58 protein-coding genes and 1 pseudogene (1 of these 59 running past the window's edge) are annotated in these 55902 nt (G+C 73.6%); 24 read left to right on the plus strand and 35 right to left on the minus strand.

What is annotated here, in order from left to right:
• The first annotated feature begins 65 nt into the window (after nt 1-65).
• Nucleotides 66-608, plus strand: a complete 543-nt coding sequence (locus ACI791_RS03435) for a S26 family signal peptidase (protein ID WP_456584743.1) — start codon at nt 66-68, stop codon at nt 606-608.
• A gap of 79 nt (nt 609-687) precedes the next feature.
• Here ACI791_RS03435 and ACI791_RS03440 read toward each other — a convergent pair whose 3' ends face one another.
• The gene (locus ACI791_RS03440; protein ID WP_456584744.1) at nt 688-1539 is read right to left on the minus strand and encodes a 5-oxoprolinase subunit C family protein; all 852 of its coding nucleotides are present in this window, start codon (nt 1537-1539) and stop codon (nt 688-690) included.
• Entirely contained in the window at nt 1540-2169 is a 630-nt protein-coding gene (locus ACI791_RS03445) for a 5-oxoprolinase subunit B family protein (RefSeq protein ID WP_456584745.1), read from the minus strand.
• A gap of 100 nt (nt 2170-2269) precedes the next feature.
• Here ACI791_RS03445 and ACI791_RS03450 point away from each other — a divergent pair, with 100 nt between their 5' ends.
• Nucleotides 2270-3475: a PP2C family protein-serine/threonine phosphatase gene (locus ACI791_RS03450; RefSeq protein WP_456584746.1), complete on the plus strand. Its 1206-nt coding sequence runs from the start codon at nt 2270-2272 to the stop codon at nt 3473-3475.
• A 182-nt stretch (nt 3476-3657) separates the two neighbouring features.
• Entirely contained in the window at nt 3658-4386 is a 729-nt protein-coding gene (locus ACI791_RS03455) for an ANTAR domain-containing protein (protein WP_456584747.1), read from the plus strand.
• 13 nt (nt 4387-4399) lie between these two features.
• Here ACI791_RS03455 and ACI791_RS03460 read toward each other — a convergent pair whose 3' ends face one another.
• Nucleotides 4400-5176, minus strand: coding sequence for a LamB/YcsF family protein (locus ACI791_RS03460; RefSeq protein ID WP_456584748.1), 777 nt, complete (start codon nt 5174-5176; stop codon nt 4400-4402).
• A gap of 52 nt (nt 5177-5228) precedes the next feature.
• Between ACI791_RS03460 and ACI791_RS03465 the strand changes: the two genes are divergently transcribed.
• From ACI791_RS03465 to ACI791_RS03475, 3 genes are all read left to right on the plus strand, one after another.
• On the plus strand, nt 5229-6347 hold the full coding sequence (locus tag ACI791_RS03465; protein ID WP_456584749.1) for a spore photoproduct lyase family protein: 1119 nt from the start codon (nt 5229-5231) through the stop codon (nt 6345-6347).
• A gap of 139 nt (nt 6348-6486) precedes the next feature.
• On the plus strand, nt 6487-8148 hold the full coding sequence (locus ACI791_RS03470; RefSeq protein WP_456584750.1) for a SpoIIE family protein phosphatase: 1662 nt from the start codon (nt 6487-6489) through the stop codon (nt 8146-8148).
• A 54-nt stretch (nt 8149-8202) separates the two neighbouring features.
• The gene (locus ACI791_RS03475; protein WP_456584751.1) at nt 8203-9705 is read left to right on the plus strand and encodes a phytoene desaturase family protein; all 1503 of its coding nucleotides are present in this window, start codon (nt 8203-8205) and stop codon (nt 9703-9705) included.
• A 3-nt stretch (nt 9706-9708) separates the two neighbouring features.
• Here ACI791_RS03475 and ACI791_RS03480 read toward each other — a convergent pair whose 3' ends face one another.
• From ACI791_RS03480 to dapE, 9 genes are all read right to left on the minus strand, one after another.
• Nucleotides 9709-11172, minus strand: coding sequence for a hypothetical protein (locus tag ACI791_RS03480; RefSeq protein ID WP_456584752.1), 1464 nt, complete (start codon nt 11170-11172; stop codon nt 9709-9711).
• Nucleotides 11173-11230: 58 nt separating this feature from the next.
• Complete coding sequence (locus tag ACI791_RS03485) at nt 11231-12727, minus strand: leucyl aminopeptidase family protein (RefSeq protein ID WP_456584753.1); 1497 nt, start codon at nt 12725-12727, stop codon at nt 11231-11233.
• Nucleotides 12728-12843: 116 nt separating this feature from the next.
• Nucleotides 12844-13011: a DUF3117 domain-containing protein gene (locus ACI791_RS03490; RefSeq protein WP_347059575.1), complete on the minus strand. Its 168-nt coding sequence runs from the start codon at nt 13009-13011 to the stop codon at nt 12844-12846.
• Nucleotides 13012-13117: 106 nt separating this feature from the next.
• A complete protein-coding gene (locus ACI791_RS03495) occupies nt 13118-13669 on the minus strand; it encodes a DNA-3-methyladenine glycosylase I (RefSeq protein WP_456584754.1) in 552 nt (183 codons plus the stop codon).
• Nucleotides 13670-13795: 126 nt separating this feature from the next.
• On the minus strand, nt 13796-14698 hold the full coding sequence (locus tag ACI791_RS03500) for a DMT family transporter (protein ID WP_456584755.1): 903 nt from the start codon (nt 14696-14698) through the stop codon (nt 13796-13798).
• Complete coding sequence (locus ACI791_RS03505; protein WP_456584756.1) at nt 14695-15165, minus strand: SRPBCC family protein; 471 nt, start codon at nt 15163-15165, stop codon at nt 14695-14697. Before ACI791_RS03505 ends, ACI791_RS03500 begins: the two co-directional genes overlap by 4 nt.
• Nucleotides 15158-15526, minus strand: a complete 369-nt coding sequence (locus tag ACI791_RS03510) for a DivIVA domain-containing protein (RefSeq protein ID WP_456584757.1) — start codon at nt 15524-15526, stop codon at nt 15158-15160. The genes ACI791_RS03505 and ACI791_RS03510 overlap by 8 nt, the downstream gene beginning before the upstream one ends.
• A gap of 1 nt (nt 15527) precedes the next feature.
• Nucleotides 15528-16355 carry an LOG family protein gene (locus tag ACI791_RS03515; RefSeq protein ID WP_456584758.1) on the minus strand — a complete coding sequence of 276 codons (828 nt, stop codon included), beginning with the start codon at nt 16353-16355 and terminating at the stop codon, nt 15528-15530.
• Nucleotides 16352-17479, minus strand: a complete 1128-nt coding sequence (dapE, locus tag ACI791_RS03520; protein WP_456584759.1) for a succinyl-diaminopimelate desuccinylase — start codon at nt 17477-17479, stop codon at nt 16352-16354. Before dapE ends, ACI791_RS03515 begins: the two co-directional genes overlap by 4 nt.
• Nucleotides 17480-17551: 72 nt before the next feature.
• Here dapE and dapD point away from each other — a divergent pair, with 72 nt between their 5' ends.
• The 4 genes from dapD (at nt 17552) to ACI791_RS03540 (ending at nt 21930) form a co-directional block, all read left to right on the plus strand.
• Nucleotides 17552-18532 (plus strand): 2,3,4,5-tetrahydropyridine-2,6-dicarboxylate N-succinyltransferase, encoded by a 981-nt coding sequence (gene dapD, locus ACI791_RS03525; RefSeq protein WP_456584760.1) that lies wholly within the window; start codon nt 17552-17554, stop codon nt 18530-18532.
• Nucleotides 18533-18765: 233 nt separating this feature from the next.
• Nucleotides 18766-19257 (plus strand): hypothetical protein, encoded by a 492-nt coding sequence (locus ACI791_RS03530; RefSeq protein WP_456584761.1) that lies wholly within the window; start codon nt 18766-18768, stop codon nt 19255-19257.
• Nucleotides 19258-19837: 580 nt separating this feature from the next.
• Nucleotides 19838-21259: a sensor histidine kinase gene (locus tag ACI791_RS03535; protein WP_456584762.1), complete on the plus strand. Its 1422-nt coding sequence runs from the start codon at nt 19838-19840 to the stop codon at nt 21257-21259.
• Nucleotides 21256-21930, plus strand: coding sequence for a response regulator (locus ACI791_RS03540; RefSeq protein WP_456584763.1), 675 nt, complete (start codon nt 21256-21258; stop codon nt 21928-21930). Before ACI791_RS03535 ends, ACI791_RS03540 begins: the two co-directional genes overlap by 4 nt.
• Before the next feature lie 121 nt (nt 21931-22051).
• On the opposite strand, the gene ACI791_RS03545 is transcribed toward ACI791_RS03540, so the two are convergent.
• Nucleotides 22052-23419 carry a PxKF domain-containing protein gene (locus ACI791_RS03545; RefSeq protein ID WP_456584764.1) on the minus strand — a complete coding sequence of 456 codons (1368 nt, stop codon included), beginning with the start codon at nt 23417-23419 and terminating at the stop codon, nt 22052-22054.
• A gap of 133 nt (nt 23420-23552) precedes the next feature.
• Nucleotides 23553-24269: an aminotransferase class I/II-fold pyridoxal phosphate-dependent enzyme gene (locus ACI791_RS03550; RefSeq protein ID WP_456584765.1), complete on the minus strand. Its 717-nt coding sequence runs from the start codon at nt 24267-24269 to the stop codon at nt 23553-23555.
• Here ACI791_RS03550 and ACI791_RS03555 point away from each other — a divergent pair.
• Together ACI791_RS03555 and ACI791_RS03560 are read left to right on the plus strand one after the other, a co-directional pair.
• Nucleotides 24211-25242 (plus strand): potassium channel family protein, encoded by a 1032-nt coding sequence (locus tag ACI791_RS03555; protein ID WP_456584766.1) that lies wholly within the window; start codon nt 24211-24213, stop codon nt 25240-25242. The genes ACI791_RS03550 and ACI791_RS03555 overlap by 59 nt on opposite strands.
• 1 nt (nt 25243) lies before the next feature.
• Nucleotides 25244-25774 carry a DUF421 domain-containing protein gene (locus ACI791_RS03560; RefSeq protein ID WP_347059562.1) on the plus strand — a complete coding sequence of 177 codons (531 nt, stop codon included), beginning with the start codon at nt 25244-25246 and terminating at the stop codon, nt 25772-25774.
• On the opposite strand, the gene dapC is transcribed toward ACI791_RS03560, so the two are convergent.
• Both dapC and fdxA read right to left on the minus strand, forming a co-directional pair.
• Nucleotides 25775-26896 (minus strand): succinyldiaminopimelate transaminase, encoded by a 1122-nt coding sequence (gene dapC / locus ACI791_RS03565; protein ID WP_456584810.1) that lies wholly within the window; start codon nt 26894-26896, stop codon nt 25775-25777.
• Nucleotides 26893-27219: a ferredoxin gene (gene fdxA / locus ACI791_RS03570; RefSeq protein WP_347059560.1), complete on the minus strand. Its 327-nt coding sequence runs from the start codon at nt 27217-27219 to the stop codon at nt 26893-26895. The genes dapC and fdxA overlap by 4 nt, the downstream gene beginning before the upstream one ends.
• Nucleotides 27220-27440: 221 nt before the next feature.
• On the opposite strand from fdxA, the gene ACI791_RS03575 reads away from it, so the two are divergent.
• A complete protein-coding gene (locus ACI791_RS03575) occupies nt 27441-30299 on the plus strand; it encodes an EAL domain-containing protein (RefSeq protein WP_456584767.1) in 2859 nt (952 codons plus the stop codon).
• A gap of 31 nt (nt 30300-30330) precedes the next feature.
• Here the strand turns inward: ACI791_RS03575 and ACI791_RS03580 are convergent, their stop codons facing one another.
• The 7 genes from ACI791_RS03580 to ACI791_RS03610 form a co-directional block, all read right to left on the minus strand.
• On the minus strand, nt 30331-30765 hold the full coding sequence (locus ACI791_RS03580; RefSeq protein WP_456584768.1) for a hypothetical protein: 435 nt from the start codon (nt 30763-30765) through the stop codon (nt 30331-30333).
• On the minus strand, nt 30762-31652 hold the full coding sequence (mshB, locus tag ACI791_RS03585; RefSeq protein ID WP_456584811.1) for an N-acetyl-1-D-myo-inositol-2-amino-2-deoxy-alpha-D-glucopyranoside deacetylase: 891 nt from the start codon (nt 31650-31652) through the stop codon (nt 30762-30764). The genes ACI791_RS03580 and mshB overlap by 4 nt, the downstream gene beginning before the upstream one ends.
• 34 nt (nt 31653-31686) lie before the next feature.
• Nucleotides 31687-32742: an ABC transporter ATP-binding protein gene (locus tag ACI791_RS03590; protein WP_456584769.1), complete on the minus strand. Its 1056-nt coding sequence runs from the start codon at nt 32740-32742 to the stop codon at nt 31687-31689.
• On the minus strand, nt 32735-33787 hold the full coding sequence (locus ACI791_RS03595) for an ABC transporter ATP-binding protein (protein ID WP_456584770.1): 1053 nt from the start codon (nt 33785-33787) through the stop codon (nt 32735-32737). Before ACI791_RS03595 ends, ACI791_RS03590 begins: the two co-directional genes overlap by 8 nt.
• Complete coding sequence (locus tag ACI791_RS03600; protein WP_456584771.1) at nt 33784-34758, minus strand: ABC transporter permease; 975 nt, start codon at nt 34756-34758, stop codon at nt 33784-33786. Before ACI791_RS03600 ends, ACI791_RS03595 begins: the two co-directional genes overlap by 4 nt.
• Nucleotides 34751-35674 (minus strand): ABC transporter permease, encoded by a 924-nt coding sequence (locus ACI791_RS03605; RefSeq protein WP_456584772.1) that lies wholly within the window; start codon nt 35672-35674, stop codon nt 34751-34753. Before ACI791_RS03605 ends, ACI791_RS03600 begins: the two co-directional genes overlap by 8 nt.
• Nucleotides 35675-35819: 145 nt before the next feature.
• Nucleotides 35820-37469, minus strand: a complete 1650-nt coding sequence (locus ACI791_RS03610; RefSeq protein ID WP_456584773.1) for a peptide ABC transporter substrate-binding protein — start codon at nt 37467-37469, stop codon at nt 35820-35822.
• A gap of 373 nt (nt 37470-37842) precedes the next feature.
• On the opposite strand from ACI791_RS03610, the gene ACI791_RS03615 reads away from it, so the two are divergent.
• Complete coding sequence (locus ACI791_RS03615; RefSeq protein WP_347059550.1) at nt 37843-38016, plus strand: CsbD family protein; 174 nt, start codon at nt 37843-37845, stop codon at nt 38014-38016.
• A 72-nt stretch (nt 38017-38088) separates the two neighbouring features.
• Here ACI791_RS03615 and ACI791_RS03620 read toward each other — a convergent pair whose 3' ends face one another.
• Entirely contained in the window at nt 38089-38850 is a 762-nt protein-coding gene (locus tag ACI791_RS03620) for a (deoxy)nucleoside triphosphate pyrophosphohydrolase (RefSeq protein WP_456584774.1), read from the minus strand.
• A gap of 27 nt (nt 38851-38877) precedes the next feature.
• Here ACI791_RS03620 and ACI791_RS03625 point away from each other — a divergent pair, with 27 nt between their 5' ends.
• The 5 genes from ACI791_RS03625 (at nt 38878) to ACI791_RS03645 (ending at nt 42546) form a co-directional block, all read left to right on the plus strand.
• Complete coding sequence (locus tag ACI791_RS03625) at nt 38878-39360, plus strand: RrF2 family transcriptional regulator (protein WP_456584775.1); 483 nt, start codon at nt 38878-38880, stop codon at nt 39358-39360.
• A gap of 263 nt (nt 39361-39623) precedes the next feature.
• The gene (locus ACI791_RS03630) at nt 39624-41297 is read left to right on the plus strand and encodes a nitrite/sulfite reductase (protein ID WP_456584776.1); all 1674 of its coding nucleotides are present in this window, start codon (nt 39624-39626) and stop codon (nt 41295-41297) included.
• Nucleotides 41294-41467 (plus strand): hypothetical protein, encoded by a 174-nt coding sequence (locus ACI791_RS03635; RefSeq protein ID WP_456584777.1) that lies wholly within the window; start codon nt 41294-41296, stop codon nt 41465-41467. The genes ACI791_RS03630 and ACI791_RS03635 overlap by 4 nt, the downstream gene beginning before the upstream one ends.
• On the plus strand, nt 41464-42174 hold the full coding sequence (locus ACI791_RS03640; protein WP_456584778.1) for a phosphoadenylyl-sulfate reductase: 711 nt from the start codon (nt 41464-41466) through the stop codon (nt 42172-42174). Before ACI791_RS03635 ends, ACI791_RS03640 begins: the two co-directional genes overlap by 4 nt.
• Before the next feature lie 81 nt (nt 42175-42255).
• Nucleotides 42256-42546, plus strand: coding sequence for a 4a-hydroxytetrahydrobiopterin dehydratase (locus ACI791_RS03645; protein ID WP_456584779.1), 291 nt, complete (start codon nt 42256-42258; stop codon nt 42544-42546).
• A gap of 49 nt (nt 42547-42595) precedes the next feature.
• On the opposite strand, the gene ACI791_RS03650 is transcribed toward ACI791_RS03645, so the two are convergent.
• Complete coding sequence (locus ACI791_RS03650; RefSeq protein ID WP_456584780.1) at nt 42596-44002, minus strand: PhoX family protein; 1407 nt, start codon at nt 44000-44002, stop codon at nt 42596-42598.
• A pseudogene (locus tag ACI791_RS03655) lies at nt 43986-44462 on the minus strand (alkaline phosphatase PhoX); the annotation flags it as partial. The gene ACI791_RS03650 and the pseudogene ACI791_RS03655, both read right to left, overlap by 17 nt.
• Between ACI791_RS03655 and ACI791_RS03660 the strand changes: the two are divergent.
• Complete coding sequence (locus tag ACI791_RS03660) at nt 44461-44715, plus strand: hypothetical protein (RefSeq protein ID WP_456584781.1); 255 nt, start codon at nt 44461-44463, stop codon at nt 44713-44715. The pseudogene ACI791_RS03655 and the gene ACI791_RS03660 overlap by 2 nt on opposite strands.
• A 32-nt stretch (nt 44716-44747) precedes the next feature.
• Here the strand turns inward: ACI791_RS03660 and ACI791_RS03665 are convergent, their stop codons facing one another.
• Together ACI791_RS03665 and ACI791_RS03670 are read right to left on the minus strand one after the other, a co-directional pair.
• Nucleotides 44748-45152 carry a DUF3037 domain-containing protein gene (locus ACI791_RS03665; RefSeq protein WP_456584782.1) on the minus strand — a complete coding sequence of 135 codons (405 nt, stop codon included), beginning with the start codon at nt 45150-45152 and terminating at the stop codon, nt 44748-44750.
• On the minus strand, nt 45149-46003 hold the full coding sequence (locus ACI791_RS03670) for a HipA family kinase (protein ID WP_456584783.1): 855 nt from the start codon (nt 46001-46003) through the stop codon (nt 45149-45151). Before ACI791_RS03670 ends, ACI791_RS03665 begins: the two co-directional genes overlap by 4 nt.
• A gap of 43 nt (nt 46004-46046) precedes the next feature.
• Here ACI791_RS03670 and ACI791_RS03675 point away from each other — a divergent pair, with 43 nt between their 5' ends.
• Nucleotides 46047-46592: a DUF1990 family protein gene (locus tag ACI791_RS03675; RefSeq protein ID WP_456584784.1), complete on the plus strand. Its 546-nt coding sequence runs from the start codon at nt 46047-46049 to the stop codon at nt 46590-46592.
• 70 nt (nt 46593-46662) lie between these two features.
• Here the strand turns inward: ACI791_RS03675 and ACI791_RS03680 are convergent, their stop codons facing one another.
• The 3 genes from ACI791_RS03680 to ACI791_RS03690 all read right to left on the minus strand — a co-directional run bounded on the left by ACI791_RS03680 (nt 46663) and on the right by ACI791_RS03690 (nt 49162).
• The gene (locus ACI791_RS03680) at nt 46663-47493 is read right to left on the minus strand and encodes a formate/nitrite transporter family protein (RefSeq protein ID WP_456584785.1); all 831 of its coding nucleotides are present in this window, start codon (nt 47491-47493) and stop codon (nt 46663-46665) included.
• Nucleotides 47494-47829: 336 nt separating this feature from the next.
• Nucleotides 47830-48561, minus strand: coding sequence for an FAD-binding oxidoreductase (locus ACI791_RS03685; protein ID WP_456584786.1), 732 nt, complete (start codon nt 48559-48561; stop codon nt 47830-47832).
• Entirely contained in the window at nt 48554-49162 is a 609-nt protein-coding gene (locus ACI791_RS03690) for a sulfite oxidase-like oxidoreductase (RefSeq protein ID WP_456584787.1), read from the minus strand. The genes ACI791_RS03685 and ACI791_RS03690 overlap by 8 nt, the downstream gene beginning before the upstream one ends.
• 206 nt (nt 49163-49368) lie before the next feature.
• Between ACI791_RS03690 and ACI791_RS03695 the strand changes: the two genes are divergently transcribed.
• From ACI791_RS03695 to ACI791_RS03705, 3 genes are read left to right on the plus strand one after another with little or no spacing between them, the layout of a single operon-like run.
• The gene (locus ACI791_RS03695; protein ID WP_456584788.1) at nt 49369-50031 is read left to right on the plus strand and encodes a succinate dehydrogenase cytochrome b subunit; all 663 of its coding nucleotides are present in this window, start codon (nt 49369-49371) and stop codon (nt 50029-50031) included.
• Between the two features lie 13 nt (nt 50032-50044).
• Nucleotides 50045-51991, plus strand: a complete 1947-nt coding sequence (locus ACI791_RS03700) for a fumarate reductase/succinate dehydrogenase flavoprotein subunit (protein WP_456584789.1) — start codon at nt 50045-50047, stop codon at nt 51989-51991.
• A 23-nt stretch (nt 51992-52014) separates the two neighbouring features.
• Complete coding sequence (locus tag ACI791_RS03705) at nt 52015-52812, plus strand: succinate dehydrogenase/fumarate reductase iron-sulfur subunit (RefSeq protein ID WP_456584790.1); 798 nt, start codon at nt 52015-52017, stop codon at nt 52810-52812.
• Between the two features lie 108 nt (nt 52813-52920).
• Here the strand turns inward: ACI791_RS03705 and ACI791_RS03710 are convergent, their stop codons facing one another.
• The 4 genes from ACI791_RS03710 to ACI791_RS03725 all read right to left on the minus strand — a co-directional run.
• A complete protein-coding gene (locus ACI791_RS03710) occupies nt 52921-53826 on the minus strand; it encodes a DUF1028 domain-containing protein (RefSeq protein WP_456584791.1) in 906 nt (301 codons plus the stop codon).
• Between the two features lie 46 nt (nt 53827-53872).
• On the minus strand, nt 53873-54862 hold the full coding sequence (locus tag ACI791_RS03715; protein ID WP_456584792.1) for an LLM class flavin-dependent oxidoreductase: 990 nt from the start codon (nt 54860-54862) through the stop codon (nt 53873-53875).
• Nucleotides 54863-54935: 73 nt separating this feature from the next.
• Entirely contained in the window at nt 54936-55553 is a 618-nt protein-coding gene (locus ACI791_RS03720) for a hypothetical protein (RefSeq protein ID WP_456584793.1), read from the minus strand.
• Nucleotides 55554-55847: 294 nt separating this feature from the next.
• On the minus strand, nt 55848-55902 hold the 3' end of the coding sequence (locus ACI791_RS03725) for a nuclear transport factor 2 family protein (protein WP_456584794.1). The gene runs 398 nt beyond the window's last position; only the last 55 of its 453 coding nucleotides appear in the window; its start codon lies beyond the right edge, outside the window — the gene reads right to left on this strand; its stop codon occupies nt 55848-55850.

A 55902-nucleotide genomic window follows, 5' to 3' on the forward strand; every position in this document is an offset into this window, starting at 1 on the left:
CCGAGACTGTGCATCCGGTCGCGCCCCGTCGGAGGGGCTCCGCGCCCGCTCGCACGGAGGACCGCATGCCGACGACCGCCCGTTCCTCACCCGATCACCGGTCGCCCCGGCATCGGGGGCCCTGCCGCCCTGGCGGAGATGCCGTCGCAACCCCCTCACGAGAGGACGTTGCGCACCCGCCCCGGGTCCGGCGACGCGCCCGTCGCGCAGATCCTGGTCCCGTACCGGACCCGGTCAGGGGTGAGCACGCCAGCCCTGCGGCCCCCCGGTGGGACGGCTCCGCGCCGTCCGCGCACGATTGGCACGCCACGAGACGGGGCAGCACACTGCCAGCCGGCTTCCTCCACCAGTCCGTCGCCATCGAGGACGGCGCTCTGGTGGTGGACGGCGTGACGATCTGCGAGCCCTGGAGCGACCCCGCGCATCTCGACGGCGTCTGGTTCGGGCCGGTCGAGGTCCCCGACGGCTCGGTGTTCCTGCTCGGCGACCAGCGGGACGGGTCCATCGACTCCCGCGTCTTCGGACCGGTCGGCGAGGACGGGATCACCGGCGTGGTCGTTGCCGGAGCGTGGCCGCTGCCGCGCACGCTGCCCACCACACCGTGCTGACCCTGCTGACCGGCGGGCGGTGGCCGCGCGCATCGTGCCGGAACCGGACGACCCGGCGATCCTGCCGCTGCGGTGGCGCTCAGCGAGCCGTCCGGAAGCGGACGACGTCACCGGGGCGCAGCTGGGCCGCCGCGGCCAGGTCGGCGGTGCGGACGACGGCCAGTACCGGGTAGCCGCCGGTGACCGGGTGGTCGGCGAGGAACAGCACCGGCGCGCCGTCGGGCGGCACCTGCACCGCTCCCGGCACCAGGCCCTCGCTGGGCAGCTCCCCGTCGCGGGCCCGGCCGAGCCGGGGCCCGGCCAGCCGCAGGCCCACCCGGTCGCTGTCCGGGCTGACCCGCCACTCCGCCCGGACCAGGGCCGGCCACGCGGCCTCGTCGAGCCAGTCCCGCCGCGGTCCGGGGAGGACGCCCAGCACCGGCCGGTCCGACGGCGCGGCGACCGGGGCGACGTCGACGAACGGCTCCTCCCCCACCAGCGACCCGACCGGCAGCCGGAGCCCGGGAGTGACGACGGGCGGCCCCAGCCCCGACAGGGTGTCCGTGCTGCGCGAGCCCAGCACCGGGGGCACGTCGACGCCACCCCGGACCGCGAGGTAGCTGCGCAGGCCGGTGCGCGGCGCACCCAGGGCGAGGACCGCGCCGGCGGGCAGCGTCGTCGGGGCGGCGAACGGCGCCGGGCGCCCGCTGATGGTCACCGGCGCCGGCGCGCCCGTCACGGCCACCAGGAGGGCGCGCTCCGCGCGGATCCGCAGCCCCCCGGCCGTGACCTCCAGCACCGCCGCCGGTGGCCGGTTGCCGACCAGCCGGTTGGCCAGCGCCGCCGCCGGTGCGTCGGCGGCGCCCGACCGGGGCACCCCGATCGACGCCCAGCCGGTCCGGCCGGCGTCCTGCACCGTGGTGGCGGGCCCGGAGGCGAGGACGGCGAGCACTCAGCCCACCACCCGGAAACGGACCGCCGTGCCGGGGGCCAGCAGCGCCGGCGGGTCCCGGTCGACGTCGAAGAGCACCGCGTCGGTGCGCCCCACCAGCTGCCAGCCGCCCGGCGAGGCCCGCGGGTAGACCCCGGCGTAGGGGCCGGCCAGAGCCACCGCGCCGGCCGGCACCCGGGTGCGCGGGGTCGGTCGGCGCGGCACGTGCAGCGCCGCGGGCAGCCCGGTCAGGTAGCCGAAGCCGGGGGCGAAACCGCCGAAGGCCACGACGAACCGGGCGGCGGTCAGCGCGCCGACGACGGCGTCCTCGGTGCGCCCGGTCAGCCGGGCGACCTCGGCGAGGTCCGGACCGTCGAAGACCACCGGCAGCTCGACGGTGGCCCCGGCGGAACCGGCGGAGAGCTCGGCCGGCACGAGCCGCCGCAGGACGGCGAGGTCCAGCTCGGTGGGCGGGCGGTCGAGGACCACCAGCACGGTGCGCGCCGCCGGCACCAGGTCCACCTGCCCGGCGAGGGGCGCGGCGGCCAGGGCGGCCCGCAGACCCGGGACGTCGGCCGGGTCCGCCGCCTCCACCAGGACCGCGCGGTCCCCGTAGGGCACGGCCCGCGTGATCCCTCCGCCGCCGGACACCGGCCCATGATGGAACACCGGTCATCCGGGCACGTGACCAGCGCATCTGCCCCCGCGCTCCGGTCGCCCGGTCCGCGCGCCGGTGGAATGCTGGACCGTCGTGACCTCGACGACGCCCGCCGGGCAGGACCCGTTGCGGTCCCTGCTCCGGTCGTCGCACCACCTCCCCGCCGATCGGCTCGGCACGGTCGTCTCCCGCCACGCGACGCTCCTGGGGGCCCGTGCGGCCGTGGTCTACCTGGCCGACTACGAGCACTCCTCCCTCGTGCCGGTTCCCGGGGAGGACGTTCCGCCGCGCACCCCGCTGACCGTCGACGGCTCGGTCGGCGGGCTGGCCTTCCGCCGGGTCGAGGTGACCCGCTCCCCCGGTCACGACGCCGGTGTGCGGCTGTGGGTGCCCCTGCTCGACGGCGCGGAACGGGTCGGTGTCCTGGAGCTGCTGTTCGACGCCGAGCCCCCTGCGGAGCAGGACGACGAACGCCGGGCCTTCGCCGCGCTCGTGGCCGAGCTGTGCGTCACCCGCAGCGCCTACAGCGACGTGTTCGCGCGGCTGCGGCGCACCCGGCCGATGAGCCTCGCCGCGGAGATCCAGTGGGACCTCGTCCCGCCGCTGACCTTCGGCACCGAGCGCGTCGTCATCTCCGCGGCCCTGGAACCCTCCTACGGGATCGGCGGGGACACCTTCGACTACGCCGTCAACGGCCCCGTCGCCGATCTCATGGTCCTCGACGCGATGGGCCACGGCCTGCCCGCGGCGCTGCTGGCCACGGTCGCCGTCGGCGCGTACCGCTCGGCCCGCCGGCACGAGCGGTCCCTCCCCGCGACGTCGGAGGCGATGAACACCGCGATCGCCGGTCAGTTCCCCGGCAGCCAGTTCGCCACCGCGCTGCTGACGCGGCTCGACCTGCTGTCCGGCCGGCTGAGCTGGGTCAACGCGGGGCACGGCGCCCCCCTGGTCGTGCGCGACGGCGTCCTCCTGCCCGCCCACCCCTGCCGGCCGGCCCTGCCGCTCGGGCTCCAGCAGGGGCCGGCCCACGAGTGCGAGGTGCAGCTGCGCCCGGGTGACCGGGTGCTCCTGCACACCGACGGCATCACCGAGGCCCGCTCGCCGGCGGGCGAGTTCTTCGGCGAGGAGCGCCTCGCGGACTTCGTCGTGCGCGCGGAGACGGCCGGCGACCCGCCGCCGGAGACGCTCCGGCGGCTGATGCGCAGCGTGATGGACCACCAGGCGGGCCGGCTGCAGGACGACGCCACGATCGTGCTCGTCGAGTGGCGGACCGGGCACGAGGACCAGCTGACGCTGTGATGCCGCCCGAGCACTCCGTCCCGGCGCCCGCGGGCGGCTGCTGTCGGCCGACCGGGACCCAGGCGGTGCGGGAGGTGGCCTGCACCCACCGGCCCGGGGGCCCGGCCGGATGAGCGACCGCCCGACATCGGGAGAGCGGCGTCACCGGATGTGCACCCGGCCCGCCGGGCAGACAATCGGGCGTGACCATCGCGGGGCGCTTCGAGGCCGCGCTGGCACGGGAGTCGGACCCGGAGCTCGCCGGGCCGGAGCTGCTGCCCGTGCGGCTCAGCCGCGCGTGCGCCGCCCTGCTCGGGGTCGACGGCGCCGGCCTGAGCCTGCTCGACGGCAGCGGGCGCCGCGTTCCGCTGGGGGCCAGCAGCCCGGAGGCGTCGAGCGCCGAACGGATGCAGTTCACCACCGGCGAGGGCCCGTGCATGACGAGCCGGTCCACCGGTCAGCCGGTGTTCGCCGTCGAGGAGGACCTGCGGCGGCGGTGGCCCATGTTCGCCGAGCTGCTGCTGGGCGCGACGCCGTTCCGCGCCGTCGTCGCCCTGCCGCTGCAGCCGGGGCCCGCCGGCGACGGCGCGCTCGACCTCTTCTTCACGCACTCCGCGGCCGTTCCCGAGCTGGACGTCTTCGAGGCCGTCGCCGTCGGGGAGCTGGTGACCTCCTCGCTCGGCGATGCGGCGGTGTGGTCCACCTGGACCCCGGCCGAGGGGCCCGGCTGGATGCAGGGCCCGGCGCCGCGCCGGCGGGCGGCGGTGTGGGAGGCGATGGGCAAGGTCAGCGTCGCCCTGGACGTCGACCCCGCCGAGGCGCTGGCGCTCCTGCGCACCGACGCCTACACCGCGGGGCGGTCAGTGGACGAGGTCGCGGCGGAGCTGCTGACCGGACGCCGCCTGGTCGAGGACCTCCGGCCCCGCGGCTGACGCCACCGACGCCTCAGCCGGCGGACGGGGCGACCCGGAGCCCGGCCGCCTCCAGCGCGCCCCGGACCGCCCGGGCGAGGTGGACCGCTCCCGGGGTGTCCCCGTGCACGCAGACCGACCGCACCTCGACCCGCACGGTGCTGCCGTCCACCGCCCGCACCGTGCCCTCGGCGGCCATGCGGACGGCCCGCTCGGCCACCGCGGCGGGGTCGTGCACCAGCGCTCCCGCCGCTCCCCGGGGCACCAGCGTGCCGTCGGGGGCGTACCCGCGGTCGGCGAAGCCCTCCCCCACGGTCGGCAGCCCGGCGGCCGCGGCGCTGCCCAGCAGCACCGAGCCGGGCAGGCCCAGCACCGCGAGACCGGTGTCGTAGCCGGCGACGGCCTCCACCACCGCCCGCGCCTGGGTCTCGTGGTGCGCGACCGCGTTGTAGAGCGCCCCGTGCGGCTTGACGTAGGACACCCGTCCCCCGGCCGTCCGGGCGATGCCGTCCAGCGCGGCGAGCTGGTACAGCACGTCGGCGGCCAGCTCGGCCGGCGCGGCGTCGACGAACCGCCGGCCGAACCCGGCCAGGTCGCGGTAGGACACCTGCGCGCCGATCGAGACCCCGGCCGCCACGGCGGCCGTGCACACGCGACGCATCGTCACCGGGTCACCGGCGTGGAAGCCGCAGGCGACGTTGGCGCTGCTCACGACCTCGAGCAGCGCGTCGTCGTCGCCCAGCCGCCACACGCCGAACCCCTCCCCGAGGTCGGCGTTGAGGTCGATGCGGGGCGGGCCGGATGCGCTCACCCGGGAAGTCTGGCACCGGAATGGCGGCCGCCCGCGCGACGCTGCACGGAACATGAGAGCCGCCGAGCCGCTCACGCTCTTCGAGGTCGGGCCGCCGCCGGCGCCGATGCCGCCCAACCACCTCCTCCGGATCCGCCGCATCTACGCCGAGCCGGCCGCGACCGAGTCCTCCCGCGGCCGCCAGGTCCTGGACCGGTTCCCCGACGCCGAGGTGGTCGAGGTGCCCAGCCACTGGCAGATCCCGGAGCTGCACGGCAACGCGGGCAACGTCGACCGCTGGGTGCGGGTGAAGACCGAGATCCTGGTGCTCGGCGTCCGCAAGGGTCTGGCCACCCGGCCCAACGGCCGCTCGGCGAACTTCATCGCGCCCGGCACGGCGAACGGCTGCGCCATGGCCTGCGCCTACTGCTACGTCCCCCGGCGCAAGGGCTTCGCCAACCCGATCACCGTCTTCACCAACATCGAGCAGATCACCGGGCACCTGCGCCGGCACGTGGCCCGGCAGGGACCGAAGACCCAACCCGACCAGTGCGACCCGGCCAGCTGGGTCTACGACATCGGCGAGAACAGCGACTGCTCCGTCGACGCCCTGGTCAGCGACAACGTCGCCGATCTCGTGACCACCTTCCGCGACCTGCCGACGGCGAAGGCGTCCTTCGCCACCAAGTACGTCAACCGCGGGCTGCTGGACCTCGACCCGGCCGGCCGCACCCGCATCCGCTTCTCCCTCATGCCCGACGACGACGCCCGGGTGCTCGACGTCCGCACCAGCCGGATCGCCGACCGGATCGCCGCCGTCGACGACTTCGTGGCGGCCGGCTACGAGGTGCACCTGAACCTCTCCCCCGTCGTGCTGCGCCCGGGCTGGGAGGAGGACTGGGGCGGGCTCCTGGAGCGGCTGGACGACGAGCTCGGGCCGGCGGCCAAGGCGCAGGCCGCCGCCGAGGTGATCCTGCTGACCCACAACGAGGCGCTGCACGAGGTGAACCTCGGGTGGCACCCCACGGCCGAGCAGCTGCTGTGGCGCCCTGATCTGCAGGAGCCCAAGCGCAGCCAGAACGGCCAGGAGAACGTGCGCTACCGGGCCGACGTCAAGCGCGCGGCGGTGGCCCGGGTGCGGGATCTGGTGGCCCACCGCGCCCCGTGGCTGGACATCCGGTACGCCTTCTGACCCCGGTCGACGTGTCGTGATGTCGCCCTGGCCACATGTCGACCGTTCGTGTCCGCATCCTCACCGCCCGTGTGAGACGCTGAGCGCTGCGACGGAGCGCCGATGGCCCGTCGGGGAGAGCCATGCCCGAGGGGGAACGGTGTTCGAGTCCACCTCCGGAGTGCCCGCGGCGACCCTGCTGGCGGCGCTGCCCGACACGGTCGTGGTGGCCGACGGCGACGGGCGCATCGCCTACGTGAGCCCCGCCGTGACGGTGCTGCTGGGCCACGACCCGGCGGCGCTGGTGGGCCGGTCGCTGCAGGTGCTCATGCCCGAGCGGCTGCGGAGCGGCCACAGCGAGGGCTTCTCCCGGTACCGCGCCACGGGCGAGGGCAAGCTGGTCGGGGCGACGACGCAGGTGCCGGCGCTGCACGCGGCCGGGCACGAGGTCGCGATCGACCTCACCCTGTCCCGCCTGACGCCGTCCCCCGAAGAGTCCCCGGACGACGCGCTGGTGGTCGCCGTGCTCCGTGACGCGAGCACCACCATCCTGCTGGAGCGGCAGTTCGAGGTCAGCCGTTACCTGGCCGCCACGCTGCGGGTCACCGCGGCGCTGACCGAGGCGCGCGACGCCGACGTCGCCTTCGCCCAGCTGCTGCCGACGCTGTGCACCGAGCTGGACTGGGACGCCGCCCAGCTGTGGCAGCCCGACGGCGACGGGGGCCGGCTGGTGCACACCGGTACCTGGGCCGCACGCGGCGCATCGGTGCCGGCGCTCGACGCCGACGCCGCCCAGCGGACCTTCCGGCGGGGCGAGCGGCTCCCCGGGGAGGCCTGGCAGCAGCGGGCACCCGTCGTGGCCGAGGACCTCTGGGCCGACCCGGAGATCGTCCGGTCCCGGGCCGCCCGGGAGGACGGCCTGCGGACGGCGGTGGCGTTCCCGGTGTTCAGCGGCGACGCGCTGCTCGCCGTCTGCGAGCTCTTCTCCACCGCCCAGCGGCCGGTGCCCGCGGAGCTGCGGGAGGTGCTGGCCCACGCCGGCCGGCAGATCGGCCAGTTCCTCGCCCGGCTGCGCGCGGAGTCGGTGGTCCGCGAGCTGGCCGACACCCTCCAGCGCAGCCTGCTGCCCTCCCACCTGCCGACGATCCCCGGCGTCCGGCTGGCGGCCACCTACCGGGCCGGTGGTGAGGCCGCCCTCGTCGGCGGCGACACCTACGACGTCATGCCGCTGCCGGACGGTCGCTGGATGGTGCTGATCGCCGACGTCTGCGGGACCGGGGCGGAGGCGGCGGCCGTCACCGCGGTCACCCGCCACACCGCGCGCGCCGCGGCGTCGGGCAGCGCCGGCGAGATCCTGACCGCCGTGAACACCGCCCTGCTGCACGAGGAGGGCAGCGCGCCGCTGCGCTTCGTCACCGCGTGCTGCCTGCTGCTGGAGCCGACCGCCGAGGGCCACCGGGCGACGCTGAGCGTGGCGGGTCACCCGCTGCCGCTGCTGCGCCACCTTGACGGCCACGCCCACCCGGTGGGCCGGCCCGGCCGCCCGCTGGGCATCGACCCCGACGTCGCGTTCCCCGAGGAGGCGTTCGACCTCCCGCCGGGCGCGACGCTGGTGCTGTACACGGACGGGGTCACCGAGGCCCGCGACGACAACGGAGCCCAGTTCGGCGAGGACGCGCTGCTGCGGGTCGTGGCCGGCGTCCCCACGGGTGGGGCCGAGGAGACCGTCGCCGCCGTGGCCGCCGCGGTGGAGGAGCAGTTGGCCGGCTCCCGGCACGAGCACGACGACCTGGCCGTCCTCGCGCTGTCCGTCCCCCGCTGACACCGACGGCACCGCCGGGACCGGCCGGTCCGCGCCCCGGCCTACGGTGAGCAGGTGGCGCGGGTCGTGGTGGTGGGTGCCGGCCTCGGCGGTCTCGCCGCCGCCGCGCGGCTGGCCGCCCTCGGCCACGCGGTCACCGTCGTCGAGCAGTCGCCCGGGATCGGCGGGAAGCTCGGGTGGTTCGCCCGCGACGGGCATGCCTTCGACACCGGGCCGAGCCTGGTCACCCTGCCGCAGGTGTACCGCGACCTCTTCGCCGCGACCGGCGGCCCGCTCGAGGACGCCGTCGACCTCGTGCGGCTGGACCCGGCGGTCGCCTACCGCTTCGCCGACGGGACCCGGCTGACCGTGCCCGGGCAGCCCGCCGCCGTGCCCGCCGCGCTGGACGAGGCGCTGGGCGACGGCGCGGGCCGGGAGTGGAGCGCCCTCCTCGACCGGGCCGCGACCATGTGGCGGATCAGCGAGCAGCCGTTCCTGCGCACTCCGCTGGCCGGGGCCGCGACGCTCGCCCGGCTGGCCCGACACCCGGCCCACGTCGCCGCGATCGCGCCCTGGCAGTCGCTGCGCGGCCTCGGCCGCCGTCGCCTGCACCACCGGCACCTGCGCACGCTGCTCGACCGCTACGCCACGTACTCCGGCTCCGATCCGCGCCGGGCGCCGGCGGTGCTGGCCACCGTCCCGTACGCCGAGCAGGCGTTCGGCTCCTGGTACGTGCGGGGCGGGCTGCACCGGCTCGGGTCGGCGGTGCTCGACCGGGCCGTCGGGCACGGCGCCGTGCTGCGCACCGGCTGCGCGGTGCGCCGGGTGCTCGTGGAGGGCAGCGGGGCGGCCGGCGTGGAGCTGGCCGACGGCGAGCGGCTGCGCGCCGACGTCGTCGTCTCCGGCGTCGACGCCGCCACCCTGCATGCCGACCTGCTCCCCGCCGACCCGCGGACCCGCGGCGTGCGGCGGGACCTGGCCCGCGCGACGCCGTCGCTGTCGGGGTTCGTGCTGCTGCTCGCGCTGCGCGGCCGGACCCCGCCCCCGGCGCACCACACCGTCCTGTTCCCCGACGACTACGACGCCGAGTTCGACGCGGTCTTCGGCACCGGCCGGTACGCCGGCCGGCCCGCCGCGGTGCCCGACCCCACCGTCTACGTCAGCGCACCCGACGACCCCGCGCTCGTGCCCGACGACGACAGCGCCTCGTGGTTCGTCCTGGTCAACGCCCCCCGCCACGACCCGGCGCACGGCGTCGACTGGGACGCCCCGGGGCTGGCGGAGACCTACGCCGACCGGGTGCTGGAGGTCATGGCCCACCGCGGGCTCGACGTCCGGCACCGCCTCCGCTGGCGGGTGGTCCGGACGCCGGCCGACCTGGCGCGCGACACCGGCAGCGTCGGCGGCTCGATCTACGGCACCTCGAGCAACGGTCCGCGGGCGGCCTTCCTGCGCCCGGCGAACGCCTCCCGGGTGCCCGGGCTCTTCCTGGTCGGCGGCTCGGCGCACCCCGGCGGCGGCCTGCCGCTGGTGGGGCTGTCGGCCGAGATCGTGGCCGGGCTCGTCGGCCCGGCCTGACCCTCACCCCCGGGCGGAGCCGTAGCCCAGCAGCGCGGCCAGCCCCAGAGCGCTGCGCGGCTGGTAGGCCCCGCGCCACAGGCCGCCGTGCGCCGCCGCGTGCGCCTCGTCCTGCCACGGGTGCTCCTGCGCCGGTCCGCCACCGGTGTGCAGATCGTGCACCAGCAGTGCGGCCATGAGCACGTTGGACGTGGCCGGCTCGAAGATCTCGACACCGAACCGGTGGGCACCCGCGTAGGCCGCGGCAAGCGCCCGGTTCTTCACCACCGACCGGGTGCGCGTCGGCGGGGCGACGTTCATCGACACCGTGCTGCCCGCGGCGCGCGCGACCGTCGCCCGCCACCGCTGCAGCCGCTTGGCCAGGGCGTAGTTCGGGCCCTGCTGCGCCACCAGGCTGTCGGCGATGCCGGGGTCGGTCCCGGGCACGTAGGCGCGCTGCAGCAGCCGCCCGCCCGACACCGTGCGCAGCGGCCGGCCGAGCAGCTTGGCCGTGCGGGTCCGGCCCGCGTACGCCCGCACCGACTGCTCGACAGCATCGGCGGGTACGGCGAAGACGTCGGTGGGCGTGGCGAGGAACGCCAGGGCGAGGTCGCCGCGCTCCGCCGCCACCCGCACCGTGAGCGCGTCGACGGCCGCCGACACCTGCACGTTCGTGGCGCCGTCGGCGTAGACGTAGTTGCCGAGGACCACGCTGCCGGGCAGCCCGGCGGTCCAGTCGGCGACCGCCGGCACCTCGGCGATCAGGTCGGCTCCCGCGCGTGCGGCGTCGGCGTCCGGACCCGGGTCGGCCATCGGCACCAGCAGCGTCCCGGCGCCTGAGCGGGCGGTCTCGAGCACCCGCTCCCACAGCGGTGCGCGGGGCAGGTCCAGCCCCGCCACCCGTGCACCCCACCGCAGCAGCGCGGTCAGCGGGCCCATCTCCGCGCCGGCGCCCAGCACCACCACGGTGCGGTCGGGCAGCGACAGCCACTCCGGGTGCGCCGCGACGGTGCGCACCGCGTCGCCGCACGAGGGCTCGATCACCCCCGACGCCACCCAGGCATCCACCTGGCGCAGCAGGGCGTCACCCCGCAACCGGCTCCCGTGGAAGGGCAGCGAGAGCTCCCGCTCCGGCTCGGCGGTGCCGGTCACCGCGGCGGTGTGCAGCGACCGGCCGGCGGGGGCGGTGGCCAGTCCGTCCAACCCGGTCTCGCCGCCCGGCCCGGCCACCCGCATGCGCCGGTGGAGGGCGACGAGGCCGGCGTCGGCGATCGCCCGGGCGGCCTCCGGTGCGGTCAGCCCGGCCTCGACCAGCCGACGGAAGTGGGTCAGGTAACCCGCCCGCCAGTTCGTCTCCCGCTCGGCGGCCAACGCTCCGGCTGCGTCCACCGGCCGCAGCGCGTCGGCGACGACGGCGCGGCCGAGCGCCGCGGTGCTGCGCCGTCCGTCGGGCCCGGCCGGGAACACGACCCCCTGGTCCTCGCTCATCGCTCGTCCACCACGGCACCAGCTTCTCCCGGGGCCCTCGCGCCCGCCGAGCGGGGCCCTACCGGTCCGCCTGCCGCACGCCCGGCGCGACCGGCGCACCGGCCTCCAGCCAGCGCAGCAGCGTGCGGGTCGCGAACCCGGTGCCGCCCCGGACCAGCTCCCCCTCGTCGGCGCCGGCGCGCGCCGGGCCGGCGATGTCCAGGTGGGCCCACGGCAGGTTCCCGGCGAACGGCCGGAGGAACAGCGCCGCGGTGGTCGCGCCCGGCCCGGCCGGTGCGTCCGTCGCGTCGGCGACGCCGTCGTCGGGCGGCTCCTCGTGGTGCTCCTCGGCCAGCGGCAGCCGCCAGGACGGCTCGCCGGCCTGCGCCCCGGCGGCAGCGAGGACGGCGGCCAGGCCGTCGGTGGTCGCGTACAGCGCCGCGGTGCGGGCGCCCAGGGCCACCTTCGCCGCTGCGGTCAGCACGGCGACGTCGACCAGCGCGGTCGCCCCCAGCCGCAGCCGGGCGTGGGCCAGCGCGTCGGCGAGGACCAGCCGCGCGTCGGCCGCGGTGGTGCGCACCTCCGTCGTACGACCGTCCACGTGCCGCACAACGTCAGACGGGCGGTAGGACGAGCCCGACACCGCGTTCTCCGCCACCGGCACGACGGCCGTCACGGCGACCGGCAGCGCCAGGCGCGCGGCGGCCTCCACCGCGGCGAGGACGGCGGCGCCCCCGGCGGTGTCGGTCTTGGTGTGCCGCACGGCGGCCGAGCGGGTGAGCGAGAGGCCGCCGGTGTCGAAGGTGGTGCCCGTGCCGACGACGACCGGGTGCGCCGGCCCGGCGTCCGGGTGCCGGTAGGCCGCGACGACGACGCACGGCGGGGCGGCCGAGCCACCACCGACGGCGAGGACTCCCCCGAAGCCGCCGTCCGTCAGCTCCGCCCGGCCGAGCACGGTGACCTCCACGTGCGGCAGCCCGGCGAGCCGGTCCACGGCTTGCTCGGCCAGCCACGCGGGGGTCTTGGTGCTGGGCGGGGTGTTGACCAGGTCGCGGGCCCAGGCGACGGCGGCGGCGGCGACCTGTGCGGCGCGGGCGGCGGCGGCGACCGCGGGATCGCCGGCGTCGGCGAGGACGACGGCGACGGTCGCCAGCCGGGGCGGGTGCGCCCGCGAGGAGTCGCGGAACCGGTACCCGGCGAGCAGAGCCGCCTCCACGGCGACCCGGACCTCCGCGGCCCCCGCCGGGGCGACGGCGCCGTCCAGCGGCAGCACCAGGCGCCGGGCGCCGTGGGCGGCCAGCGTCTGCCCCCGCCTGACGGCGCCGGCCGCGTAGCTGCGCACGTCCGGCAGCGCGCCGTCACCCACCCCGACGGCGACGACGCTGCGGGGACGGCGGCCGGCGATCGGCACGTTCGTGAGGTGGCGCAGCCGGCCGGTGTTGCCCGTGTCGGCCAGCGCACCGGCCAGCAGGCCCGGGTCCACGACCGGCTCCGGGGCGGCGGTCAACCACGGCGGGAGGACGACACCGGTGGCGACCGGCACCGCCAGCACGTCGTCGGGCCCGAGGGGGGGCACGGCGGGCAGGACCTCGACCCGGGGGAACGGCGCGGCCCCGGTCGCCGGCGGTGTGCCGACGGCCGGGGCCGTGTCGTCCTGCGCGGGGCTGCCCGGGGGCAGGCTCGCGGGAGGTGTCAGCTGATCGCGCCCTTCAGTGCCTCCGACAGCGCGGCCGCCTCGTCCGGCGACAGCTCCACCACCAGGCGACCGCCGCCTTCCAGCGGTACGCGCATGACCAGGCCGCGCCCTTCCTTGGTGACCTCGAGGGGACCTTCACCCGTGCGCGGCTTCATGGCCGCCATGCGTGCCTCCTTCGCCAGCCACACACCTGCTCCGTGAACAGGCGCGTGGTGTCCGATGCTGTGAGCTCTGGAGCAATGATCCCGTATGGGCGGCCGACGTCCAACATCAGGCCCGTGCGGGTGATGCGCGGAAGCACTCCGCGACGTGGTCGTCGACCATCCCGGTGGCCTGCATCAGCGCATATGCCGTGGTCGGGCCGACGAAGACGAAGCCCCGCCGCTTGAGCGCCTTGGCCATCGCGACCGACTCCGGGCTGGTCGCCGGCACGTCGGCGAGGGTGGCCGGGCGCCGCCGCGGACCGGCCGGGGCGAACGACCAGAGGAGGTCCGACAACCCCTCGGGCAGCTCCTGCGCCGCCCGGGCGTTCGAGACGGCGGCGGCGATCTTCGCCCGGTTCCGCACGATGCCCGCGTCGGCCATCAGCCGCGCCTGGTCCTCGGCGGTGAAGGCGGCGACCGCGTCGATCGAGAAGCCGGCGAACGCCGCCCGGAAGGCGGGGCGCTTGCGGAGGATCGTGATCCAGGACAGCCCGGACTGGAACGCCTCCAGGGTGAGCCGCTCGAACAGCGCGTCGTCCCCGCGCAGCGGCGTCCCCCACTCCTCGTCGTGGTAGGTGACGTACTCGGGGGCGCTCGTGGCCCAGGCGCAGCGCTGCACGCACCCGACGCTAGCGCCGGCCACCGACGCTCCCGGCCGACCGGTGAGGCGGTACCGCCGCCAGTACCGCCGCCGGGCGTGCGCGCCGGCATCGACGTGCTTCGCAGCCTGCGCCGGCTGGGCTGGCTACCGGGCGGCGGAGTCGACGGCCGCGACGCTCGGCGCCGGCCGTGCGGGACCGCGCCGGGTCGCGAGGACGCAGCCGACCAGCACCAGCGGCAGCCCGAGGGCCAGGCCCAGGGTGAACGGCTCGTCGAGCAGCAGCACGCCCAGCACCACGGCGACCACCGGGTTGACGAAGGTGATGACCAGCGCCCGCTGGGGGCCGACCTCCCGGATCAGCGCGAAGAACAGCGCCAGCGCCAGCGCGGTGCACAGCACGCCCAGCCCGAGCAGGGACAGCAGCGCCGCCGACGACGCGTCGGCCACCCGGCCCAGCCGGGGTACGGCGAACGGCGCGTAGACCACCGCGGTGACCACCAGGGCGATCGAGGCCGCGGCCACGCCCGGGACGTCGGGCAGCGCGCGGCTGACCACCAGCGGGGCGGTCGCGTACCCCACCACAACGAGGCCGACCGCGACGATCGGCAGGAGGTGGGCACCCTCGAGGTCCAGCCCCAGGAGGACGGCGATGCCGACGACGCCGATGCCCATGCCGAGCAGCCGCACCGGTGTCAGCCGCTCGTCCTCACCGGCCAGCCGCGCGGCCAGGGCCGCGACGAACGGCACGCCCGCCACCAGCAGCCCGGTGAGCGAGCTGGACAGGCTCTGCTCGGCGTAGGACAGCAGCAGCCAGGGCGCGGTCATCTCCAGCGCGGTGAACAGCAGGAGGGGCTTCCAGTGGCGCAGCGCCGGGCGCAGCAGCCCCCGGGCGATCGTCCAGGGCAGCAGCAGGGCGGCACCGACCACGCAGCGGGCGAAGACGACCGACACCGGGGACACCTCCCCGACGGCCACCTTGATCAGCAGGTAGGGCACGCCCCAGATCACCGACATGGTCAGGAACAGCGCCCAGCCCCGCCGGCTCACGCCTCCGCAGCCGGCTCGAAGGTGCGGGCGAAGGCCGCGAACCGCTTCAGCGACCGGCGGATGCCCACGAGCGCGAACGGCTTGACCAGAACCCAGCCGACCTGCCCGAGCGGGCCGTAGGGCAGGTACAGCCGCTCGGTCCAGACGAAGGAGCTGTGCTCTCCGCGGCCCTCGATCTCGAAGATGCCGGGGCCGCGTACCAGCCGCCCGGTGTGCTGCACCTCCACCAGCCGCGGCGGGTCCCACTTCGTGATGACCATGGTGTCGAGCAGCCCGACGTGCCGCCCGCCGGGCAGCGGCAGCCCGGTGCGCGCGGCCAGCCGGCCACCGACGCCCTGCGCCGGCCCGGCGACGGTCCGCACGTCGGTCGCGACCATCCACTCGCCCTGGCGGGTCCAGGCGGTCAGCGCCGCCCACACCCGCTCCGGTGGCGCCGCCACCTCGATCCGCTCGACCAGCTCAGGCATCCCGGGTCCCCCCTTCGTCGGACGACGCGACCCCGGGGTCGGTCGGCAGCTCCTCGTGGGCGCGTGCGGCGAGCTCGGCCCGCAGCGCCGCGATCTCGGCGTCCCGCTCGTCCAGGGTCAGCGCGAGCTGGTCGATCAGCCAGTCGACCTCGGCCATCCGGTAGCCGCGCAGGGTGACCGAGATCCGCAGCGACCGGACGTCGTCGGACACCACCCGCCGGTCGTCGGGCAGGTGCACCGGCGAACGGTCCGGCTCCGCCGGGGGCTGGGTCTCCCCCCTCCCGAGGAGCAGCGCCGCCACCACGAACAGCACCCCGCCGACCAGCAGGGCGGCGACGACGAAGACGAGGAAGGACAGCACCTCAGGCGTCGGAGGGGCGGGTGTCGAGCGGTGTCCGCATCCCCCCGCCGTTGTCCCCGGCCTGGCGCGACGCCTCGGCCTGGATGGCCGCCACCGCCTCGGCGACGTCGTCGGTCACCGTGATCAGGTCCAGGTCGCCGGGGCTGATCGTGCCCTCGGCGACCATCGTGTCGCGGATCCAGCCGACCAGGCCCGACCAGTACTCGGTGCCGAGCAGGATGACCGGGAAGCGGGTGACCTTGCGGGTCTGCACCAGGGTGAGCGCCTCGAACAGCTCGTCGAGGGTGCCGAAGCCGCCCGGCAGGATCACGAAGGCCTGCGCGTACTTCACGAACATCGTCTTGCGCACGAAGAAGTAGCGGAACGAGATGCCGACGTCGACCCACTCGTTGAGCTCCTGCTCGAACGGCAGCTCGATGCCCAGGCCGACCGACATGCCACCGGCGTCGCAGGCGCCCTTGTTCGCCGCCTCCATGGCGCCCGGCCCGCCGCCGGTGATGACCGCGTACCCCGCCTTCGCCAGCGCCGCCCCCAGGGCGACGCCGGTGGCGTAGTGCGGGTGGTCGCGCGGGGTGCGGGCGCTGCCGAACACGCTGACCGCCCGCGGTAGCTCGGCGAGCAGGCCGAAGCCCTCGACGAACTCCGAGGTGATGCGCATGACGCGCCACGGGTCGGTGTGCACCCAGTCCGCCGGTCCCCGCCGGTCCAGCAGCCGCTGGTCGGTGGTGCTGTCCTGGTTCCTCGGGTCGGGCTCGCCGCCCCGCAGCATGATGGGCCCGCGGTGACGGGTGGGCCGTTCCCGGCGCTCGTCGCTCGGTGGGGTGGTCATGCCTCGCTCCTCGTGACGGGGGTCCCGGACAGGTAGGCGGTCAGCGCGTCGAGGGCCGGCTGCAGCCGGGCGACGGCGACGTGCTCCTCGCGGGTGTGGGCCAACTGGGGGTCACCCGGGCCGTAGTTGACCGCCGGGATGCCGAAGGCGGCGAACCGGGCGACGTCGGTCCAGCCGAGCTTGGCGCGCGCGGGACGGCCGACGGCCGCGACGAACGCAGCGGCCGCCGGCTCGGCCAGCCCGGGCAGCGCTCCCCCGGAGTTGTCGACGACGGTCAGCGTGGCCCCCGCTGCCAGCGCGTCGGCGAAGACCTCGCGGACGTGCGCCTCGGCGGCGTCCTCGTCGCGGTCAGGGGCGTAGCGGAAGTTCACGGTGACGGAGGACGCGTCGGGGACGACGTTGCCGGCGACCCCGCCGGCGATGCCCACCGCGTTGAGCCCCTCCCGGTAGGTGCAGCCGTCGATCTCCACCTCGCGCGGACGGTAGGCGGCCAGCACGGCGAGCGCGCCGGCCAGCCCGTGGATGGCGTTCTCCCCCAGCCAGCTGCGAGCGCTGTGCGCCCGGCGGCCCCTCGTCTCCAGCACCGCGCGCAACGTCCCCTGGCAGCCGGCCTCGATCTCGCCGTCGGTCGGCTCGAGCAGGATCGCGAGGTCGCCGTAGAGCCAGCCCCGCCGCTCGCGGGCGACCCGGCCGAGGCCGTTCTTGACCGCCTCGACCTCCTCGTTGTCGTAGAAGACGAACGTCAGGTCGTGCGCGGGCTCGGCCCCGGGCACCCCGAAGACCGCCGCCAGCCGGAGCATGACCGCGTCGCCGGCCTTCATGTCGCTGGTGCCGCAGCCGTAGAGCCGGCCGGTCGCCTCGTCCAGCCGGCTGGGCAGGTTGTCGGCGATCGGCACGGTGTCCAGGTGGCCGGCGAGGACGACCCGGGTCGCCCGGTCGAGGTTGGTGCGGGCGAGCACGGCGTCACCCACGCGCTCCACCTCCAGGCCGCCGAGCGCGCGCAGGGCCGACTCGACCGCGTCGGCCAGCACCGTCTCGCTGCCGGACACCGACGGCACGTCCACCAGTGCGCGGGTCAGGGCGAGGACGTCGGCGGACAGGTCGAGCTGCGGCGGGGTGCTCACGACGAGGAAGCCTAGGTCCCGCAGGGCCGACCGGCCGCCGCGGCGCGGGAGCTGCTCGGTAGCGTCGTCGGCGTGACTGACGCAGCGTCCGCTCCCGTCTCAGCCGTGGCCGCCGGTCTGGCGACCATCACCCCCTCGGGCACGGTGCTCGACACCTGGTACCCCGAGCCCCGGCTGGGCGCGCCCGCCGGTGCCGCGACGGGCACCACCCGGCTGGGCGCGCTCGAGCTCTCCGGCGAGCTCGGCCCCGACTACGGCGGTCTGGTGCGCCGCGACGAGATCCGCGGCGTCGAGGTGATCGCCGTCCGCACGGTCATCGCCGACCTCGCCGCGCCGCCGGTGGACACCCACGACGTCTGGCTGCGGCTGCACCTGCTCTCGCACCGGCTGATCCGGCCGCACGGCGCCAACATGACCGGCGTCTTCGGCCTGCTCACCAACGTGGCCTGGACCAGCGCCGGCCCGGTGGAGGCCACCGGGTTCAACGCCCACCGCCTGCGCGCCGCCGTCGGCCACGTAACCGTCTTCGGCGTCGACAAGTTCCCGCGGATGGTCGACTACGTCATCCCCTCCGGCGTCCGGATCGCCGACGGCGACCGGGTTCGGCTGGGCGCCCACCTGGCCGAGGGCACGACCGTCATGCACGAGGGGTTCGTGAACTTCAACGCGGGGACGCTCGGCCCCTCGATGGTCGAGGGCCGGATCAGCGCCGGCGTCGTCGTGGGCGCCGACAGCGACATCGGCGGCAGCGCGTCGATCATGGGCACCCTGTCCGGCGGCGGCACGCAGGTGATCTCCATCGGCAGCGGCTGCCTGCTCGGCGCCAATGCCGGCGTCGGCATATCCCTCGGCGACGGCTGCGTCGTCGAGGCCGGCTGCTACGTGACCGCCGGCTCCCGGGTCACGCTCCCGGACGGCTCGGTCGTCAAGGCCCGGGAGCTGTCCGGCCGGAACGGCTTGCTCTTCCGGCGCAACAGCATCACCGGCGCGCTGGAGGTCCTCGTCCGCGAGGGCACCTGGGGTGCGCTGAACGCGGAGCTGCACGCCAACTGACGGCCGTTCCAGGGAGTCGCCAGGCGCGGCACCTACAGTCGCAGGCGATGACCAGCGCCCGCACCGCGACTCACGCCGCCGCTCGGGCGCGCAGGACGACCCGGCCGCGGCCTCCCGCGCGGCGGGGCAGCGCCCGCCGGAGGCCGGCCCGCCGCCCCGCCGCGGGACGGCCGGGCCGGGGTCGCCGCTCGAGGGGGCTCTCCGCCGCCGCCCGCTGGTGGCCGGCCCTGCTGGTGGCCGCGGCCGTGCTGGCCGGCGTCGCGTGGGGCACCGAGGAGCCCCGGACCTTCCCCGCGGCCGGCACCTGCACGGTGCCGGACGGCTCGGTCAGCGTCACCGCGGAGCAGGCGGGGAACGCAGACACGATCGCCCGCGTCGGCCGCGAGCGCGGTCTTCCCGACCGCGCCGTCGTCATCGCCCTCGCCACCGCGCAGCAGGAGTCCCGGCTGCGGAACCTGGACTACGGCGACCGAGACTCCCTCGGCCTCTTCCAGCAGCGTCCCTCGCAGGGCTGGGGCACCCCCGAGCAGGTGCAGGACCCGGTGTACGCAGCGGGCCAGTTCTACGACCGCCTGGTGACCGTCCCCGGGTGGGAGGCCGGCCGGCTCACCGAGATGGCGCAGGCGGTCCAGCGCTCCGGCTTTCCGGAGCTCTACCAGCAGTGGGAGGGCATGGCGCAGCAACTGGCGGGGGCCCTGGCCACGGGCAACCTGACCTGCCGCTGACGCCGCTGTCGGGGCCGGGGACGGCGTTCCCCCGGAGGGAGCGACAGCGTCGCCGGATCCCTCAGCGAGCGATCCGGCCTTTTCGCCCGCTCAGTCCGCCGGCAGCCGGCTCGTCGCCACGTCGCCGCCCTGTCGTGCCGGGCTGTCGGCCTGGTCGTCGTGGTAGCGGCGGCCGTCTGCCGCGCTGAACCGTCGGGCGCGCAGCGAGCGGTGGTGGCCGTGCTGCTGGGACCGGCCGGCGCTGGGGGAGGCGAGGCGAACGGTGCTGCCGGCCCCTGCACCGCGGCCGGAACGTCGATCCGGCCGAGCGATAACCGAACCACGACGCAGCACTGCGCGGTTCGGAGGAACTGCCGCGCCGAGAGCCGACGATCACCCCGCTCATCACGCCGCTGAAAGCGGCGACCACCTCCACCTGCTGCAACGGCCGAACTTTGGGCGACTCATGGTGATCACTCGGTGACTTCCCGTCTGACCTGGGGATTCTGGACGGCGACTGGCTCCCTCGGATGGTGGAGAGCCCCGGCTTTTGTGCCTGGAGGGCGTTCGGCGGGGTCCCGGCAGGCCTAGCCTGACGAGGATGTCCACCACGGGGCTCACAAGGAGGGCAGGGCGTTCTCACGCCCTGTTCTGGTGGGTGGTGATCGCCGGGACGACGGCGACCCTGGCAGTTGTCAGCCTGCCGTTCGTGCGCTTCGCCTACCGCGCGCCGGCATTGCACGTGTCGCTGGAGACGGCGAACGCGGTGATCGCCCTCGTCGTGGCCTACCTGGTGTACGGGCGGTTCACCAGGACACGTCGCCTGCAGGAGCTGCTCCTGGTTCTCGCGCTGTGCACGGTTGCCGTGGCCAACCTGGTGCTGACGGCACTGCCGTCCGCGCTCCTGGCGGACCGCGACGAGGAGTTCAGCCGGTGGGCGGCCCTTGCCATCAGGTTCCTCGGCACGCTGGTGCTCACCGCCGCGGCCCTCACGTCACCGCGAGTTCGGTTGCACCGGAACCGGACCTTCCTCACCGTGATCGCCGTCGCGGGGGCCGTCCTCCTCGTCGGCCCCCTCGCAGTGGCCCTCGGCGACCAGCTGCCGCCCACCGTCGACCCCGGCGTGATCCTGACCGACGCTACGCAACCCCGGCTGGTGGGACATCCCGTCGTCCTGGTCGCACAGGCGGTCGGCGCCGGGCTGTACGCGCTGGCCGGTGCCGCCTTCACCCGCCACGCCGCGCGCGAGGGTGACGAGCTGCTCGCCTGGGTCGGCGCCGGGTGCGTGCTGGGGTCCTTCGCGCGCATCCACTACCTGCTCTTCCCGTCGCTGTACTCGGAGTTCGTGTACACCGGGGACCTGCTGCGGCTCGGCTTCTACCTCCTCATGCTGGTGGGCGCCGCCCGAGAGATCGGCAGCTACTGGCAGTCACGCCTCCATGCCGCCGTGCTGGAGGACCGCCGCCGGATGGCCCGCGACCTGCACGACGGTCTGACCCAGGAGCTCTCCTACATCTCCGCCCAGTCCCAGCGGCTGATCGCACGACCTGACGACACCACGGCGGTGGAGCGCATCTCGGCAGCAGCAGGGCGCGCCGTGGACGAGGCCCGCCGGGCCATCAACGCGCTCACCCGGCCGGTGGACGAGCCGTTTCCGGTGGGGCTGCAGCGGCTCGCCGACGAGCTGGCCCACCGGTACGACGTCAAGATCGTCACCGAACTGGACGCCGGGGCGCGCGTGGACGCCGAGCAGGCCGAAGGCCTCCTCCGCATCGCGGCGGAGGCGATGAGGAACGCCGTCCGTCACGGCGGGGCCGACCGAGTCGAGCTCCGGTTGAGCTCCCACCCGCTCTCCCTGACGATCAGGGACGACGGCCGGGGCTTCACCGTCGATGGGCCGGAGTCCCGCACCGGCGGGTTCGGCCTCACGAGCATGCGGGAACGGGCCGAGGGGATGTGCGCGGACTTCGTCGTCACCTCCGCTCCAGGAGAGGGGACGACCGTGCGGGTGACCTGGACGTGAGCGGCGTGCTGCGGGTGCTGTTGGCCGATGACCACGCGCCCACGCGTGCCATCGTGCGGGAGGCGCTGGAGGAGCAGGAGTTCGAGGTGGTCGCTGACGTCGGCGACGCCACGGCGGCCGTCGCAGGCGCCCGCGAACTGCGACCCGATGTGGTGGTGCTGGACATCCACATGCCCGGCGGCGGCATCACGGCGGCGGGCGCCATCAGCTCCGCCATGCCGGACACGCCGATCGTGATGCTCACCGCGTCGGAGGACGACCGCGACCTGTTCGCCGCCCTTCGCGCCGGAGCTTCCGGTTACCTGGTGAAGGGAATGGATCCCGCCCGCATCGGGCCGGCGCTGAGGTCTGCCCTGGCCGGGGAGACGATCCTGCCGCGCTGGCTGGTCAAGCAGGTGATGGCCGAGTTCGAGCCGGCGCCGAGGCGGCGGCTGTTCCTGCCGAACCGGTCGAAGCAGGTGGAGCTGACCGAGCGCGAGGCGCAGATCCTCGACCTGATGGCCGAGGGCCTGTCCACGGAGGAGATGTCGAAGAAGCTCTTCGTGGCCCCGGTGACCGTCCGCTCGCACATCGCCGCCGTCCTGAAGAAGCTCCATGTCAAGGACCGCGAGTCGGCGGTGCAGCTCTCGCGACAGGGGTCGAACCGCCCGGAGAACCGCTTCACGCGCTAGAAGCCGACTGTCCTCCATGCTTGACCCGATCCCGACAGCCTGCGACGCACAGCAGGCCGGGCCCGGGGATGTCTCCCCGGGCCCGGCCCTGTGTCAACGTCTGCGGGTCGCCCCGCTCACGTCACTTGCGGAGGTCGAACGCTGCCTTGACCGGAGCGGCGAAGCTCGGGTCGCTGACCGAAACGGTGTACGTGCCCTGGGTCAGGGCCGCATTGGTGAACTGGCTCAGCTTCGTCGACAGGTTGTAGTGGTACTGGCTTCCGTCCCACCGCATGGTGATCCCGGCGGTGGCGGCGTCCGTGGCGACGACCTCGTTCACCGCGACATCCGGGGCGCTGTCGGACTTCACAAGGCTCACCTGCGGGGTCAGCGTGGTGACGGGAGCCTTGTCGCAGCCGGTCACGGTGATCTTGACCGGGATGGTGCTGCCGATCTTGAAGCCGCTGCGGCTGCCGGTGCTGTTGATCGGCTGCGCGATCGCACTGGCCGTGTTGTAGGCGCGGACACCCTCAACAGTATTGCTGCCCGAGCCGCCGTCGTCGTCGGTCACTGTGACCGTGGCGTGGTAGGTCCCGGCCGTGGTGAACGTCCGGGCGAGGTCCGTGTTGCCGTCCTCCCAGAGAACCGAGGTGGTGTGGGTGTCAGCCGAGCCCGCGTCGGTGAACGTGGCGCCGAGTGTGACGGCGCAGTCGTTGACCCGGGTCTGCGTGACGCCGGTGACGACGGGTGCGACGTTGGCGGCCGTCCAGGTAAAGGTCTGCGTGGCGTCGGTGTGCTCGCCGTCGGAGGCCTTGACCGTGACACTGCCGGACGCGTCGTCCGTGGTGGTGTGGCTCCAGGAGAAGGTGCCGTCGCGGTTGTCGACGACGGCGCCCTGGCCGGACACCTTCGTGACGGTCAGCGTGCCGTTGCCGTCCTGGTCGGTGAAGGACCCGGAGGTCGCCGGGTTGCCGACGGTCCCCTCGTTGCCGTTGGCGGCTCCGGCCTGGCTGCCGACGGCGGGGGCGTACGAGTTGGTGTCGTCGGAATCCGGGACACCGTCGCCATCCGCATCCGGAGCCGGCGTCACGACGGCCGGGGCGGAGACCGCGAGCGTGAAGTTGGCCGGGTTGACGTTGTAGTCGCCGGCTTCGTCCTTCGCCGTGTGCGTGACGGAGTAGTTGCCCGCGGTCGCGGAGCTGAAGGTCACCGGCTTGCTGTTCGCTTCACCACAGCTGCTGAAGACCAGCGAGGACACCGACTTGGTGACCGCCGTCGGCGCGGTGATGATCAGGGTCAGGGGGGAGGCGTCCGCGGCGTCGCAGGTGCCGCCCGTCGGCTGGATGTAGTAGTTGACGGTGGTCTCCGTGTTGGTGGCGACCCGCTCGATGTTCCCGACACCCGTCTCGCTGACGACATCGTTCTTGACGTTGTCGGCGAAGGCCGCCGACGGCAGCGCGATCAGGCCGGCGGTTGCCAGAGCCACAGTCGCCGTCTTCCTGGAAATCATGGGTTTTCCTCTTTCTGGTGTGGTCCGTGTTTTCGTGGTGTGGTCCGTGTTCGTGCGTTGAGATGAGGTTGCGGGAGCAGGCGAACCGGGCGCCAGAGCCTGGGCGTTGACATCCCTCAACGCCGTCTTGCGCTCACCTGTGGGGCACCGAGGCGCCGTGATCGGTCTCGCCCCGGCAGGGCACTGACCAGCACATATGCGGTATCAGGGAACGCAGGTGGCTCGCCCCGAAGGCGGCCGCTCCGGCGTTGAGATCCCTCAACGGGGTGAGCCAGAACCCCGCTGGCTCAAGGACTGCCATCCACCGCGCCCGACGTGGCGGACACGCCGGCGCCTTGGACCGATCAGGGAAACCCGCGCGCTGGGCCCCCGGCGCACCAGCTCCGGGTCGCCGGAGAGCAGGCCACGCGGTACGCGGCGCGGTCGACTGCTCGGACAGGGAGTGCACCGCCAGCAGGCCGGTGTAATCCTCCCCCGCCACGGCCGGGTGCAGGATCGACCGCGGCGTGACGTCCCAGCCCAGGGTGAGGTAGCACTCGTCGACCACGACCGGAACGCCGTGGGCACGCCCCCACGCCACCCAGGCCCGCAGCTGATCATCGGTCAGCGCCCGCCCGTGCGGGTTCCCCGGCGAGTTCAGCCAGACCAGCGAGATCCCGGCCGCGTCCGCGGGTGGGCTGTCGCTCCGGCGCACCAACTGCAACGACGAGGAGGGGCCGATCCTTCGGAAGCGGCCCCTCTGCGTGCGCGGCGCGAACGTTGTGGTCCGCGGACGGCGCACTGGCGGAGGCGTGAACACCGCCGTCCCCGGGGCACAGAGCACTTCCATGGAGATCGTGTTCGCCGTCATCGGCCTAGTCCTGGTCGGGCTCACCCTGGTCGATGCCCTCTGGACCACTCTGTGGGTGGACGGATCGGCCGGGCCGGTCACCGGACGCGTGACCACATGGCTGTGGAAGGGGACCCTGGCTGTCTTCGGACGGCGGCGACACCGCGGGCTGAGCGTCTTCGGGCCGTTGGTGCTGGTGCTCACCGTCCTGCAGTGGATCCTCCTGCTCTGGGCCGGTTGGGTGCTCCTGTTCGCCTCCGACCCCGACGCCCTGATGCGCTCCGGCGGCCCGGGCACCGCGGACTGGACCGGGCGGATCTGGTTCGTGGGCTACACCATGTTCACGGTGGGCAACGGCGACTTCGTCCCCGCGGACGGTCCGTGGCAGGTGGTGTCCGGGCTGGTGGCGCTGACCGGGATGTCCCTGGTCACCCTGGCGGTCACCTACCTGCTGTCAGTGGTGTCCGCGGTCGTGGGCAAGCGGGCCTTCGCCAGCCAGGTCGCCGGCCTCGGGCGGTCCGGCGAGGAGTTCGTGCTCAGCGGGTGGAACGGTCGCGACCTGCACCCCCTGGACCGGCATCTGACCGACCTGTCGTCGCAGCTGTCCCGGCTGACCGAGCAGTACCTGTCCTATCCCGTGCTGCAGTACTACCACGCCGCTTCGCCCGACAAGTCCCCGGTGAAGGCCGCCGCCGTGCTCGACGACGCGCTCCTGCTGATGACTGCGGGGGTCCCCGGCGACCAGCGCCCCGACCCGGCGGCCCTGCGCACCGCGCGGTCGTCGGTGCGGACCTTCCTGCAGGACGCCCAGGAGGCGGCCTCGATCGACGCCGCGCCGGCCGCTCCGCCGGCCCCGCGGCTCTCGGCGCTCCGCGAGCACGGGGTGCCCACGGTGGTCGACGAGCAGTTCACCGCGGCGGTGGCGGAGCAGGCGGACCGCCGGCGGACCATGCTCGGCCTCGTCCGCGGTGACGGCTGGAACTGGGAGGAGTGACGTGTCTTCGGTGGTGTTCTGGTTCGGCGGCTGGGAGCCGATCGCTCGCATCGTCGTCATGGCGACGCTGGGCTACCTGGCACTGGTCGTGCTGCTGCGGGTGTCGGGCAAGCGCACGCTCGCCCGGATGAACTCCTTCGACTTCGTCATCACGGTGGCGATCGGGGCGACGTTCGGTCGGGTCCTGACCGCCCGGCAGGTCGCCCTGGCCGAGGCGGTGACCGCCTTCGCGATGCTGGTGTTCCTCCAGTTCGCCGCCACCTGGCTCCAGGTCCGGTCGTCCCGGGCCGACCGGCTGCTCACGGCGGCACCGCGGCTCCTCTACTACCGCGGCCGGCTGCTGCACGACGCGTTGCGGGCCGAGCGCGTGACGCCGACCGAGCTCGAGGGGGTCGCCCGCCTCAAAGGTCTCGGTTCGCTGGCGGAGGCCGAGGCGGTGGTCATGGAGACCGACGGGCGGTTCTCGGTGGTGAAGCGGGCGCAGGCCGGGGACGGCTCGGCGCTCGGATCGGTACGGGAACCCGACGCCTGATCAGGAGATCAGGCGCTCGACGGCCGCCGCGATCCGCTCGTCGGTGGCGGTCAGCGCCAGCCGGACGTGCCGGGCACCCGCGGGACCGTAGAAGCTGCCGGGGGCAGCCACGATCCCGAGCCCGGCCAGCCGGTCGATGGTGACCCAGCAGTCCTCGTCGCGGGTGGCCCACAGGTACAGCCCCGCCTCGGAGTGGTCGATCCGCATCCCGGCGGCACGCACGGCGGCGGCCAGCCGATCCCGCCGGCCGCGGTAGCGCTCGCGCTGCGCGTCGACGTGCGCGTCGTCGTCGAAGGCTGCGGTCATCGCGGCCTGCACCGGACCCGGTACCAGCAGCCCGAGGTGCCGGCGCACCTCCCACACCCGGCGCACCAGGTCGGGGTCGCCGGAGAGGAGCCCACCGCGGTAGCCGGCCGCCGTCGACTGCTTGGACAGCGAGTGCACGGCGAGCAGGCCGGTGTGGTCCGCCCCCGCCACGTCCGGGTGCAGGATCGACCGGGGCGCCACGTCCCAGCCCAGGGTGATGTAGCACTCGTCGGCCACGACCGGCACCCCGTGGGTGCGGCCCCACGTCACCCACGCGCGCAGCTGCTCCTCGGAGAGCACCCGGCCGTGCGGGTTGCCCGGCGAGTTCAGCCAGACGAGGGAGACGCCGGCCGCCTCGGCCGGTGGGGTGTCGCAGCGGCGGACGGCCAGCCCCGCGAGCACCGCACCCACCTCGTAGGTCGGGTAGGCGACCTCGGGGACCACGACGGTGCTCGCGCTGCCCTGCAGGCCCAGCAGGGTGGGCAGCAGGGCGACGAGCTCCTTGGAGCCGACCGTCGGGATCAGCGGGGGTGCGGTGCCGAGCGGCTCCGCGACCCGCACCCCCAGCCGCCGGCGGAGCCAGCCCGCGGCGGCCGAGCGCAGCGCGGCGGTGCCCAGCGCGGTCGGGTATCCCGGCGCGTCAGCGGCCTCGGCGAGCGCCTCGCGGAGCACTGCGGGGGTCTCGTCGACCGGGGTGCCGACCGACAGGTCGACCACCCCGCCCGGGTGCTCGGCGGCACGCGACCGCGCCGCCGCCAGTGAGTCCCAGGGAAAGTCCGGCAGGGCGCGGGACGGCCCTGCAGCGGGAGCCGTCAGTGGTCTTCGCCCTGCGGCGGCAAGGCGGCCACCAGCGGGTGGTCCTTGCCGATCTTGCCGGTCTTGGCGGCACCGCCCGGGCTGCCCAGGTCGGAGAAGAACTCCACGTTGGCGTTGTAGAAGTCCTTCCACTTGTCCGGGACGTCGTCCTCGTAGTAGATGGCCTCGACCGGGCACACCGGCTCGCACGCACCGCAGTCGACGCACTCGTCGGGGTGGATGTAGAGCATCCGGTCGCCCTCGTAGATGCAGTCCACCGGACACTCGTCGATGCACGCCTTGTCGAGGACGTCGACGCAGGCCTGGGTGATGACGTAGGTCACGGGGTTTCCTCCCGGGGACGTTCCGGCGGCGCCGCCGACCGCGGCCGGGGCACCAGATGCGCACCTAGTATCACCTCCGGCGCCCTGCGGCGTTCGACGGGCCACCCGCCGCCTCCCCCTGGCGGGTGTCGCGAACCCCGAGGGCCCGCCGGGCTCCCCCGATCGGGGTGGGCGCCGACGGGCCTGCTCAAGGACGCGGACCGGTCGCCGATCTCGACGACGTGTCCGAGACGTCCCACCACGAGGCAACGCCACGGCGCCCGTCGGCGGCGTCGCCCTGCGACGCCCAGGCGGCGTTGGTGCATCTGCTGTCCCGGCTGCGTGCGTCCTCCGGGGCGACCCGCGTGTCCGTGTGGGTGCACGAGGCCACCACCGAGCTCGTCGTCCCCTTCCGGCAGGCAGTGAGCCCCTCCGGTGACCCGCTGCCCCAGCACCCGGCGCTGCGCACCCCCGCGTACGTCTCCGACGCCCCCTTCCTGTCCGCCGTGATCACCTCCCGCCAGGCCGTCGTCGCCTCCGCCGACGGCCGCCGCGCGGCCGACCGCCAGTTGGCCGAGGTGGGCATCCGGTCCGCCCACGGCGAGCCGCTGCTGCTGGGCGGTGAGGTCGTCGGCGTCCTCACCGTGGAGCCCGCGGCCGCCGCGGCACCGCACCTGCTGCGCCAGGTGAGCCCCACGTTGGCCGCGGCGCTGGCCGAGGCGTGGACCCGCCGCTCCGAGCAGCGCCGGCTGGACCAGGCCGCCGTGCTCCTCGGCCTGATCGAGTCCACCGGGCAGGCGCAGTCCATGGATCACCTGCTCGGCTCGGCCTGCCGCCAGCTCGCGGAGCTCGGCGAGGTGGAGCGCGCCTGCATCCTCCTGCTCGAGGACGGCCGGCTCGTCCCGCGGATGGCCGCTCACGCCGACGGCCGTCGCGACCTCGTCACCTGGCAGCAGTTCCGCAACGCCCCCGTGGCCCTGCCGCTGGCCGAGACGGTGCTGCGCACCGGGGAGGCGATGACCGCCGACCGCGACTCCGGCCTGGTTCCCGGCTGGTGGGTCGATTCCTTCCACATCGCCTCGGCGCTGGCCGTCCCGCTGGGCCGCAGCCCCGAGCTGGCCGGCGTCCTCATCCTCGACAGCACGCACGTGCGCCCGTTCTCCGAGGACGTCCGCCGGGTGGCCGCCGCCGCCGGGGCCCACCTCGCTGGGGTGATCGAGCGGGCGCGCGCGAGCGAGGCCCGCGCGGCCTCCCTCGCGACCGCCCGGGTGGTGCGGCAGCTGCTCGTCGACGGCTCCCGGGCCAACGGGGCCGCCCAGGCCGCGGAGGCGCTGGCCCGCGCGGTCCAGCGCCTGTCGGGCACCGACCGCAGCGCCGCCTACCTGTTCGACGCCGACGACCGCATCGGCGAGGTGTGGCCCGTCGACTGGCCCGAGTCGCAGGAGCAGGTCGTCCAGGCGCGCCTGATCGGCCGGCCGGCGGCCGACGTGCCCCTGTGGCGGCTGGCCGCCGAGGAGATGGCCCCGGTCTTCGTCGAGGACGCCGCGGCCGGCGAGCTGCTGGACCCGCAGCTGGTCCAGGCGCTCGACCTCGGCTCGTACATCAGCGTGCCGCTCCTGTCCGGCGACCGGCTGCTCGGCCTGGTCGTCACGGGATCGAGCGGGTCGGCACGGACCTGGAGCCCGTCGGTGCGCGACGCCGTCCGCCAGGTGGCTCTCGAGGGGGCGCTCGTCGTGCAGAACGCCGAGCTCCGCGCCGCCGAGCAGCAGCGCCTGGCGCAGCTGGCCACCGAGACCCACCACGACCCGCTGACCGGGCTGGCCAACCGTCGCCGGTTCATCGAGGAGGTCGAGCAGACCCTCTACGGCGACCGGGACCGCCGGTGCGCGCTGGTGATGATCGACCTGGACCGGTTCAAGGAGATCAACGACAGCTTCGGGCGCACCGTCGGCGACGACCTGCTCTGCCTGGTCGGTCCCCGGCTCCAGCGCGCGCTGAGCCCGGGTGACCTGCTCGCCCGGATGGGCGGCGACGAGTTCGCCGTCCTGCTGCCCGACGCCGACGCCGCCCGCGCGCGCGAGGTGGCGGAGGACATCGGCGCGGAGCTGCGCGACGCCTTCGTGCTGGACGGGATGTCCTTGCACATCGACGCCAGCATCGGGATCTCGCTGTCCCCGGACCACGGCCACGACCGCTCCCTGCTGCTCGCCCGCGCCGACACCGCCATGTACGCCGCCAAGCGCGGCCGGCGTGGCTACGACGTGTGGACGCCCGACGGCACCCCGGCCACCCGGGACCGGCTGGAGACCCTCGAGCAGCTGCGCTCGGCCCTGGACGGCGAGCAGCTGGACAACCACTACCAGCCCAAGCTCGACCTGCGGACCGGCACCGTGGTCGGCGTCGAGGCGCTGATCCGCTGGAACCACCCCGACCGCGGGCTGCTCTACCCCGGGGCCTTCCTGCCGCTCGCCGAGCAGGCCGGCCTGATGCGCCGGCTGGCTCTGGGCGTCCTGGAGCGCTCGCTACGCGACCTGCAGTCGTGGCGTGCCCACGGCCACGACCTGTCCGTGGCGGTGAACCTCTCGGTGTCCAACCTGCAGGACGTCGCCCTGCCCGAGCAGATCGAGATGCTGGTCGACGCGTTCTCGGTGCCCGCCGAGGCCCTCGTCCTGGAGATCACCGAGGACGTCCTGATGGCCGACGCCGCCCGCAGCCAGCAGGTGATGGCCGGCCTGCGCCGGCTGGGCGTGCAGCTCTCCGTCGACGACTACGGCACGGGCTGCTCCTCGCTGTCCTACCTGCGGGCGCTGCCGGTCGACGAGCTCAAGCTCGACCGCAGCTTCGTCACCCACCTCACCAGCGACCCCCGGGCCGCGGCGATCGTGCGCAGCACCCTGCAGCTGAGCCGCGACCTGGGCATGAGCATGGTGGTGGAGGGCGTCGAGGACGCCGACTCCCTGGCCGCGCTGCGCGAGTGGGGCTGCGACGTCGCGCAGGGTTACCACATCTCCCGCCCGATGCCGGCCGAGCGGTTGCTGGGCTGGCTCGACGCCCGGCCGACGCCGGCCGCGGCGAACCCGGTCCAGCGCTCCCACCGCTGAGTGGAGGGCGCCGCGGCTCGCCGGGGGGGGTTCACCGAGCACCACCGGTGCCGCTACCGGCGGGCTCCGCCGGCGCCGGCATGACCGCGCGGGGCGGGGCGCCGAGCGCCTGGCCGGCGGCGAAGGCACCGGCCAGCACACCGGCCAGCAGGAACACCACGTTCACGATGCCGAGCGCGCCGCCGGCGCCCATCAGCAGGTCGCCCTCCGGGCGGCGCACCATCGCGCCGACCGCCACCACCAGCCAGGTGACGGCGGGTAGCACGGCGACCGCCCTGGACCCGCTGAGCCACAGCGCGGCCCGGACGAGCAGCACGTTGCCGACCACCGCGGCGGCGACCGACACCGGCACCAGGACGCCGCCCACCCGCAGCGGCAGCCAGAACACCTCCACCAGCGCCAGCCAGGCGGCGACGGCGACCGCGCACGCGCCCCAGGCCACCGCGGCCCACGGCCGGCGGCTCACCCGGCCAGACCGGCGAACAGGTCGTCCTCCCGGCCGTCCGGACCGCTGCCGGGGCCGCGCTCGCCCGACACCTGCCGGTAGTACTCGACGCCCAGGACCTCCTGGCCGAGGTTGTTCGACAGGGCGAAGAACGGGCCGTCGACGGTGATCTGGGTCGGGTGCGCACGCATGGCGGCGTCCTTCCTGCCCGCGTACGCGCGGCCGTCGACGGCGCAGGTGACCACCTCGTCGGGCACGACGAAGGGCACCTCCTCGAGGTCCCCCAGCCCCTCGAAGGGCGACGCCTCCCCCAGCGCCGCCAGCGCCTCGATGCCCTCCCGGACCACCGAACGCGGCATCGCGTTCCAGTAGACCTTCGCCACCTTCCACGGCCCGCCCAGGTCGGGGCGGTACGCCGGGTCGGCCGCGGCCGCCACCGCCGCCATGGCGACGCGGTGGGCCTGGATGTGGTCGGGGTGGCCGTAGCCGCCGAACTCGTCGTAGGCGACGACGACCTGCGGGCGCACCTCGCGGACCACGGCGACGGCGTGCGCGACCGCCTCGTCGAGGTCGGCCTGCCAGAACGCCCGCGGGTGCTCGTTGGCCGGCGTGCCCATCATCCCGGAGTCCCGGTAGCGCCCGGCCCCACCGAGGAAGCGGACGTCCTCGACCCCGAGGGCGGCCATCGCGGCGCGCAGCTCCCAGATCCGATAGCCGCCGAGCTGGTCGGCCTGGTCGGCGGCCAGCTGGGTCAGCTCCGGCACCAGGATCTCGCCCTCCTCCCCCAGCGTGCAGGTGAGCAGGGTGACGCCGGCGCCCTCGGCGACGTAGCGGGCCATCGTGGCCCCGTTGTTGATCGTCTCGTCGTCGGGATGGGCGTGGACCAGGAGCAGCCGGCGGTCAGGCATCACGCGAGCATTCTGCCCGGCCCCGCCGAGGTGCTCAGGCCTCCGTCGGGATGACCCGGCGAGCCTCGGCGAAGTGGCACGCCGACGGGTGGCCCTGGCCCCGGTCCACCAGCGCCGGCGCCTCGGTGGCGCAGATGTCCTGCGCCTTCCAGCAGCGGGTGCGGAACCGGCAGCCCGACGGCGGGTCGGCCGGGCTCGGCACATCGCCCTCGAGGAGGATCCGCTCCTTGAGCCCGCGCAGGTGCGGCTCGTGCACCGGCACCGACGACAGCAGCGCCTGCGTGTAGGGGTGGGCGGCCGAGCCGTAGACCTCGGCGTCGGTGCCCTCCTCCACGATGCTGCCCAGGTACATAACGGCGACGCGGTCGGAGATGTGCCGCACGACGGACAGGTCGTGCGCGATGAACAGGTAGGACAGCCCGAAGTCCTGCTGCAGGTCCTCGAGCAGGTTGACCACCTGCGCCTGCACCGAGACGTCCAGGGCGCTGACCGGCTCGTCGCAGACGATGATCTCCGGCTGCAGGGCCAGGGCCCGGGCGATGCCGATGCGCTGGCGCTGGCCGCCGGAGAACTGGTGCGGGTACCGGTTCACGAAGTCGGGGTTGAGCCCGACGCGCTCCATGAGTTCCTGGGTCCGCTGCAGCCGGCCTTTCCTCGGCGCGATGTCGGCGTGCACCGACCAGCCCTCGGCGACGATGTCACCGACGGTCATGCGCGGGTTCAGCGAGGCGTAGGGGTCCTGGAAGATGATCTGCACCTCGCGCCGGTACCGCTTGAGCGCGCGGCCGCTCATCCTCGTGACGTCGTCGCCCTTGTAGAGGACCTGCCCGCTGGTGGGCTTCTCGAGGGCCACGATCAGTTTCGTGACCGTCGACTTCCCGCAACCGGACTCGCCGACCAGGCCCACGGTCTCCCCGCGGCCGATGGACAGGTCCACGCCGTCCACCGCACGCACGTGGCCGACGGTGCGCTTGAACACGACGCCCTGGGTCAGCGGGAAGTGCTTCTTGAGCTTCCTGACCTCCAGCAGCACCTCACCCGGCGCCGCCGCCGGGGACGGGGTGGCTGCGCCGTCGACGGTGTCAGACACCGAGGACCTCCTCGCTGTAGTGGCAGGCCGCCTCGCGGCCGGGGACGACGCGCCGCAACGGCGGGACGTCGCCGGCGCAGTCGCGGCCGGGGAGTGCGGCGGCACCGAGCCGCCGCTCGGGGCACCGTGGGTGGAAGGGGCAGCCCGACGGGATCGCGGCCAGGTTCGGTGGCTGCCCACCGATCGGCTGCAGCCGGCCACCCTTGGCCTCCAGCTGCGGGATCGAGCGCATGAGCCCGTCGGTGTAGGGGTGCGCGGGGTTGCCGAACACGTCGTCGACGGTGCCCCGCTCGACGATGCGGCCGGCGTACATGACCGCGACGTCGTCGGCGACCTCGTTGACCACGCCGAGGTCGTGGGTGATCAGGACCAGCCCCATGCCGGTGTCCCGCTGCAGCTCCTTGAGCAGGTCCATGACCTGGGCCTGGACGGTCACGTCCAGGGCCGTGGTGGGCTCGTCGGCGATGAGGATCCGCGGGTCCAGCGCGATCGCCATGGCGATCATCACCCGCTGCCGCATGCCGCCGGAGAACTGGTGCGGGAAGTCGTCGACCCGCTCTGCTGCGGCGGGGATGCGGACCCGGTCCATCAGCTCGACGGCGTGCTTCTTGGCGTCCTTGCGCGACATGCCGCGGTGCGCCCGGAACATCTCGCCGATCTGGAAGCCGACGCTGTACACGGGGTTCAGCGACGACAGCGCGTCCTGGAAGATCATCGAGATCCCCGGACCACGGACCTTGCGCTGCTCCTCGGCGGGCAGCGTGAGCAGGTCCCGGCCCTCGAAGACGATCTGCCCCCCGGTGACCTCCGCCGGCGGCGAGTCGAGAATGCCCATGATCGCCTGGGCGGACACCGACTTGCCGGACCCGGACTCGCCGAGGATGGCGAGGGTCTCCCCCTCCGAGAGGGTGTAGCTCACCCCGTTCACGGCGTTGACGACGCCGGACTCGGTGCGGAACCGCACGTGCAGGTCCTCGACCTCCAGCAGCGGGGCGCTCCCGCGGTTCGCCGCGCCGGAGGACATGGACGTGGACGCGGTGCTCATGAACGCTGCCTCGGGTCGAGGGCATCGCGCAGTGCGTCGCCCATGAGGATGAACGCCATCACCGTCAGAGTCAGGACGGCGCTCGGGAACAGCACGATGTGCGGCGCCGTGCGCAGCAGCGACTGGCCGTCGGCGATCTGCAGGCCCCAGGAGATCGCCGGCCGCTGCAGCCCTACCCCGAGGTAGGTCAGGGTCGCCTCCGCGGCGATCAGGATCCCGACGGTGATCGTCGCGTAGACCAGCACCGGAGCGACCGCGTTCGGCAGGATGTGCCGGACCAGGATGCGGACGTCCGAGGCCCCCATCGCCCGAGCGGCGGCCACGTAGTCGGAGCCCTTGACCGCGATCACCTGGGAACGGACCAGCCGCATCGCCGTCATCCAGCCGAACGCGGCCAGGGCGATGGCCACCGCACCGGGCCCCCGGTCGCTGATGACCGGGAGCCCTGTCGACGGCCCCACCCGAAGCAGCACAAGCGCGCCGAGGATCAACGGCAGCGCGTAGAAGATGTCCGCGATCCGGGACAGCAGGCCGTCGGTGAATCCGCCGTAGAAGCCGGCGATCGCGCCCACGACGACCCCCAGCACGAGGATGAACAGCACGGCCAGCAGGCCGATGAGCAGCGAGTTGCGCGCGCCGTAGGCGACCTGGGCCAGGTAGTCGCACCCCTGCTGGTCGAAACCGAACCAGTGCTCGGCCGAAGGCAGCCCGGACGAGTTGGACAGGTTGCACGACCGCGGGTCGGCGCCCCGTGCGAATACCTGCGGGAACAGCGCCATCAGCACGAACCCCACGCCGAGGACAGCGCCGAACCAGAAGAGGACGCTTCTCCGGAGCGCCTTCCAGGCGTCGCTCCAGAGGCTGTTCTGCCGCCCGCTGCCGCCCTCGGGGCCGGGCGGCTCCGTGCCGTCGGTGAGCCCGCCGGCCCCGACCTCGTCGTGTCCGACACCGCTCAGCCGGCCGTCAGTCATAGCGGATCCTCGGGTCGAGGACGGCGTAGAGGACGTCGACGACCAGGTTGAAGAAGATGAAGAAGAACACCATGAGCGTGACGATGCCGACGACCACGGCGCCCTCCTGCGCCTGGATGGACTCGAAGACGGCCCGGCCGATGCCCGGGATGTTGAAGACCGTCTCCGTCACGATGGCGCCGCCCATGAGCGTGCCGACGTCGGCGCCGATGAACGTGACGACCGGGATGAGGCTGTTTCGCAGCGTGTGCCGCACCACCACGGTCTTCGGGTCCAGGCCCTTGGCACGGGCCGTCCGGACGTAATCCGCTCGCAGGTTCTCCGCCATGCTCGTGCGGGTCAACCGCGCCACGTAGGCCACCGAGCCGGCTGCCAGGACCAGGCCGGGCAGCAGATAGCTGTACCAGCCCTCCCGGATCCCGGCGATCGGGAAGAGCCCGAACTTGAGCCCCAGCACGTACTGGGCCAGGAAGGCCAGCACCAGGATCGGGATGGACACGACCAGGGTCGTGGAGACGAGCACCAGGTTGTCGAAGAAGCTGTTCCGGCGGATGCCGGCCAGCACGCCGGCGGTGATGCCGATCAGCATCTCGAACAGGATCGCGACCAGCGCCAGCTTCGCGGTGACCGGTAGCCGCTGGGTGATGGTGTCGAGAACCGGCCGGCCGCGGAAGTCGGTGCCGAGGTCGCCCTGGAAGAGGTCGCCCAGGTACTTGACGTACTGGACGAACAGCGGGTCGTTGAGGTTGAACTCCGCGCGCAGCTGCGCGACGACGGCGGGCGCGAGTGGGCGGTCACCGCCGAGCGCACGGATGGGATCGCCGGGAAGGGCGTAGACCATCGCGAAGATCAGGAACGACGCCCCCAGCATGACCGGGATGGTGAGCAAGAGGCGGCGCGCGACGTAGCGGCCCATGTCCCCCCTCAGGATCGGCGCGAGGCGGCTCGCTCTCGGCGCCGCGGAAGCATGGTCTCAAGCCCGCGCCTGGGGCCGCCGAGGGTGCTGTCGGGTCGGACAGCACCCCCGGCGGCGCAGGACGGTGCGGTGGTCGAGAGGGGCGTCAGCCGACGACGCGGACCTCAGCGGTGCGGATGTGCCCGAACACGTCGATCGTCACGTCCTCGACGTTCTCCGAGTGCACGGCCTGCTCCCGGTCGAAGAACATCGGGATGACCGGCATGTCCTCCAGCAGGATGTCCTCGGCCTGCTGGTAGTACTCGATGGCCTCGTCGTTGCTCCCCGCCTGGTTCCCCTGGGCGATGAGTTCCTCGAACTCGGGGTCCGTGAAAAAGGTGTAGTTCGACCCGGCCGGCGGCAGGGCCGCGCTGGAGTAGAGCGGCTCCAGGTAGTTCTGAGGGCTGGGGTAGTCCATGCTCCAGCCGAGGCGGAACGGGCCGGTCACGCCCTGGTCGCTGAGCAGCGGTAGGTACTCGGAGAAGTCGAGGTCGCCCCGCAGGGCGTACTCGACGCCGAGGTTCTCGCGCCACTGGTTGCCGACCGCCTGTACCCACGCGTCGTGACCGGCGCCGGCGTTGAACCACACCTCGACCGGCTGGCTGCGGTCGAAGCCGGCCTCGTCGAGCAGCTCGTTGGCGCGGTCCACGTCCATCTCGCAGTACTCGCAGGCGCCCTCGCGGTAGCCATCGACGACAGGGGCGATGAACGAGTCGGCCGGCTCACGGGTGCCCTGGAAGATCGCCTCGGTGATCGGCTCCCGGTCGAAGCCCATGGACAGGGCCTGACGCACTCGCGGGTCCGCGAAACGCGGGTCGTAGGTCGGGAAGCCCAGGAAGTGGAAACCCGAGGACGGCGCCTCGAGGTAGGCGTCACCGAAATCGGCCTGCGCCGTCGAGATGGCGTCCGGCGGCAGGTCGGGAAGGATGTCCAGGTTCCCCCCCTGGACATCGGTGAACCCGGTGTTCACGTCGCCGTAGACGCGGAACTCCACCGTGTCGGCCTGCGCGGGGTTGTCACCGGCGTAGTCCTCGTACCGGGTGAGCGTGATGCCCTGGCCCGGCACGAACTCCCCGTCGGCCTGGAACGGGCCGTTGCCGATCGGGCTGGTGCCGGCCGCCTCGGGGTCCTCGAAGAACGACTCCGGCAGCGGGTGGAACGCGTTGTAACCCACCGTGGTGGGGAACTGGGCGAACGGCGCCGAAAGAGTGACCTCGAAGGTCTGGTCGTCGATGACCTCCAGGCCGCTCATCTCGGTGGCCACCGGACCGGCGATGATGTTGCCCTCGTCGTCGGTCTCGGCCTGCAGGTCGGCGTAGCCCTCGATCTTCTCGAAGAAGTACGAGCCACCCTGGGCGTTCTCGCTGTTCGCGGCCCAGTTCCACGCGTCGACGAAGGAGTTCGCAGTGACCGGCGTGCCGTCGTGGAAGGTCCACCCGTCGGTCAGGGTCACGGTCCAGGTCTGGTTGTCGTCGGACTCGATCGACTCCGCGACGCCGGTGTACTCGACGGCACCGTCGGGCGCGTACTGCACCAGGCCGGTCCAGAGCGCCTCGAGGACCTGCGCGCCCTCGCTCTCGGTGGTGTTGCTCGGCACGAGCGGGTTCTGCGGCTCGCCGATGTAGATGCTGTAGCTGCCGCCCTCGGCAGCGGTGCCCCCACCGCCCCCGTCGTCGCTGCCGCCACATGCGGTCAGCACCATCGCGGCGGCGATGCCGCCCGCGAGGAGCGCACCTCTGCGCTTGCTCAACTTCACGTGCGATGCCTCCCTCGTCCCGCTCAGGCGGGGGGAACGGACAGGTCGAGCCACGGCCCCGCGCGGGCGCATGGACGACTGACTGGTCACGAAGCGGACACAACCGGAGATGACGTCCCGAGCTGTGACGGGTGGACCCTAGGCACGCCCGGAAGAGGGTGTCCACGGCCGTCATCGAGTTGTGACCTGGGCTCACGATCCGCGCACTCCCCGCAAGTTCCACGCCCGTGCTACCGGTCGGGCGGGCGGTCGTCCGGCCGTCACCGAGGGTTCGCCGGAGAGATTTCAGCAGCTCAGCGACGGTGGTGTCGGCGCCCGCCGGCGCGGGTACCCCGCCCCGCACACGACCGGCGAGCGGCGGAAGGACGGCGCGATGAGCGGCATGGACAAGATGCGGAACAAGGCCGAGGAGCTTTCGGGCAAGGGCAAGGAGTCCGTGGGCGAGGCGACGGGCGACCGGGACCTGCAGGCCGAGGGCCAGGCGGATCAGGCGTCGGGCAACCTCAAGCAGGCCGGCGAGAAGGTCAAGGACGTCTTCAAGAAGTAGGAGCACCTGCTCCTCCCCGTCCCCCGCACACGTGGAGGGCACCGGCGCCCCCGGTGCGACGAGGGGGCGGTGTCAGAGGCGGGCGAGGAGGGCCCGGACGGCGGGGAGGAGGGGGCGGTCGGCGGGGATCCAGTCGAGCGCCTCCAGTTCGGCGGCGGTCACCCAACGCAGCTCGGCGTGCTCGTGGGCCAGCGGCCGGCCGTCGGAGATCCGCGCCCACCACACCCGCATCGTCGAGGCCCCGGGCGCACCGCCGGCGACGACGCCGTCCAGTGGCACCTCGCCGAGGAACGCCTGCGGGGCCACGGCGACCCCGAGCTCCTCTTCGCACTCGCGCACGAGCGCGGCGAGCTCCGACTCCCCCGGCTCCACCTTCCCGCCCGGGAACTCCCAGCAGCCGTCGAAGCGGCCGCCGGAGCGCTGCGCCACCAGCACGCGGTCGCCGTCGACCAGGGCGGCCCCCACCACCTGCACCACGTCGCGCGCCCGCAGGGCCGCCGCGGCGGCGTAGGCGTCGAGGTGCGACTGCATCGCCCGTGCGATCCGCCGGCGGAGCACCACCTGGTCGATGGCGGACCCGAGGGCACCGGGCACCCCGGTCTCCCAGTCGACCTGCTCGTCGACCAGCGTGCCGGCGCCCGTGGCCGAGAACCGGCGGGAGTGGGTGAGCCACCGCAGCCCGGGGCCCGGCCCCGCCACGTAGACGTCCCGCTCCGGCCGCACGGACACGACCTCCTCCAGCGGCACCGGCCAGGGACGGCCGAGGGCGCGGGCGACGTCGAACGCCACGGTCAGCGGCGCCTCCACCATCGTGGTGAAACGCAGCCGGAACACCCGGGCACTCTCCCAGATGACGGCACTATGGGCTTCGTGCGCATCAACGCCCGGGTCGACTACGCCGTCCGAGCCGTCGTGGAGCTCGCCGCGGCCGCGCCCGAGGCACTGACCTGCGACCGCATCGCCGCCGCCCAGAACATTCCCAACCGCTTCCTGCAGGCGATCCTCGCCGACCTCCAGCACGCCCGGCTGGTCACCAGCCAGCGCGGCCGGGACGGCGGCTACCGGCTGGCGCTGCCGGCCTCGGAGATCTCCATCGCCCGCGTCATGCGGGTGGAGCAGGGCTTTCTGGCCGAGGTGCACGGCCAGCGCCCCGAGGACGTCGTCTACCCCGGGTCGGCCGCCGGGCTGGCCGGCGTGTGGGTCGCCGCCCGTGAGGCCTACCGGCAGGTGCTCGAGGGCGTCACCGTGGCCGACGTCGTCGCCGGGGAGCTCCCTCCGCACGCGGCCGAGCTCGTCGCCATCGACGACGCCTGGCGGTCGTTCAGCGCTCCGTCGCAGGACTGACGAGCTCCCCCGACCGAACCGTCGGACGGTTCACACACCGGATCGGTCGGGATATGGGAGTATCGGGGCATGACGGACCGCGGCAGCCTGCTCGTCGCGCGCCTGCACATCGATCTGGCGCTCGTCTCCAGCGCCGCCTGTCGCGCCGCGCGCTGACCCAGGTCCCCCGCGCAGCTGCCCCCGCTGCGTCCCGAACCAGCAGCGCCCCGCATCCCCCGGCCAGCCTGCCGGGCGGACGGCGAGCGCAGGAAGAAGTACGCCACGTGAGCACCCCCACCCGCACCAGCAACCGGCCGCAGCGCGGTCAGGGTCAGTGGGCGCTGGGCTACCGCGAGCCGCTCAACCCCAACGAGCGGATGAAGAAGGACTCCGACGGCCTCGAGGTGCGTCAGCGGATCCTCGACATCTACTCGAAGACCGGCTTCGAGGGCATCGACCCGGGAGACCTTCGGGGCCGCATGCGCTGGATGGGTCTCTACACCCAGCGCGCCCAGGGCATCCCCGGCGGCAAGACCGCCGTGCTGGAGCCCGAGGAGCTCGAGGACTCCTACTTCATGATGCGCGCCCGCATCGACGGCGGGCAGCTGACCAGCGACGCCCTGCGGGTCCTCGGCGGCATCAGCACCGAGTTCGGCCGGGACGTCGCCGACGTCACCGACCGGCAGAACGTGCAGTACCACTGGATCCGCATCGAGGACGTGCCCGAAATCTGGCGCCGGCTGGAGTCGGTCGGGCTGAGCACGATGGAGGCCTGCGGGGACGTCCCGCGGGTCATGCTCGGCTGCCCGCTGGCCGGCATCCTCGAGGACGAGGTCATCGACGCCACCGACGTGATCGCCGCGACCGTCGAGAAGTACGTGGGCAGCCCCGAGTTCAGCAACCTGCCCCGCAAGTGGAAGACGTCGATGTCCGGCTGCGTCGACCACTGCACCGAGCCCGAGATCGACGACGTCTCGTTCGTCGGCGTCGTCAACGAGGCGGGCGAGGCCGGCTACGACCTGTGGGTCGGCGGCGGGCTGTCCACCAACCCGATGTTCGCCCAGCGGATCGGCGTCTTCGTCCGGCCCGACCAGGTCACCGACGTCTGGGCCGCCTGCACGTCGGTCTTCCGCGACTACGGCTACCGACGGCAGCGCAACCGCGCCCGGATCAAGTTCCTGATCGCCGACTGGGGCCCGGAGAAGTTCCGCCAGGTGCTGCAGGACGAGTACCTGCACGAGGCCCTGCCCGACGGCCCCGCCCCCGCCCCCGCCAAGCACGACCAGCGCGACCACGTCGGCGTGAGCCGGCAGAAGGACGGCCTCAACGCCGTCGGGTTCGCCCTGCGCACCGGCCGGATCACCGGCACGCTGCTCACCACGATCGCGAACCTGGCCGACGAGTACGGACAGGGCCGCATCCGGACGACGACGCAGCAGAAGCTGGTCATCCTCGACGTGCCCGACGAGAAGGTGGAGGCGCTGGTCGAGGCGCTGGCCGAGCACGACCTGCAGGTGCGGCCGAGCGCCTTCCGCCGCGGCACCATGGCCTGCACCGGTCTGGAGTTCTGCAAGCTGGCGATCGTCGAGACCAAGCACCACGCGCAGGAGCTCTACGCCGAGCTCGAGCGCCGGCTGCCGGACTTCGACACGCCGATCGGCATCAACGTCAACGGCTGCCCGAACAGCTGCGCGCGGTTCCAGACCGCCGACATCGGGTTCAAGGGCTCGATGGTGCGCGACGACGCCGGCGAGATGGTCGAGGGCTTCCAGGTCCACCTGGGCGGTCACCTCGGGGTGGAGGCCACCTTCGGCCGCAAGTTCCGCGGTCACAAGGTGACCAAGGCCGAGACCGCCGACTACTGCGAGCGCGTTCTGCGCGGCTTCCTCGATCGCCGGACGTCGGGTGAGTCCTTTGCCCACTACGTCTCCCGCGCGGACGAGGACTGGTTGCTGTGACCGAGGAGCCGGACGCGGGAAGGACCCGGCAGCTGCCGGTGTTCCACTGCCCGTACTGCGGGGACGAGGAGCTGACCCCCTACGACGGGGAGTCGGCCGGCGGCTGGCGTTGCGGCGCCTGCCTCCGTGCGTTCACCGTTCGACTTCTCGCCACGGGGGTGCAGCAATGACCACGGCCATCTCGCCGACTCCGGAGCTCGCAGCCGACGCCGATGCCCGCTTCGCCGGGATTCCCGACCCGGTCGAGCAGGCCCTTGCGGTCCTGACCTGGGCCGGGGAGCAGTTCGGCGACCGATTCGCCGTCACGTCCTCGATGGCCGACGGGCTGCTGGCCCACCTCGCCGGCCGCGCGATCCCCGGCGTCAACGTGATCTTCCTCGACACCGGCTACCACTTCGCCGAGACCATCGGCACCCGCGACTGGATCAGCTCGGTCCTCCCGATCACGCTGCTCAACGTCACCCCGTCGCGGACCGTCGCCGAGCAGGACCGCGACTTCGGCCCCCGGCTCCACGAGCGCGACCCGGACCTGTGCTGCTCGCTGCGCAAGGTGACACCGCTGGCCGAGGCCCTCGCGGGCTTCGACGCGTGGGGATCGGGCGTGCGCCGCGACGAGTCCGCGACGCGTGAGCACACCAAGTTGGTCGATTGGGACGCGAAGCGCGGCATGGTCAAGGTCAACCCCATCGCGGCCTGGACCCAGGACCTCGTCGACGGGTACATCGCCGAGCACCAGATCCCGGTGAACCCCCTGCTCGAGGTGGGGTACGGCTCGATCGGCTGCGCGCCCTGCACCCGCCCGGTCGCGCCGGGCGAGGACCCGCGCGCCGGCCGCTGGGCCGGCAAGAACAAGGTCGAGTGCGGCCTGCACACCTGAAAGAGGACCTCGTTCCACCCCACGACACGCTCCGCGCGCCGCGGGGCCCTGGAACGAGGCCATAGGGGCCAGGATCGGCCCATGCCACGCCCGCCCCGCCTCTCCCCCGACGAGCTCGCCGCTGCCCTCCACGGCCTGCCCCGATGGTCGGGGGACGGCGAGGGGATCCGCCGCACCATCGAGCTGCCCGGCTTCCGCGACGCCGTGGCCGCGATCGGGGCCATCGCCGACGTGGCGGAGGAGATGGACCACCACCCCGACGTCGACCTGCGCTTCCGGACGCTGCACCTGACGCTGGTCAGCCACTCGGCCGGCGGCGTGAGCGAGCTGGACCTGGAGCTCGCCCGGCGGATCGACGCCCTCCTCCCCTAGGGACGGCGCGAGCCCCGCACCGGGCCGGTGCGGGGTTCGCGCTCCTTCCTCAACTGCCGACGCGCCCACCGTCGGTGCGGTAGGCCACCGCGCCGCTGGGCCTCGGGAACGGCCGCTGGGGCAGTCGGTCGGGCCACGTGCTCGACGGGTGGTCGCGCGTCGAGCACGTGGTCTCGCCCGGATGCTGCGCCGACACGAACACCGACCGACCGTCGGCCGGGATCGTCGGACCGCTGCACTCCGCTCCGAAGGGAACGGTCAGGAACGCCTTGAGGTGGCCCCGCTCCGGGGCACCGCAGACGAGGAAGATCCGCCAGTTGAAGGTGTCCCCGGTGGCGGACCAGTCCTCCTCCCACTCGATGACGTGCCCGTTGCGGTTCCCCGGCTGCTCCCCGTAGCTCGCCTGGGTGCCCTTCTCCTCGTTCGCCGGCTCGAAGGCCCAGGAGCGGGTGAGCGGGTTCGCCTCGTCCGCACCCGGCCGGCCGTTCTGCCCGGTGCGGTTCGAGTTGCTGGTCAGGGCGGCGTACACCCGCCCGTTGACCTGGATGCCCTCCGGCCGGTCCATCATGGTCGGCAGCTTCGCCGGGTCGATGACCTGGACGTCCGCGGGGTCGGGGAAGTCGCCGTTCACGTCGAGCACCTTGCCGAGCCGGTCGGCGGCCTGGCGGGTGAAGGTCAGGACCCAGGCGACGTCCTTGCCGGGCATCATCGACTCGCCGTCCTCGACCAGCGGGATCCACTGGCCGGTGCCGTCGAACTCGCCGTCCGAGGGCAGGCGACCGCTCCCGTCGAGCTCCGCGGCCGGGGAGTCGCCGGTGAATCGGGCCACGTAGAGGTCGCCGTCCTCCAGCAGGGTCATGTTGTGCTGCCGCGTCGCCCTGTCGTGACCCTCCCGGTACTTCTTCCTCGACACGAACTTGTAGATGTGGTCGAAGCGCTCGCCGTCGCCGGAGTAGGCGACCACCCGGCCGTCCGCGGCGATCTGGACGTCGGCGCCCTTGTGCTCGAAGCGACCCAGGGCGGTGTGCTTCCTCGGCGTGGAGGTGGGGTCGTAGGGGTCGACCTCGACGACCCAGCCGAAGCGGTTGACCTCGTTGGGCTCCTTGCTGAGGTCGAACCGCGGGTCGACGGTGTGCCACCGGCGGGTGGGGACGTCCTCCGGGCTGACGCCGTAACGCCGCAGCGCCGCGAGCTGGGTGGCGTCGGTGATCGGCGTCGTCGTCCCGAAGTACTGGTTGAAGTCCTCCTCGCCGTGCAGCGTCGTCCCCCACGGGGTGACCCCGCCGGCACAGTTGTTCAGCGTGCCCAGGACGGTCCGACCCTCGGGGTCCGCGCTGGTCCCCAGGTACTCGGATCCGGCGGCCGGTCCGGTCAGGGGGGAACGTCGTCTCGGTGGTGATCCGGCGGTTGCGGTCGCGCTCGGGCGTCGCTCGCCACTCACCCGTCCGGCCGACACGGTGGACCTGCACCACGGAGATGCCGTGCGCCGTCATGGCGATGCGCTTCTGCTCGTCGGGGATGTCCCCGGCGCCTTCCTCGTCGGCGACACCGGAGAACATCAGCTGCTCGTCGGTGTACTCGTGGTTGACGACCGGGAGCGCCTTGTCGTCGCCCAGCGGCAGCCAGCCGATGAAGTCGCAGTTGTACCCGACCTGCTTCGCCTGCGCGTCCGGCGTCTGCGCGTCCACGTCGAACGGCGGCGCCCCGTCCTCGACCGGGTCCCCCCACCGCATGACCACGCTGTAGGCGTAGCCCGCGGGGACCACGAGCTCGTCGAGGAAGTTCTGCTCGACCGGCTCGAAGATCAGGTCCCCGCCGCTCCCCTTGCCGTCGCGCCTGGAGGGGCCGTGAGCCGCGGCCGGGAGGGCCGGTCCGGCGGCGACGACGAGGGCGCTGACGCCGACCGCCTTGAGCATGCTGCGCCGGCTGAACGAGCTCTGGACGACGTCGGCGAAGGTGGGGTTGTCCGTCGGGTTGGGGATGGCGCTGTCGCAGGCGTTCCCGCACGTGCAGAAGCAGGTCGTGTGGCTGCGACCGCCGTGCCGGACAGTGGTCAGCAGCGGCAGGAGCGCGCGGGCGCGCGGCTTGCGGATGTCGGTCGTCGGTCCCTCTGGTCGCGAGGAGGTGGGGGCCCTCGCAGCCAAACCGGCCGCCGCCACGGCCCGGTGATCCGACGGTGGATCGCAGGTGACCGGTGGCGGTCAACCGGCGACGGGCAGCACCAGCAGCGACAGGAGGCGGTCGGCCTCGGCGTCGGGGTCCGTCGTGAGCCCGGTGTGCACCGGCCCCGGCTGGATGACGGTGCTGCGCGGCGCGGTGAGCCACCGGAACCGGGAGCCGAGCGCCTCCCGTCCGGCGGCGCCAGCGCCCGGGTCCGCCGAGCAGACGTCGGCGGCCGCCTGCAGAGCCCGGCCGATCGCCACCGGGTCGGCGGTCGGGTCCAGGGCCCGCAACCGGTCGACGTCGAGGTGCAGCCGGGAGCCCAGGTAGTCGCGCTGCCGGCAGTAGACGAGCACGCCGGCGTTCAGGAACTCGCCCCGCTCCACGCGCGGCACGACCCGCAGCACCGCGTACTCGAAGGTGTCCCTCGCCGTCGGCGCGCTCATCGCTGGCTCATCCCCTCGGGCGGCGGCGGACCCAGCCACCCGGGCCGGTTGGCCCCGACGGGAGCACGCCGGCGGCCCGCTCCTCCGGCCGCCGCAGCCGACAGCAGCCCGGGCAGCCACGCGTCGCGGGCGGCCAGCCGGGCCAGCAGCTGCCCCGCGTACCGGGCGCGGACGGCGTGCACCGGCTGGTCGCCGTCGTCGGCCAGCCACTCGTCGGGCACCTGGTCCAGCACCGCCTCGAGCAGCGGCCGGGTGATCCGGTGGGCCAGCGCCGCGTCGGCCGCCGGTACGTCGGGCGCGCACTCGACCAGGGCGTGCGACGAGGCGTCGTAGGGCTGGGTGACGGCGGCCTCGGCGCCGGGCCAGTGGTGGTGGAACGTCAGCGCGGCACCGTGGTCGATCAGCTGCAGCCGACCGTGCCAGAACAGCATGTTCGGGTTGCGCCACGACCGATCGACGTTGCCGATCAGCGCGTCGAACCACAGCACCCGGCCGGCCAGCTCCGGATCGACGCCGTCGGCACCGGCCTCGAAGTCGAGGGCGCCGGGGAGGTAGTCCAGCCCCAGGTTGCGCCCGGCCGAACGCTGCAGCAGCTCCTGGACCTCGTGGTCGGGCTCGCCCACCGCCAGCTCGGCGGCGACGTCGACGGTGACCAGCGCGGGCACCGGCAGCCCGAGCGCCCGGGCCAGCTCGGCGCAGACGACCTCGGCGACGAGCACCTTGACGCCCTGCCCGGCCGCGCGCCACTTCACCACGTACGTGCCGAGGTCGTCGGCCTCCATGAGCCCAGGCAGCGAACCACCCTCGCGCAGCGGGGTGACGTAGCGGGTGGCGGTGACGGCGGGCAGCACAGTGCGGTCAACCTACCTGCGCGGGGCGGGCCACACTGGTCGCGTGGGCCTCCTGCGCGCGACCGATCCGGCCGACTTCCGCGGTGCGCCGCTGACCTACGCCGAGGTGGGCGCGACCGGGAGCCCCGTGCTGCCGGCCGGTTACCACTCCGCCGAGCACTCCGCGGTCGTGGGTACCGGGCCGGCGGCGTTCGAGCGGGCCGCCGCCGCCGTCCTCGACTGGCGCGCCCAGCGCGGTGCCGGCTTCCGGGTGCGCGCCGACGGCCCCGCCGGCGCGCCGGGCACCGTCGTCGTCCTCACCGCCGGGCTGCCCCGGTTCGGCTACGACCTCCCCTGCCGGGTCGTCTGGGCCGGCACCGAGGTCGACGAGCGCGGCTTCGCCTACGGCACCCTGCCCGGTCATCCGGAGAGCGGCGAGGAGCGGTTCACCGTGCGGCTGACGCCGGAGGGCGACGTCGTCTACCGGATCCGGGTGTTCTTCCGGCTGGCCTCACCGGCCGCCCGGATCGCCGGCCCGCTGAGCCTGGCGCTCCAGCGCCTGGGCACCGCGCGGTACGTCTCGACGATCCGCCGGGCGGCGCGGGGGTAGACGTCGCGGCGCGTCAGGAACCCGCCGCCAGGACGGTGACGCCGGCCAGGCCGCGGGTGGAGGCACGCCCCTACCGACCTGCGGCGACCGCCGCGCGCTCCCGCTCGAGCAGCTCCTTGCTCCGCACCAGGCGGATGAGCGTGATCACGAACAGTCCTCCAGCCATGTTGAGCAGCACGGTGTACCAGAACCAGGCCAGCCAGTCCCCGTAGCCGAACGGGGCGCCGGCGTGCAGGGCGCCGAAGATCAGCAGCGAGTCGAGAATCGAGTGGAACAGCATCAGGCCGGCGAGGAGGAAGCCGCCGATGACGGAGGCGACGATCTTACCGCCCTCCGAGTGCGCGCCGTGCTGCATGCGCGTCATCAGCGTGATGACGCTGCCGCCGAGGAAGGCCAGGGAGACCGACTGGAGGTCCAGCGGAGCTTCGACGAAGTGCCGTGCGGACTCGACGGCGACGTCCGTCAGGTCGGGGAACCCCAGCACGACCAGCCACATGACCAGCCAGCCGCCGACCAGGTTCGCGACCAGCGTCCCGGCCCAGAGCTTCGCCAGCTGCGCGGTCCCGGCACGACCGGCGAACACTGCGGTCACCGGGACCAGGAAACCTTCGGTGAACAGCTCGCTGCGGCCGAGCATGAGCGCGATGAAGCCGATGCTGAACGCGAGGCCGGCGAGCAGCTCGCTGCCGGTCGCGGCGAGGACCGCCAGCAGCGCCAGCACACCGACGGCCACCTCGAGCCCGCCGGCCAGGCCGGTCGCCAACACCTCCCGCCACCGGCGGTGCAGCCGCTGGGCGCCCTCGCTGACGATCTTCTCGAACGCCTCGGCGATCTCGTCCTCGGCGGGGACGTCCGTGTCCCCCAGCTCGGCACGCTTCTGGTCCTGCTCCTGGTCCTCCACGGTGCTCCTCCGATCGTCGGACACCGGGACCGGGGAACGGGCGGTACGTCCGTTCCGGCGCCCTACCCGAGGGCACGCCGGCCACACACCCGGGGCGGCGAGATCGCGGCCGACCGGGGCGACCGCGACGCGCGTCATGGGTCCGGCGCACGGACCGCGCCGCAGGTCGTCGCCCCGCGCCCCCGCCCGGTCCGCGGCCGCAGTCGGCCGACGTGCTCACCTTCGCCGCGCCGGCCGAGGCAGCGCGGCGCTACGCCGCGGCGGACGAGGTCTGGCCGAACCTCGCCGAGGCGGCGGACACCCGGCCGGACTGACCCGGCGCGGCGAACCGCCCGATCAGGCCGGTCCGCCGCTGGGGCCGAAACGCTCCACCCGGATGACCGACGGCGGCGCGCCCAGCTCCACCAGCAGCCCGGTGGCCGACTCCGCGAACCCGTCCGAGCCGCAGACGTACACCGTCTGGCCCGGCTCCCACAGGGGCACCAGGTCGGCCCCGGTGAGCCGGCCGGCCGGCCGCATGCCGCGCGCCTCCCTCGTCGTCACGACCAGCGCCCCGGCCTGCAGCAGCTCGTCTGCGTACGGCAGCTGCTCCAGGGTCCGCACCGAGACGGCGATCCGCAGCAGGTCGGTGCGCCGCAGTGCCCGCGCGGTGCGCAGCATCGAGACGAACGGCACGACCCCGCTGCCGCCGGCGAGCAGCAGCGCCGGACGCTCGCCGTCCCAGACGAACCAGCCGCCGATCGGACCGCGGACCTCGAGCACGTCACCGGGCTCGACGACGTCGGCCAGGTGCGTGGAGACCTCGCCGTCGTCCAGCCGCTCCACGAACAGCTCCAGCAGCGGATCCCCGGGGGCCGACGCGACCGAGTACGAGCGCTGCGCGGTGTACCCGTCGGGCGCGGTCAGCCGCACCACGTAGTGCTGACCGGGCAGGTGGTCCACCCGGTCCTCGACGTCGAGCCGCAGCTGGACCGAGTGGGGCACCGGACGGCGGACGCCCGCGACGACGGCGCTCCGCCACCCACCGCTGGGCGCTCCGACGACGCCGGCACCCAGCGGCTCAGTCACCCTGGTACCGCTGCTGGCGCCACGGATCCCCGCGGTCGTGGTAGCCGTTCTGCTCCCAGAAGCCGGGCTGGTCCCGGGTGAGCAGGGTCAGCTTGCTGACCCACTTGGCGCTCTTCCAGAAGTACAGGTGCGGAACCAGCAGCCGCACGGGTCCGCCGTGCTCCGGGGTCAGCGGGCGGCCGTCGAAGTCCCAGACCAGCCACGCCTTGCCGCCGGTGACGTCGGCCAGCGGCAGGTTGGTCGTGTAGCCGGTCCTCGACGTCGCCATGACGAAGTGCGCCTCCGCGGTCGGCCGGGCCGCCTCGAGCAAGGTGTCGACGCTGACGCCGGAGAACCGGGTGTCGAACTTCGACCACGTCGTGACGCAGTGGATGTCGCCGCGGTACTCAGCGGGCGGCAGCCGGTGCGCCTCGTCCCACGACCAGGTCGTGGGCTGCTCCACCCGCCCGTCGACGGTGATGCTCCAGGTCTCCGGGGCGATGCGCGGGGTGGGCTCGGCGGTCAGCACCGGCCAGTCACCGCCGACGTCGTACTGGCCGGGGGGCAGCCGCGGGTCGCGCTCGCGACGGCGGCCGAGGAATCCACGGGTGGGGGTGGGCACCGGCACACGATCCCGCACGGGCGGGCCGGCCACCAGCGTTCCCGCCCGCGACGTGCACCGATACCCGGCGCACCGCTCCTCACCTCTGGTGAGGGTGCCCTTACATGAGGTGTGTCACCTCGTGTTGGCTTGGTGGCAAGCCCCGTGTAGTCCTAGCGTGGGGCCTTGTGGTGACGGTGACGCACGCGCAGCGCAGGACCCCCAAGGTGGCGAAGACGAGCTCGGTCTTCAAGAAGGCCGTGATGGCCGTCAGCGGCATCATCATGGTGCTGTACCTGATCGCGCACGTGATCGGGAACTTGAAGGCCTTCTCCGGCGCCGAGGCGTTCAACTCGTACTCGGGCTGGATCCGGACGGTCGGCAACCCGGCGCTGCCGGGGCAGACGACCCTCTGGATCATCCGGATCGTGCTGCTGGTCGCCGTGGTGGCGCACTTCTGGGCCGCCGTCTCGCTGTGGCGCCAGGCCAAGCACGCCCGCCCCCAGGGCTACGTCACGAAGAAGGCCACCGCCCAGAGTTACGCCTCGCGGACGATGCGCTGGGGCGGCGTGATCATCGGGGCCTTCATCATCTACCACATCCTCGACCTCACCCTGGGCGCGGTGAACGCCGAGGGCTTCGACAGCACGCCGTACGACCGGCTGGTCGCCAGCTTCCAGAACCCCTTCGTCACGATCTTCTACGCCATCTCGGTGATCTTGCTGGGCATGCACCTGCGGCACGGCATCTGGAGCGCCACGCAGACCCTGGGCCAGAGCAACCGCCGCCGCGAGAAGACGGTCAGCCTCTTCGCCGTGGCGTTCGCGACCCTCATCACCATCGGCTTCCTGCTGGTGCCCTTCTCCGTCCTCTTCGGGCTCATCGACTAAGGAGCTCCCCCAGATGCCTCTCGAGCTGTTCAACGTCGGCGAGCCGATCGCCGACACCAAGGCCCCGACCGACGTCCCGATCGGCGAGCGCTGGAGCGAGCGCAAGTTCCGCGGCCGCCTGGTGAACCCCGCCAACCGCCGCAAGCTGACGATCATCGTCGTCGGCACCGGCCTGGCCGGCGGCTCCGCCGCCGCCACGCTCGGCGAGGCCGGCTACAAGGTGAAGTCGTTCTGGTACCAGGACAGCCCGCGCCGCGCGCACAGCGTCGCCGCGCAGGGCGGGATCAACGCCGCCAAGAACTACCGCAACGACGGCGACAGCGTGCACCGGCTGTTCTACGACACGGTCAAGGGCGGTGACTTCCGCTCGCGCGAGAACAACGTGCACCGCCTCGCCGAGGTCAGCGTCAACATCATCGACCAGTGCGTGGCCCAGGGCGTGCCCTTCGCCCGCGAGTACGGCGGACTGCTCGACAACCGCTCCTTCGGTGGCACGCAGGTCTCGCGCACCTTCTACGCCCGCGGCCAGACGGGCCAGCAGCTGCTCTACGGCGCCTACCAGGCGATGGAGCGGCAGATCGCGGCCGGCACCGTCGAGCAGAACGCGCGCACCGAGATGCTCGACCTGATCGTCGTCGACGGCCGCGCCCGCGGCATCGTCGCGCGCGACCTCGTCACCGGCGAGATCAGCACCCACTTCGCCGACGCGGTCGTCATCGCCAGCGGTGGCTACGGCAACGTCTTCTACCTCTCCACGAACGCCAAGGGCTCCAACACCACGGCGATCTGGCGGGCGCACAAGCGGGGCGCGTACTTCGCCAACCCCTGCTACACGCAGATCCACCCGACCTGCATCCCGGTCAAGGGCGACTACCAGTCGAAGCTGACCCTGATGTCGGAGTCGCTGCGCAACGACGGCCGCGTGTGGGTGCCCAAGGAGCGCGGCGACGACCGCGACCCCCGCGAGATCCCCGAGTCCGACCGCGACTACTACCTCGAGCGCCTCTACCCCTCGTTCGGCAACCTGGTGCCGCGCGACATCGCCTCGCGCCAGGCCAAGAACGTCTGCGACGAGGGCCGCGGCGTCGGCCCCGGGGGCCTGGGCGTCTACCTGGACTTCGCCGAGGCGATCGAGCGGCTGGGTCGCCCGGCGGTCGAGGCCAAGTACGGGAACCTCTTCGACATGTACGCCCAGATCACCGGCGAGGACCCCTATGCGGTCCCGATGCGGATCTACCCGGCCGTGCACTACACGATGGGCGGCCTGTGGGTCGACTACGACCTGCAGTCGACGATCCCCGGCATGTTCGTGATCGGTGAGGCGAACTTCTCCGACCACGGCGCCAACCGGCTCGGCGCCAGCGCGCTCATGCAGGGCCTGGCCGACGGCTACTTCGTGCTCCCGTCGACGATCAGCAGCTACCTCGCCGACGGCCCGTTCGAGAAGGTCGACGAGAGCCACCCGGCCGCGGTCGAGGCGCTCACGGGTGTGCAGGAGCAGGTGCAGAAGCTGCTCAGCATCAACGGCAGCCGCACCCCGGCGTCCTTCCACCGCGAGGTCGGCCAGCTGATGTGGGACCTCTGCGGCATGGAGCGCACGGACGAGGGCCTGCGCAAGGCCATCGACCGGATCCAGGAGATCCGCCAGGAGTTCTGGACCAACCTGAAGGTGACCGGCGACTGGCACTCGTTCAACCAGACGCTGGAGCACGCCGGCCGGGTCGCCGACTTCATCGAGCTCGCCGAGCTGATGTGCATCGACGCCCTGCACCGCCGCGAGAGCTGCGGTGGCCACTTCCGCGCGGAGAGCCAGACCCCCGAGGGCGAGGCGCTGCGCGACGACGAGAACTTCGCCTACGTCGCCGCCTGGGAGTGGACGCCGGAGGGCCAGCCCCCGGTGCTGCACCGGGAAGACCTCGAGTACGAGTACGTCCACCTCGCCCAGCGGAGCTACAAGTGACAGCCACACGGCATGACGCCCCCATGCGGTCCAGCGTCGGCAACCCCGGGGCCGAGAAGCGCGGGATGAACCTGACCCTGCGCATCTGGCGCCAGCAGGGGCCGACGGTCAAGGGCAAGATGGTGACCTACAAGATCACCGACATCTCCCCCGACATGTCGTTCCTCGAGATGCTCGACGTGCTCAACGAGCAGCTGATCATGCAGGGCGACGACCCGGTCGCCTTCGACCACGACTGCCGCGAGGGCATCTGCGGCATGTGCGGCGTCATGATCAACGGCCAGGCGCACGGCCCGCAGCAGACCACCACCTGCCAGCTGCACATGCGGTCCTTCGCCGACGGCGACACGATCGACATCGAGCCGTGGCGGGCCACCGCGTTCCCGATCATCAAGGACCTCGCGGTCGACCGGCGGGCGCTCGACCGGATCATCCAGTCCGGCGGCTACATCAGCGTGCCGACCGGGACCGCACCGGAGGCGCACGCGACCCCGGTACCCAAGGCCGACTCGGACGCGGCGTTCGACGCCGCGACCTGCATCGGCTGCGGCGCCTGTGTGGCAGCCTGCCCGAACGCCTCCTCGATGCTGTTCACCGCGGCGAAGGTGACGCACCTGGGGCTGCTCCCCCAGGGCCAGCCCGAGCGCAACGACCGCGTGGTCAACATGGTGGCGCAGCAGGACCGCGAGGGCTTCGGCGGCTGCACGAACATCGGCGAGTGCTCCGCCTCCTGCCCCAAGGGCATCTCGATGGAGACGATCTCCCGGCTCAACCACGACCTGCTCGGCGCGTTGCGCGCCGGCGCACGGCCGAAGAGCTGACCTCGCCGCACCCACGTGGTGCGGATGTGCACGAAAGCCCCTCTCCGGACGCCGGAGGGGGGGCTTTCGTGCACAGCGAGCGCGATCCGCGGCCCGCCGACCGCAGGGTCAGGTGGCGGGCACCGGCGGCATGATCCGCTCCACGACGTCGGCGGGCATCAGCCCGGCCTTGCCGAAGCGGCTGGCCGCCTCGATGAACTGGGGCGCGGACGCGGCGAGGTCGACGAGCATCGCGCGGGCGTCGTCCTCGCGGCCGGCCAGGGCCGCCACGACCGCCCGCCACATGAGCTGGTCGGGCTCGGAGACCGGGTCCATGGGCCGGAGCAGCTCCAGCTCGCGGTCGGCGGTGACCGGGTCGCCGTCGATCGCCTGCTGGAACGCGCGGACGACGTCCTGGTAGCGGGCCCGGGTGACGGTGAGGTCGGCCAGGGCACCCAACGGATCCGGGGAGTCGTCGACCCGCAGGTCGACCACCATGTCGTGCCACGGGCGACCGGTCGTGGTGGCGCGGACGACCATGATCGCCGCCGACCGGCGTCCCCGGAAGTCGCCACCGGCCTCCTCCCCCGCCAGCAGCGCACTCAGCAGCCGCTGGGCGAGCGGACCGGCAGAGACCTCGAACCGCTCGACCATCGCCTCCCACACCGCCGGGGAGCTGGCCATGTTGGCCAGCGCCACGCAGGTGTCGCCCAGCAGGTGCCCGGCGGCGTCGACGCAGCTGGTGCCGGTGTAGACGGCGAAGTCGCCGGCCAGGCCGAGCACGGCGACCTGCCGGCGCTCGGGCTGGGGGTCGACGCTGCTGAGCGCGGTCAGCACCTCCTGGGCGGTGAACCCGCCGCGGAGGAGGTCCAGCCCGACCGCTCCGTACATGGGCTCGGCCATGGACTGGGTGGCGATGACCCCGTGCCCGGGCAGGGCGAAGGGGACGCTGTTGCCGACCGCGAAGGCCTGCGACTGGGTGGCGACGCCCATCTCCCCGGTTTCGGGGTCACGGGCCACGATCGAGTACGTCACGGTCGCGGCCTACCCGCGTTTCCCCCGGGGGCGAAACACCGGCCGGTCATGCGGTGACCGACCCCATCGCCTGGGCCAGGAGCTCGACAGATCGGAGCCGGCCGTCGAGGGTGCCCGACTGGTGGGCGACGATCAGCTCGTCGGCGTCGGCGACCTTCGTGAAGGCGTCCAGGTGCTCGCGGACCTCGGCCGGCGTGCCCACGGCGGTGTGCGTGAGCATCGTGCTCACGTGGTGCCCGGCACCCTGGGCGAGCAGCTGGTCGGCCTGGTCGTCGGTGAGGGCCTGCCCGCGGCCGAAGAGGCCGATGGCGAGGTGGCGGCGCACCGCCTGCAGCTGCTCCTGGGCGGCGGCGGTGCTGTCGGCCGCGACCACGTTCACCCCGGCGATGACATAGGGCTCCGCGAGCTGCTCCGAGGGCTTGAACTCCTGCCGGTAGGCGGCGACCGCGGGCTCGAGCATCGCCGGTGCGAAGTGCGAGGCGAACGCGTAGGGCAGGCCCAGGGCCGCGGCCAGCGTGGCGCCGAACATCGAGGAACCGAGGACGTAGAGCGGCACGCGGGACCCCTTGCCGGGGATGGCGTCGACGCCGGGCACGCGGGTCTCGCCGGCCAGGTAGGCCTGCAGCTCCAGGACGTCCTGCGGGAACGTGTCGGCCGAGCGCGGGTCGCGGCGCAGGGCGTACATCGTGTTCTGGTCGCTCCCGGGAGCGCGCCCGAGACCGAGGTCGATGCGCCCGGGGTACATCGCGTCGAGGGTGCCGAACTGCTCGGCGATGGTGAGCGGCGAGTGGTTGGGCAGCATGACGCCGCCCGCCCCGAGCCGGACCGTGCGGGTCTGCGCGCCCACGTGCGCGATGAGCACGCTGGTGGCCGACGACGCGATCGTCGGCATGTTGTGGTGCTCGGCGTACCAGACCCGCTCGTAGCCGTGCTCCTCCGCGCGCTGGGCGAGGGCGACGCTGGCGGCGATGGCGCTGCTGGGAGTCTCCCCGCGCGGGATCGGGGCCAGGTCGAGGACGGACAGCTTGATGCTCATGTGCGGGCCTTTCACGTCGGTTGCCCAGCGCAACGCCGTCCGGCCCCGAGGGCTTCCCCCGCTTCCGGGCCCGTCAGCGGCTCTGCAGCGCGTCCAGGGCCACGGCCATCGCCGCCGCGACCCGGAAGTCCAGGCGCGGGTCGGGGACGGTCACGGTGTAGTGGTCCCGCAGCCCGATCCGCTTCTCGCTGCTCATCACCAGCGCACCGGTCCGGCTGTCGGTGAAGTCGAAGTGGAAGAGGAACGGCACCGGGATGTTGTTCAGGAACGGGATGAAGTTCCACACCCGGCGCAGCACCGCGATGAACTGGTTGCGCTCCTGGCCCACCGCCTCGACGCCGGGCGCGGAGAGGTTCCAGGTGGAGCGCAGCAGGCTGGCGCCGAACGCCTTCCGGAAGTAGCCGAGCGGCTGCCCGTACTCGTCGAAGACGTCGTGCTCGGCGCCGACGTCGAGCCGCTGCCGGGCCCTGAAGGAGAACACCCGCCGGTTCCGGGACCCATCGGCGAAGAACACGACCTCCTCCCGCAGCTTCATCCGCTTCTGCTCGGCGAGGGCGATGAGCCCACCCTCGCTGCCGTCGGGGTTGGCCGCCAGGATCTCGTAGCGGTTGACCATGACGGTCACCCGCTGCCTGACGAAGAACTGCGGCACCACCATGGGGGCCGGCTGGTGCCCGGAAGGGACGGTCACGACGGGTGCTCCGTTGCAGGTCTGGGGCGGGGACGGCTCATCCTGACCGATCCGGGCCGGTCACGGAACGATGCCCGTCCCACAGGGGGCTCAGCGCCGCGCGCCGGGCCCGACGGCACGAGCACCACAGGAGCAGGTGGACGAGCACGCCGGCGCCCCCCGGCCACGGCTTCGTCGTGCCACGAGCGTGCCGCCCGCGCGGCCCTGCGAGCATCCGGTGATCCCGGGATCGCCCCCTGGTCCCGCGGTCAGGGTCTCCCCGCCCAGCAGGTGACGACGAAGCCCTGACGCGCCTCAGCGCACGGGGAGCGGCGTCGTGTCGCCGTCCTCCCGCGGGCCGAGGATCCAG

The organism is Blastococcus sp. SYSU DS0973, from assembly GCF_054051055.1.

Coding starts and splice junctions, on each gene's coding strand:
- ACI791_RS03435 (WP_456584743.1), top strand. CDS start 66: ATGCCGACGACCGCCCGTTCCTCACCCGATCACCGGTCGCCCCGGCAT.
- ACI791_RS03465 (WP_456584749.1), top strand. CDS start 5,229: ATGAGAGCCGCCGAGCCGCTCACGCTCTTCGAGGTCGGGCCGCCGCCG.
- ACI791_RS03480 (WP_456584752.1), bottom strand. CDS start 11,172: ATGAGCGAGGACCAGGGGGTCGTGTTCCCGGCCGGGCCCGACGGACGG.
- ACI791_RS03490 (WP_347059575.1), bottom strand. CDS start 13,011: ATGGCGGCCATGAAGCCGCGCACGGGTGAAGGTCCCCTCGAGGTCACC.
- ACI791_RS03505 (WP_456584756.1), bottom strand. CDS start 15,165: ATGCCTGAGCTGGTCGAGCGGATCGAGGTGGCGGCGCCACCGGAGCGG.
- ACI791_RS03515 (WP_456584758.1), bottom strand. CDS start 16,355: ATGACCACCCCACCGAGCGACGAGCGCCGGGAACGGCCCACCCGTCAC.
- ACI791_RS03535 (WP_456584762.1), top strand. CDS start 19,838: ATGTCCACCACGGGGCTCACAAGGAGGGCAGGGCGTTCTCACGCCCTG.
- ACI791_RS03545 (WP_456584764.1), bottom strand. CDS start 23,419: ATGATTTCCAGGAAGACGGCGACTGTGGCTCTGGCAACCGCCGGCCTG.
- ACI791_RS03550 (WP_456584765.1), bottom strand. CDS start 24,269: ATGACGGCGAACACGATCTCCATGGAAGTGCTCTGTGCCCCGGGGACG.
- mshB (WP_456584811.1), bottom strand. CDS start 31,652: ATGCCTGACCGCCGGCTGCTCCTGGTCCACGCCCATCCCGACGACGAG.
- ACI791_RS03595 (WP_456584770.1), bottom strand. CDS start 33,787: ATGAGCACCGCGTCCACGTCCATGTCCTCCGGCGCGGCGAACCGCGGG.
- ACI791_RS03600 (WP_456584771.1), bottom strand. CDS start 34,758: ATGACTGACGGCCGGCTGAGCGGTGTCGGACACGACGAGGTCGGGGCC.
- ACI791_RS03605 (WP_456584772.1), bottom strand. CDS start 35,674: ATGGGCCGCTACGTCGCGCGCCGCCTCTTGCTCACCATCCCGGTCATG.
- ACI791_RS03615 (WP_347059550.1), top strand. CDS start 37,843: ATGAGCGGCATGGACAAGATGCGGAACAAGGCCGAGGAGCTTTCGGGC.
- ACI791_RS03625 (WP_456584775.1), top strand. CDS start 38,878: ATGGGCTTCGTGCGCATCAACGCCCGGGTCGACTACGCCGTCCGAGCC.
- ACI791_RS03640 (WP_456584778.1), top strand. CDS start 41,464: ATGACCACGGCCATCTCGCCGACTCCGGAGCTCGCAGCCGACGCCGAT.
- ACI791_RS03645 (WP_456584779.1), top strand. CDS start 42,256: ATGCCACGCCCGCCCCGCCTCTCCCCCGACGAGCTCGCCGCTGCCCTC.
- ACI791_RS03660 (WP_456584781.1), top strand. CDS start 44,461: ATGCTGCGCCGGCTGAACGAGCTCTGGACGACGTCGGCGAAGGTGGGG.
- ACI791_RS03665 (WP_456584782.1), bottom strand. CDS start 45,152: ATGAGCGCGCCGACGGCGAGGGACACCTTCGAGTACGCGGTGCTGCGG.
- ACI791_RS03700 (WP_456584789.1), top strand. CDS start 50,045: ATGCCTCTCGAGCTGTTCAACGTCGGCGAGCCGATCGCCGACACCAAG.
- ACI791_RS03705 (WP_456584790.1), top strand. CDS start 52,015: ATGCGGTCCAGCGTCGGCAACCCCGGGGCCGAGAAGCGCGGGATGAAC.
- ACI791_RS03715 (WP_456584792.1), bottom strand. CDS start 54,862: ATGAGCATCAAGCTGTCCGTCCTCGACCTGGCCCCGATCCCGCGCGGG.